This window comes from Frankia sp. AgB32 (genome assembly GCF_023243045.1).
GTDB lineage: Bacteria > Actinomycetota > Actinomycetes > Frankiales > Frankiaceae > Frankia.
The window spans coordinates 1-45,292 of record NZ_JALKFX010000012.1 but is presented as its reverse complement, the minus strand read 5'-3'; the positions used below and the strand labels follow the sequence as shown (position 1 = coordinate 45,292).

The following is a 45,292-nucleotide window of genomic DNA, read 5'->3' as shown; positions in this document are numbered from 1 at the left end:
GCCCCCCCGCCCGGGGGGGCGGGGGGGGGGGGGGGGGGGGGGGGGGCCCCCCCGGCCGGGGGGGGGGGGGGCGAGCAGGTCGTGCGGGCGGGTACCCGCGGGCCCGAGCTGCACCTGACGGTCGAGACCGATCACGGATGGGTCCCGGCCCGCATCGTCGGGGTCGACGGGCCCCGGTGGTTCCTGTGCGCGATCTTCACCGGGCCGGCCGCGGCCGATCCGGCGGCGGCGCCGGCGCTCGAGGAGCTGCTGGCAGCCACCGCCGTCGTCCGCGGCACCGACCCGATGCCCGTGCGCGAACCGATCCCGCTGATCGTCCCGGACCGACCCGGCGAGCCGATCATCGACGTCCCGGCCCAGCGGGCGGCGCCCAGGACAGTCACCGTGCGCGAACCCGACTTCCTCGGCTGACCCGGCCGCGGCGACCCCGCGGCACACCATGATCACTTCGTGGCCCGCCGGACGGGCGGCGCGGCTGCTAGCGTTGCCCGTCGTGCCGAGATCCACGCGCCGCCCCCATCGACCCGGCGCCGCCACCGGGCCGACCCCCACCACGCGGGGCGTCACCGGGGCGGCCCCCGCCCGCACGGCCGCGGCCGAGCGGACCTGCGGGGCCAACGCGAGGCCGGTGTGACCGTCCACTTCATCGGGGCCGGGCCGGGCGCCGCCGATCTGATCACCGTGCGGGGCCGGGACCTGATCGCGGCCAGTCCCGTCTGCCTCTACGCCGGCAGCCTGGTGCCCGCCGAGCTGCTGGCCCACTGCCCGCCGGGCGCCCGCCTCGTCGACACCGCCCGGATGACCCTCGACGCGATCATCGCGGAGCTGTGCGCCGCGGACGCCGCCGGCCACGACGTCGCCCGGCTGCACTCGGGTGATCCGTCCCTGTACAGCGCGCTGGCCGAGCAGACCCGCCGGCTGGACGTGGCCGGGGTGCCCTACGACGTCACCCCGGGGGTGCCGGCGTTCGCCGCCGCGGCCGCCTCGCTGCGCCGGGAGCTGACCGTCCCAGGCGTCACCCAGAGCGTCGTGCTGACCAGGACGTCCGTGGTGTCCAGCCCGATGCCGCCCGGCGAGGACCTGGCGACGCTGGGGGCGTCGCGGGCGACATTGGTGCTGCACCTCGCGGTGCACCGCGTCGAGGAGCTGGTCGACGAGCTGCTGCCCGGCTACGGGCCGGACTGCCCGGCGGCGGTGGTGGCGTGGGCGAGCCGGGACGACGAGGTGATAGTGCGCGGCACCCTCGCCGACATCGCCGGGCGCTCCCGCGCCGCCGGCCTGACCAGGACAGCCGTGATCATCGTCGGCCGGGCGCTGGCCGCGGACGGCTTCGAGGACAGTTACCTGTACTCGAAGAGTCGCTTCGCGCCCGCCGACGGCCGGGACGCGCCGGCCTCGGGCTGGTCCTCCGTCCCGCCACCGGCGACGGACCGGTGACCGTCTCGGCGCCCGACGGGCCGCTCACGACGCGGATCCTGCTTCTCGGTGGCACCGATCAGGCACGGCGGCTCGCGGCCGCGCTGACCGAGGGCGCCGGCCACGAGGTGCTCTACTCGCTGGCCGGGCGGGTGCGGGAGCCGCGGGTGCCGCCGTCGTGCCGGGTGCGCGTCGGCGGGTTCGGCGGGCCGGACGGGCTCGCCGCGCTGCTGCGCGCAGAACGGATCGACACGCTGATCGACGCCACGCACCCGTTCGCGGCCCGGATGAGCGCCTCGGCGGCGACGGCCGCGGCGGCCACCGGCCGGCCGCTGCTGGTCCTGCGCCGGCCCGGCTGGCGGGAACGGCCGGGTGACCGCTGGCTGCGGGTCCCGTCCCTGGCCGCCGCCGTGGACCTGCTCGACCGGTTCGTCCCCGACCGGTCAGTCCCCGACCGGTCGGGCGCCGAGAGCGTGGCGGGCGCCGACGCGCCGCGGGTGTTCCTGACGACCGGCCGCGGTGAGCTGGCGCTGTTCGCGCGGCTGGACCGGCCGTGGTTCCTGATCCGCTGCGTCGAGCCGCCCGACCCGGCGTTGCCGCCGCGCCGGGTCGTCCTGCTCGACCGGGGGCCGTTCGACATCGACGCCGAGCGGGCGTTGCTGCGCCAGCACGCGATCGACGTCGTGGTGACCAAGGACAGCGGCGGGTCGATGACCGCGGCGAAGCTGACCGCCGCGCGGGAGCTGGGGCTGCCCGTCGTCATGGTCGACCGCCCGCCGCTGCCGGCGGGGGTCCACGTCGTCGATTCCGTCGAGGCAGCGCTGCACTGGCTGGCCGACCGCCCGACCGGCCGCGGCCAGCCGCGCCGCGCGCCTACCGCGCCGGGTACTGACGCGGGGTGAAGACCCGGTCGCCGGCGCCGCCGCGGCGCACGACCCGGGTCGCCGAGGAGCCGACGAGCAGCAGACAGCGCATGTCGACCACGGCCGGGTCGAGCTCGCCGAGCGTCGTGACCGTCACCGTCTCGGTCGGGCCGCCGACGTCGCGGCCGATCACCACCGGGGTGCTCGGCGCACGGTGTTCGCCGAGCACCGCCAGCGCGCGGGCGAGCTGCGCGCGCCGGGTCCGCGACGCCGGGTTGTAGATCGCGAGGACGAGGTCGGCGCCCGCGGCGGCGTGCAGCCGCCGCTCGATGACTTCCCACGGTTTGAGCCGGTCGGACAGCGACAGCACGCAGAAGTCGTGGCCCAGCGGCGCGCCGACGCGGCTCGCGACGGCCTGGGCGGCGGTCAGCCCCGGCACGACGCGCACCGCGACCCGCGCGAACCGCTCCTGCGCCGCTGCCTCGACCACGGCGGTCGCCATCGCGAACACCCCCGGGTCGCCGGAGGACACCACCGCCACGACGGCGCCGGCGGCGGCGAGTTCCAGGGCGTGCTCGGCCCGGTCCGCCTCGACGGTGTTCCCCGACGGGTGCCGCCGCTGCCGCGGGTCGACGGGGACGCGGTCCAGGTACGGCCCGTAGCCGATCAGGTCGTCGGCGGCGGCGAGCGCCGCCGCGGCCTGGGGTGTGAGCCAGCCCGCGTCCCCCGGGCCCAGTCCGACGACGACGACCTCGCCGCGGCCGCGCCCCGCCTCCGTCGCCCAGACCGACTCCGTCACCCCGACCGGGGCTGTCTCCTCGGCCGAACCCGCCACGCCGGTCGAAGCCGTCGTCCCGGTCGACGCCGTCTCCTTGCTCGGGGCCAGCGCCTCTGCCCCGGTCCGGCGCGCGTCGGCGGTAGCGCCCGTCAGCACCCAGTCGGCCTGCGCGGCGCGCAGCGGGGCGGGGTCGTCCGGGCCGCGCACCGGGCTCGGCAGCACGGCGAGGGAGAAGTAGGGCACGCTCGCCGGATCCACCTCGGCGAGCGGGGCGATCCGCTGACCGGTGGTGGTCGCGCGTTCGACGTACCAGGCGTCGGCGAGGCGGCCGGCGTCGGCGAACGCGCCGCGCACCCCGGGGAAGGTCCGGCCCATCTTGATCACGACGGCGGTGTCGGTGTCGGCGATCCGCTCGGCGAGGGTCGCCGGCGCCAGGGTGCCCGGCAGCACGGTGAGGACCTCGTTGCCCTCGACCAGCGGCCGGCCCAGCACCGCGCAGCCGGCGGACAGCGACGTCACCCCGGGCACGACCTCGGTCGGGTAGCGGTCGGCGAGGCGGCGGTGCAGGTGGATGAACGAACCGTAGAAGAACGGGTCGCCCTCGCTGAGCACGACGACGTCGCGACCGGCGTCGAGATGGACGGCGAGCCGCTTGGCGCACTGCTCGTAGAACTCGTCAATGGCGCCCCGATAGCCCCCGGGATGGCTGGTCGCCTCGGTGGTGACCGGGTAGACCAGCGCCTCCTCGACCTGGTCGCCGCGCAGGTGGGAGGCAGCGATGGAGCGGGCGATGCTGCGGCCGTGCCGCGCGCTGTGGTAGGCGATCACGTCCGCCGCGCCGATGAGCCGGGCCGCCTTGACCGTGATCAGTTCGGGGTCGCCGGGACCGACGCCGACGCCCCAGAGCCGTCCCACGCTCACTCCTGCTCACTCGCGATCGCGTTGATGGCGGCGACCGCCATCGCGCTGCCGCCGCGCCGGCCGTGCACGACGAGGAACTCCAGGCCCGCCGGATCGTCGGCGAGGGCGCGCTTCGACTCGGCCGCGCCGATGAAACCGACCGGCAGGCCGAGCACCGCGGCCGGACGCCCGGCCCCGTCGGCAACGAGTTCGAGCAGCCGGAACAGGGCGGGGGGCGCGTTGCCGATCGCGACCACCGACCCGGCGAGCCGGTCGGCCCACAGGTCGACGGCAGCGGCGCTGCGGGTGGTGGCCCGCTCGGCGGCGAGTCCCGGCACCCGCGGATCACCGAGCAGGCACAGCACGTCGTTGTCCGCGGGCAGCCGGCGGCGGGTCACCCCGGCGGCGACCATCTGCGCGTCGCACAGCACCGGCGCCCCGGCCAGCAGCGCCGCGCGGGCCGCGGCGACCGCACCCGGGCTGAACGCCAGGTCGTCCACGAGGTCGACCATGCCGCACGAGTGGATCATACGGACGGCGACCCGGGCGACGTCGGCGGGCAGCCCGTCGAGGCGGGCCTCGGCCCGGATCGTCGCGAAGGAACGCCGATAGATCTCCGCGCCGTCCCGGATGTAGTCCCCGCGCGGTGTTCCCGGCATCGCCACCTCCATCAGCCTGCCTCCTGTCCGTCCGCGGCACCGCGGCCGGCGCGGGCGGCCGTCGCCGGGACGGTCCGTGCCGCCGCCACCACGTCGAGCAGCGTCGCCCGGGTACCGCCGGACAGCTCGCCCTGGCGGTGCGCCGCCCAGGTCACGATCGCCGCGGCGGCGCCCGCCGACACGGGCCCGCCGACGCCGGCCCGGCGCACCCGGTAGCCGGCGGATTCCGCGATCACCTCGACGACCGCGCCGGCCGGCTGCCCGCAGCGCCGGGCGCAGCCCGACCAGTGCACCGGCAGCGGCGGCCGGCCGGTAGCGGGCGGACCGCCGGATCCGCGTGGCCGCGCCGCGACCTGGGCCGCGTCGCGGCGCACGTCGGCGAGGGCACTGCCACAGCCGGGACGACCGGCGCAGCTCGTCACCCCGGCCCAGCCGGACTCCGGCTCGACGACGAGCCCGGCGGCACCGAGCCGGTCGGCGGCCCGCCTCATCTCGGCCGCGCCCAGGTCGCGCAGCACGACCGACCGCCACGGTGTCACGACGAGTCGGCCCGCACCGTCGGTCCCGGCGATGCCCGCGAGCAGGTCGAGCTGGTCGTCCCGCAGCCGGCCCAGCGGTACCAGCACCGTGAGAGCCCACCGGCCGTCGCGCTGCGCACACGCCCCCGCCCGGGCGCCCGGCGGTCCGACCGCGGCCAACGCGCCACCGGCCGGGACCGTCGCCGCGCCAGCCGGCCCGCGGTCGGTCGCCGCGCCGGCATCCGCCGCCCAGGTGTCCACCCGTCCGCCCGCTGCCCGGGCGGCCGCCTCCAGCAGCCGGTCCCGACCGGCGGGCAGCTCCCCGATCCGCCAGGCGGCCACGGCGGGTCCGCGCGCCTGGCGGAGTTCCACGAAGGCGCGGGCCGCGGCGAGCAGTGCCGCCACGGCGGCGCCCTCAGGCACCCGCAGCACGCGGGACTCGCCCGCGACGCGCAGCATCACCTGCCCGGCTGGGAGTGCCCGCAGCGCGAGGTCGGCCGGCAGCGTCGCGAGATCGCCGCTGCCGTCGTCGACGGAGAACAGGATCCGGCCGGGCAGCGCGACCAGCGCCGGGTCGGCACAGATACCGCGGTCGAGCGCCGCGACGACCGGCTCGATGTCCCGGCTGCCCTCGACCCGGCCGGACAGCGGCGAGGCGACGATGTTGCGGACCCGCTCGTGGGTGTCGGACGGCAGCAGGCCGACGGCCCGCGCCCGGCCGGCCAGCGTCCCGCCGGCGCCGTCGGACAGGCCGCGCAGCTGCACGTTGCCGCGGGAGGTCAGTTCCAGGTGACCGTCGGCCAGCTCTCGGGCGCAGGCTGCCAGCTCCCGCGCGGCACGGGCCGGCAGCACACCGCCGGGTAGCCGCAGCCGGGCGAGTGCCCCGTCGGCCGCCGGATGCGTCCGCAACACCCCGGGACAGGCGTCACGGGCGCGTTCGCGCGGGCTGGTGGGCACCGGCGGAGCATATGCGTCCCGACTTGTCCGCGCGCCGGTTCCGCCGCGCACCCGGGCACCGCTGTCCGCCGCTCTCCGTGGAGCGACACCCGGTGATCACGAACGGCCGGCTTCGAGGTCCGGCGGCGGGCGGCGGGCGGCCCGCCTCGGCGAACCGGCGCGCGAGCGTGGAACAGGCGCGCTACCGAGACTGCGCGCAGGGCGCCGAGGCCGACGCCATCGAATGTCAGCGCCGACACCGTTCCGCTTCCGGCCAGGCGGTCAGAACCGCCAGCGGGTCGCGCCGCCGGGTTCCACGGTCCGTTGCACGGTCGCCGCCTCGACGCTGATCCGGTAGACGAACCAGGGCGGCGGCCCGGCGGACGGCGCACTGTACTCGGCGGTCAGCGCCTGGCCCGAATCGTCGACCCGGGCAGGCCAGCCCCCGTCCGCCCACAGCGCGGCCATCGCCCGCACCGTCGCCGGATCGGTGACCCGGCTGGCCCGGCCCTCGACGACCAGGTCGAACTCGTCGGTGGCGAGGCTGAGGGCGCAGCGTGAGTCGCGGGCGACGTTGCGGCCCTTGCGGGTCTGCCCGCCGGTCTCGAACCAGAAGCCGCCCTCGGCGTAGAGGGCGCCGATGCCGGTGACGTGCGGACTGCCGTCGGCGTTGATGGTCGTCAGCCAGCAGGTGTGCCGATCGGGGCCGCCGGATCCCGGGGCCTGGGTGAAGCCGGCGGCGAGCCGGGCGCGCACGGCGGCCCAGTCGAGCACCGGCAGGTCGTAGAGATCGGCCAGATTGGTGGCCACGGGCTGTTGTGGGTCCATAGCGACGGGACGGTACCCGCCGCCCCCGACAGTTTCGGCCGCTCTCGGCGCCGCACGGCCGCCGCGTGTCCGGTTCACCGTGCGTGGCGGTGAAACGTGATTTCGCCTGGGAACGCAGCCTCCTGGTTCCCTCTGGTCGGATCCGCGCCCGAAATGTCCACCAGAGCGACCCACACGAGAGCTCTCCCACGCAGGCCGCCACGCTCCGTGGCGGACGCTCACGGGCAGGCAGCCGGCGACCGGTGAACCCCGGCCAGCCGCAGCCCGGCGCCGGCCACGCGGACGTCACAGATCCGCTGGTTCGGGGTTGACGAAGGGGATTCCTTGACAGTCGCGGCCGATTTTCTGCGATGGTGAGGCGGCCACGAACGGCGAGCGGCGAGGAAGTCCGGTGCGAATCCGGCGCGGTCCCGCCACCGTCACCGGGAAGCGGACCCCAGGCACGGCCACTGGCACGGGCGCGGCGCCCAGGCCGGGAAGGCCGGGGCGAGCATGCGTCACCGGCCCCGCCCAGGGCCGTCGGCGCGTACCCGGAAGCCGGGAGACTCGGCTCGCCGTCGACCCAGCCTGGCTGACACGGGGACGAGGATCTCCGGGAGAGGCACCTAGATGACCCCCGCGCGCCCCGATTCGGTTCACGACGCCCTGAACCATCCCGACAGCACCACCCCTCCGCACAGCACGACGACCGGCCCCGACCCGGCCGGCGACGCCGGCGCCCTGGACGCGGCCGAACTCGACGTCACCGTCCTGCTGCTGTCGACCTCGGACACGGACCTGCTGTCCGCGCGGGGCAGCGAGGCCCGCTACCGGCTCGGCAACCCGGCCCGGCTCGACGTCGCCGACCTGCCCGCGCTGACCGACGGTGTCGACGTCGTCGTCGTGCGCATCCTCGGCGGCCGGCGGATGTGGGAGGACGGCCTGGCCGCGCTGCTCGCGGGTCCGCGCCCGGTGGTCGTCCTCGGCGGCGAGCGGGCCCCCGACCCGGAGCTGATGGCGATCTCCACCGTGCCCGCCGGCCTGTGCGCCGAGGCGCACGCCTACCTCGCCGAGGGCGGGCCGCCGAACCTGCGTGAGCTGCACCGTTTCCTCGCCGACACGCTGCTGCTCACCGGCGGCGGTTTCGCCCCGCCGGTGACCACCCCGGGCTGGGGCGTGCTCGACCGCGCCGGCTCGACCACCGCCGACGCCGAGACCAGGACTGACGCCGAGACCACCACCGACGGCGACGCACGTCCGCAGGCCGCTGGCGGGCCGGGCGCGTACCCGGCGGACGGCGTCGCGCCGGTGATCGGCGTGCTGTACTACCGGGCGCACCACGTCGCCGGCAACACGGCGTTCGTCGAGTCGTTGTGCGCCGCCGTCGAGCGCGCTGGCGGGACGGCGCTGCCCGTGTACTGCGCGTCGCTACGCTCCGCCGAGCCGGAGCTGCTCACCACGCTCGGCCGGGTTGACGCCCTGGTCGTCACGGTGCTCGCCGCCGGCGGCAGCCAGCCGGCGAACGCCGGTGCCGGCGGGGACGACGAGGCGTGGGACGTCGGTGCCCTGGCCGCTCTGGACGTCCCGATCCTGCAGGGGCTGTGCCTGACCGGCAGCCGAGCGACATGGGCGGACTCCGACGACGGCCTGTCCCCGCTCGACGCCGCCACCCAGGTGGCGATCCCCGAGTTCGACGGACGCCTGATCACCGTGCCGTTCTCCTTCAAGGAGGTCGACGCCGACGGCCTGACCAGCTACGTCGCCGACCCGGAGCGCGCGGACCGGGTCGCCGGCATCGCGGTGGCGCACGGCCGGCTACGCCACGTCCCGCCGCCGGGGCGCCGGGTGGCGCTGATGCTGTCGGCCTACCCGACGAAGCACTCCCGCATCGGCAACGCCGTCGGCCTCGACACCCCGGCGAGCGCGGTGCGGCTGCTGGGGGAACTGCGCGTCGCCGGGTACGACATCGGCCCGGCCGACGGCCCGGACGCGCTGCCCGGCGTCGCCGCGCAGGACGGCGACGCGCTCATCCACGCGATCATCGCGGCCGGCGGGCAGGACCCGGACTGGCTTACCGCCGAGCAGCTCGCCGGCAACCCGGTGCGGATCTCGGCCGCCGACTACCGCGCCTGGTTCGACACGTTGCCCGCCGACCTGCGCGCACGCGTCGAGCGACACTGGGGTCCCGCGCCCGGCGAGCTCTACGTCGACCACTCCCGCTCCGCCGACGGCGAGATCGTGCTGGCCGCGCTGCGCGCCGGCAACACCGCGCTGCTCGTCCAGCCGCCGCGCGGCTTCGGGGCGAACCCGGTCGCGATCTACCACGACCCGGACCTGCCGCCGAGCCACCACTACCTCGCGGCCTACCGCTGGCTGTCCGCGCCGGCCGCCGCCGGCGGGTTCGGCGCGCATGCCCTGGTCCACCTCGGCAAGCACGGGACGCTGGAGTGGCTGCCCGGCAAGAACGTCGGGATGAGCGCCTCCTGCCCGTCGGACGCGGCACTCGGCAACACCCCGCTGATCTACCCGTTCCTGGTCAACGACCCCGGCGAGGGCACCCAGGCGAAGCGCCGCGCGCACGCCACCCTGATCGACCATCTCGTCCCGCCGATGGCCCGCGCGGAAAGCTACGGCGACCTGGCCCGCCTCGAGCAGCTCCTCGACGAGCACGCGTCGATCGCGGCGATGGACCCGGCGAAGCTGCCCGCGATCCGCGCCCAGATCTGGACGCTGATCCAGGCCGCCCGTCTCGACCACGACCTCGGCCTCGCCGACCGGCCGCACGACGCCGAGTTCGACGACTTCCTGCTGCACGTCGACGGCTGGCTGTGCGAGGTGAAGGACGCGCAGATCCGCGACGGCCTGCACGTGCTCGGCGTCGCGCCGAGCGGCGAGGCCCGCGCCAACCTGGTCCTGGCAATGCTGCGGGCGCGCCAGATGTGGGGCGGTCAGCGCACCCTGCCGGGCCTGCGCGAGGCGTTGGGCCTCGACGAGGACGCCGGCGGCGGCCCGGCGTCACGCGTCGACGTCGACACGGCGGAGCGCACGGCCCTGGCCCTGGTCACCGAGCTGGAGCGGCACGGCTGGGACCCCGAGGCCGTCCCCGCCGCGCTCGACACCGTCCTCGGCACCCCGCCTCCCCCGCCCGCCGAGACCGAGGCCGCCGCCGGCGCCGCCGAGGCCGCCGCCGGCGCGGAGCCCGGCACCGAGCCCGGCGGCGTCCCCGACGACGCCGGGCGGCGGGCGGCGGTCGCCGCGGTGCTGCGTTTCGCCGCGACCGAGATCGTGCCGCGCCTCGCCCGGACCACCGACGAGATCACCCACATCCTGCACGCCCTCGACGGCGGCTACATCCCGGCGGGGCCGAGCGGCTCACCGCTACGCGGCCTGGTCAACGTGCTGCCCACCGGCCGAAACTTCTACTCCGTCGATCCGAAGGCGGTGCCGAGCCGGCTGGCCTGGGAGACCGGGCAGGCGATGGCTGCTTCGCTGCTGGAGCGCTACCGGGCGGACACCGGCGGCTGGCCGGAGTCGGTCGGCCTGTCCGTGTGGGGCACCAGCGCGATGCGCACCTCCGGCGACGACGTGGCCGAGGTGCTCGCCCTGCTCGGCATCCGGCCGCTGTGGGATGACGCGTCGCGGCGGCTGCGCGGCCTGGAACCGATCGACCTGGCCGAGCTCGGCCGGCCCCGCATCGACGTCACGGTGCGGATAAGCGGCTTCTTCCGCGACGCGTTCCCGCACGTGGTGGCCATGCTCGACGACGCCGTGCGGCTGGCCGCCGGCCTCGACGAGCCCGACGAGGACAACCTGGTGCGCGCCCACGCCCGCGCCGACCTCGCCGAGCACGGCGACGAGCGGCGTTCGACGCTGCGCATCTTCGGCTCCCGCCCGGGGTCGTACGGCGCGGGCCTGCTGCCGCTGATCGACAGTCGCAACTGGCGCGACGACGCCGACCTCGCCGAGGTGTACGCCACCTGGGGCGGCTACGCCTACGGCCGCGGCGTCGACGGCGTACCCGCCCGCGGCGACATGGAGGCCGCCTACCGGCGCATCGCCGTCGCCGCGAAGAACATCGACACCCGCGAGCACGACATCGCCGACTCCGACGACTACTTCCAGTACCACGGCGGGATGGTCGCGACGGTGCGGGCGCTGACCGGCCGGGCGCCCGCCGCCTACATCGGCGACAGCACCCGCCCCGAGGCGGTCCGCACCCGCACGCTGTCCGAGGAGACCTCCCGGGTCTTCCGCGCCCGGGTCGTGAACCCCCGGTGGCTCGCGGCGATGCGCCGCCACGGCTACAAGGGCGCGTTCGAGATGGCGGCGACCGTCGACTACCTGTTCGGCTACGACGCGACCGCCGGCGTGGTCGCCGACTGGATGTACGAGCGGCTCGCCGCCGTCTACGCCCTCGACGACGACAGCCAGAAGTTCCTGCTCGCCTCGAACCCGTGGGCCCTGCACGGCATCACCGAACGGCTGCTGGAGGCCGCCGCCCGCGGCCTGTGGGAACACCCCGAACCGGCGACCCTCGACGCCCTCCAGGAGATCTACCTACGCACCGAGGGCGACCTCGAGGACGGCCACGACACCAGCGCGCACCGGCCAGGCTGACGAGGTACGTGGACGCACCAAGGCGATCGCGGCGGCGCCGAAGGCTGGCGCGCGGTCAACCAGCCCCGTCACGGCGCCGGCCAGGTGTCTGCGGCCGAACGGGCCGGCGGGCGGCGCGTTCGGGTGGGGCCCTCAGTCCTCATCTCGGGGGTCACTGGCACCCCCCGTCGAGGGCCCTGCGGCCCGCGGGTGGGAGGCCGAAAGGTCGACGGAGCCAGTACGCGCCCGTGACCTCCGGCACCCGTGGATCCGGCCAGGCCGGACGGGCCTTCAGCCCGGCGCGTCCCGGTGGGGACAACCTGGCCGCATCAGGGAAAATACGGACGGTGCGGACGACACTTCTGCTCGTCGGAGACGATCCCGCGGCGCGCCGTGACCTGGTGCCCGCCCTGCTCGACGAGGGCTACGGCGTCGACCTGGTCCGAACGGCCGACCAGGCCCTCGCCCAGCTCGCCGTGCGCCCGGCGCACCTGGTGCTGGTCTGTGTACCGCTGGCGACCGGCCCGGGTCCCCTCGCGCTGCCCGACGACCTCGCCGGCCTCGACGACCCGGAGTTCGACCGGCTCGACCTGGACGCCCGCCGGCTCGACAGTCTGGTCTTCGGCCCGGACGGCCCGCCGCCGGCCGATCCCCTGGCAGGTGATCTGGGGCCGGACGGCACGGGGCCGAGCGGGCCGGGGCCCGAGGCCGGCCCGGCGATGAGCGGCCTGGAACTCTGCCGCCGGCTGCGCGTCATCGGCGATATCCCGCTCGTCGTGGTCGCCGACCGGGCCGACCCGAGCTGTGTCGTCGCGGCCCTGGAGGCCGGCGCCGACGACTACCTGGCCGCGCCACCCGTCACCGCGGAGGTGCTCGCACGGCTGCGCGCACTGCTGCGGCGGGCCCGTCCGGAGCTGGCGGCGGCGAGTTCGCTGCGCGTCGGTGACCTGCAAATCCGCCCCGCGGAAGGCGTCGTGCGCCGGCGCGGAGAGGACCAGCACCTGACCCGCACGGAGTTCCGGCTGCTGTGCGAGCTGGCCGTGGCCGGCGGGCGGGTGGTCTCCCGGCGCCAGCTGCTCGAACGGGTCTGGGGGTACGACTACTTCGGCGGCGCGCGGATGCTCGACGTCCACGTCCGCCGGCTGCGCCGCAAGGTGGAGGCCGACCCGTCGGCCCCCACCCACATCCTGACCGTCCGCGGCGTCGGTTACCGCGTCTGCCAGCCCAGCACGGATCTGCCTGGCAGGGACCTGTCTGGCATGGACCTGCCTGGCGCCGACCTGGACGGCACGGACCTGCCCGAGGCGGCCGGGCCGGCGCTCGCCGGGTCGGCGGCCGGCTGACCCACCCGCCGGCCGGGGCGACCGGGCCGGCAGGCGGATCTCAGCGGTTCAGCGGGGACATGTCGGCGTACCGGTCGCCCGCGGTCGCGGCGCCGAGTTCGGCGAGGCGCGTCGACTCGCCGGCGGTGAGGGTGATCTCCGCCGCCGCGGCATTGTCCTCGAGGTAGCGGCGGCGTTTCGTGCCGGGGATCGGCACGATGTCCTCGCCCTGGCCGTGCACCCAGGCGAGGGCGAGCTGCGCCGGCGTCACGCCCTTCGCGCCGGCCAGTCCCTCGATCTCGGCGAGGACGGCGAGGTTCGCGTCGAGGTTGTCGCCCTGCAGCCGCGGCTGCTGGTGGCGGAAGTCGCCGGCAACGACATCGGCCTGGGAACGCATGGCGCCGGCGAGGAATCCGCGGCCGAGCGGGCTGTAGGAGACGAACCCGATGCCGAGTTCCCGCAGCGTCGGGAGGATCTCCTGCTCCGGTTCCCGCGACCAGATCGAGTACTCGGTCTGCAGGGCGCTGACCGGCGCGGTGGCGTGGGCCCGGCGGATCGTCGCCGGCCCCGCCTCGGACAGCCCGAGGTAACGCACCTTGCCGGCGGCGACCAGCTCGGGCAGACCCTGGTTGCCCAGTGCGACCATACGCATCGGTTGGTCCTCCCGTGGTCGACGGCGGTGCCTTCACGCTACGACCCGCGACACCCCCGAGGTCGGCCCGGTGGCGGGCTCGTCGAGGGCGACCCGCCCGCACGCCTCGCCCCGTCACGACCTCGGGTGGAACGACGAGGCGATCGTCTTGGCCGCCGCCGCGTCCAGCGGTGGCAGCCGGTCCCGGGCGACGTCCATCACCCGATACGCCAGCAGGCTGACGTACTCGGCGTACGCCGCCGGGTGGCGCATGAGATCCAGGACCGGCATGTCGTCGTAGACGCGGCCGAGATCCATCCGGGCGATGTGCAACTCGGCGGCGGCCGGCGGCACCTCCGTCTCCCGCACGAGCCAGGGGACGGGAATGATGCCGGTCGGCGGTGTTCCGCCGACCGGGGTCGCCCGGCGGATGCGTTCCTGGAAGATGCCGAACTCCCGGCCGCACCAGTCACTGTCGAAATAGTCGTCCGTCCACAGCGCGACCAGTACCGGCGAGGTCCGCACCGCGTCGCGCAACGCGGTCGGCCAGTGCTCGCCGCCACCCATCCGCTCGGCGTCGAGGAATCCCGCCGGTTCGGTCCGTCGGCGGACCTTGCGGTGCAGCTCCGCCTCCAGGTCCCGGTGGAACGTGACCACCCGGTCCCGGTCCCGGCGATGGGCGTGGCTGGTGAAGAAGTAGTAGCTCGCCGCGCCGACCGGTCCGCGCGGGAGCGGCGGCGGGCCGTCCGTACCGGGGATCGGCCGGGTGGCGTACGGGTCGACCGAGACCGAAGCGCGGGCGCCGGGGAGCGCCGCGGACCTGCCCGGCCCGCCGGCGATCTCGGCGACCTGCCGACGGAACACCGCGACCGCCCTGTCCTCCCGGGGGGCCACGAGGTCGAGGCCACGCACCAGGGCGTCCAGCAGCCCCGGGCCCGGCCGCTGGACGGCCGCACTGACCAACGTCGTCAGTCGCACGGCCAGCCATGGCGAGGTCAGCGCGACGGTCTGCCCGCTGAGCCGGCCGACCTCCGCGAACCAGTGGTCGAAGCCATCGACGTCGGCGATGTACTCCACCCGCATCAGCGTCGCGACCAGCCGGTCGACGTCGTTCACGCGGCCGGCGCCACCCGGATCGGCCGCGGCCCCGGGCCCGGGCCCCTCGCCGGCACCAGCCTCCGGCGCCACCTGGCGGATGTCTTCCGTGATTCCGGGGTCACCCGGGGCCGCGCGGGCGGCCGGGACGGGGCCGCGCTCGGCGTCGAACGGCACGGTGGCCGCGCCGGCCGAGCTCGACGCGGCGGCGACCATCGGCGGGTCGATCACCGCCGACGGTCCGGCGGACGTGGGCGGTGTGGCCTGGGTTGGCCGGGCGGCGGGGTCGGCGTCGTCCCCCGCACGCGCCCACCCGTTCGGCCCGACCCCCGGGCCGGGCCGAACGGCGGGCGTGCTGGCGGGTTCCGAAGGTCCCGCGGCTGCCGCGGGGCTGCCCGGCGGGCTCACCGCCAGCTCGAACAGGCGTTGGCAGAGTTCCGGGGTGAGCGTCCGTTCGCGGACGAGGTAGCCGGAGAGCTCGGCCAGCGATCCCGGCCGGTGCCCGAGCAGCTCGCTGAGGCGGGCCGCCGCCGCCGGGTCGACCATCGGCGCGGCGCCCGTCAGGAGCATGACCGATTCCCGCGGGGTGAGCGGGCCGATCGTCATCGTCCGTTCCTGCCAGCTGTCCTCGCTGCGCCCGGTGACGACGAGGCAGTGGGCGGGCGGGTCCGGCAGGTACGGCTCGACCTGCGCCGGGCTCGCGGCCCCGGCGAGGACGATCAACCAGGGCCGGCCTGGCCGCGCCCGCCGGCCCAGCACGGCCACCGCCTGCCGCCCGAGCTCGGCGAACTGCCGGGCGAGGTCGCATCCCGGGCCGGCATCGACCCACCAGGCGACGTCATAACGCAGCTGGTACCGGTGCTGGTAGGCGCTGGCGAGCTCGGTCTCGCCGAGCCCGCTGGCCCCGCCGGCGGGGACGAGTGCCAGCCGGCCGTGCTGGCAGAGCCTGGCCCAGACCTCGGCGAGTTCGTCGTCGCGCCCGGCGAACAGCTCGTTCTCCCGCCGGCCGCGCCAGACCGGCGGGCGCTCGCCGGGCAGCCGGCCCGGCCTGCCGTAGGGCGGTGTCGCGCTCACCCGGGACCGCCCGCGCGCACGGCCGCGAGCAGCGCGTCGATCGCGCTGTCCGCCAGCCGGCTGAGGTCCAGGGCTGGCAGGTCACGCAGCGGTTCGGGCAGCGGTTCGGGATCGATACAGGCCCGCACGACCCGCCGCCGCAGCGGCCCGTCCAGACCCAGCCATTCCCACGCCTCGGTGCCGGACTCACCCGGCTTCTCCGCACGGGGCGCGCGGTAGTGCCTCGACAACAGAACCACGGTGACCTGGGGTTTCCAGGAGGCAGTCCGCTCGACCGCGGCCCGCAGCGGCTCGCCGGCGCTGTGCGCCCAGCGGACCTGCAGTACCTGGTAGGACCGCTGGCGCAGGAGTTGCTCGAGCCAGTCGGCCCACTGCTGGTCCGCGCCGACGTAGCTGACGGCGATCCGCCTCTGCCCCGGGGGACGCCCGCTGGCTGTCGCCGGGCCGGCGCCCGAGGACGCCACCGCCGCCGTTCGGCGCGAGGCGCCGGATCCATGCGAGCCGAACGCCGGACGCATCGCGCCCACCGCGGACTCGGGCAGCGCGTCGAGTTCGATCTGCTGGGCCTCGATGATCCGGGCGGCGAACCTCCGGACCAGGGCGTAGTAGCCACCGGGCCCGCGCGGCGCGTTGCGCATCAACCACAGCAGGCCGTGCTGGCGGTAGCTGTCAGGCAGGCCCGCCTCGGCGAGCAGCGCCCCGGCCGCCGGCGGCAGCGGATCGTGGGTCGAACGCCACAGAACCCGCACGAATCCGTCCTCCAGCCGGGTCGCGCCGGCCTTGCCGAAGTTTTCCACGCGGGCTCCGAACACCGCCCATTCCCGCCCACACCAGGCGTCCTTGAAATACGGATCGGAACACAGCGCCACCATGACCCGGGTTCGGCCGGCCCCGTCCGCCAGAGCGCGCGCGGCCTCACCGCCGGGCGCGGGTCGGGTATCGAGAAGCCCACCGACCGCGGTGCCGGCGAGAAGGCGGAGTTCGTACTCCAGATCCGCGTGAAAGCGCTGTATCCAGCGCCGTTCGTCCTTCGCGGCAGAGGAGACGAAGAAGTAACTCTTCATCACCGGACCTCGATTACCATGCCCTTGACGACTGGGACCTTGATTGCCGGGACGTTGATTGCCGGGACGTTGATTGCCGGGACGTTGATTGCCGGGACGTTGATTGCCGGGACGTTGTCCCTGAGCCCTCCGCCGGCCCGGACGGTACCGTTCAAACGCTATCAGCCAACGCTCGCCATGGCGATGACCGCACAATGATGACGCCACAATGGCGATGACCCCGCCTGGACGATGACCATAGTGCCGACCGTGTTCAGGAACCCGCAACGCGCCGGGTGGGCCGCGAGGCGTATGTCCGAGGTCGGTGGGCCATGGACCGGGTGGGCCATGGACCTGGAAGGCCACGGACCTGGAAGGCCGCCGGGTCAGCCGTCTGCCGGCCGGCGACGACCCGACAGATTCGTCAGGACACCGCCCAGTGCTCTGGTTCGAGCCGCAGCCAGCGGTCGATCTCGGCGCGCCACCAGATCCGGGTGCCGCTCCAGGTCGCGGTGCGGTTCACCACCGCGGCCGGGGTCGGCGCGGCCGGGTCCACCCGCAGCCGGTGATCGACCGCCTGGCGGGTCAGGCCCAGCGCGCGGGCGATGTCGCCGGAGCCGACAAGCAGCGGTAGATGATCCACGTCTGCCGACGTTAGCCAATCTGCCCCTTCCGACGCCTGCGGAGCGGACCTTCTACCCGCCAGAGCGACCGTTGTCGGCATCCTCCGCGGCCATCAGCCACAAGCCGGTGCAGTCACCGGCCGACCCGCTCACAAGCAGTCACGAGAAGTCGCGAGCTGGCCTGGTAACGGGCTGGCGCCGCCGTCCGGTCTCCGCCCTCGATCGGGGGTAGGACGGACACCTCGCCGCCACGGCCCGTTCACCAGGGCCGGGCCACGCGTGCCGGCCGCGGTGCTCCGCGCGCTGGTCACCGCGGCCTACGACACACGGCCGGCGGGCCGCGGCGGCCGGGGCGGTGGCGGACACGCGGGCGGCCGGTCGAGTCTGCCCGATGCGCTCCCCGCCGCTGCCGGCATGTGCTTGGCTGATCACAGATTTTGGGCGACCGGCCGGCCCCCGCGCGGCCGGCGACAGCCTCGCGGCAACGTCACGGAAGCGGAGAACAGTGGGCATTGACCTCGCCAAGGGCGCCAGCGCAGCCCTTGCCGAAAGAACCGACGTCCTGACGCACATCACGGTCGGGTTGGGCTGGGACCCGAATCGTCCAGGAGCGGAGGAGTTCGACCTGGACGCAAGCGCGATCGCGCTGCAGGGCGACGGCCGGGCGCCCGGCCTGAGCTATTTCATCTACTACAACAATCTCAGCAGCCCGCGCGGGGAGATCGTGCATCGCGGGGACAACCTCACCGGCGAGGGCGCGGGTGACGACGAGCAGATCGACGTTCGGCTCGACCTGCTGTCCAGCGCCATCACCCGCATCGTGTTCCCGGTGAGCATTCACAACGCCGACTACCGGCACCAGAGTTTCGGCGACGTGCATGGCGCGTACATCCGCGTGGTCAACGCGGACACCGATGAGGAACTGGTGCGATACGACCTGTCCTCGTCCGCCGCGCGGGACACGTCGATGCTGTTCGGTGAGCTGCTGCGGTCAGCGGACGGCTGGCATTTCCGCGCGGTCGGCGAGGGCGGCGTCGACGGTCTGGCCGAGATCGCGCGCGCCTACGGCCTGGCGGTCTGATCTGGAGCGCCCCCGCCCGCGCGGGCGGGGCGGGCGGCGTCGGCGGGCTCAGCGACGGCCGCGGCGGCCACCGGGCAGCCGCGGCGGCGACTGGCGGGGCACCCCGCCCCCGGTCGGGAACCGGCCGCCGGAGGAGCGGGCGGGCCCGGCCGGCGTGAGCTCCCGGCGCGCGTTGACCAGCCCGCGCACGTACGCCACGGCCGCGATGACGACCATCAGGTCGTCGATCAGCCCGATCGGCCCGAGCGGGACCTCCGGAACGGCGTCCACCGGCGACAGGACGTACACGAGGCTGCCCAGGGTCGCCGCGATGCCGCGCAGCGGCAGCTCGTAGCGCCTGATGACCACCAGCGCGACCACGGTCAGCGCGAGGCCGACGGCGGCGAGCACGCCGAAGGCGACCAACAGCGTGGTTCCGACGTCACCCATCATCTGCTCCGATTTCCCCGTCGTCGTCTGCCGGGACGTCACGTCCGTGACGCCATGATCCTTCGGGCCGCGAGCGGCCCGACCCGTCGCGCTCGGCCCTGTCGTCAGGCATGATCTCCTGCGGCATGCCCGGTGCGGGGTCGTCTCGAACATCGCCCCGCCCGACGGTGGCGGGTCCGGCGCCGGCGCGTGGTGGATGCTCGGTTATGGTGACTGCTCCGGCGACGGCCGGACAGAGCCGCCGCGGCGCCGGTAGGCTTCTCTTCGTGGCCCGCACGGATTGGACGCCATCAGGCGGTCGGCTGATGGCCGTGAGCGACGTCCACGTCGGCTATTCCGAGAACCGGCGGCTCGTCGAGGCGATCGAGCCCACCTCGCCGGACGACTGGCTCATTCTCGCCGGTGACGTGGCCGAGATCGCCGCCGACATCGCGGCGATCTGGCGGCTGTTCACCGAGCGCTACGCCAAGGTCATCTGGGTTCCCGGCAACCACGAGCTGTGGACGGCGAAGCAGGATCCCGTCCGGCTGCGCGGCCGGGAACGCTACCAGTACCTCGTCGAGATCGCCCGCGGTCTCGGGGTGCTCACCCCGGAGGATCCGTATCCGGTGTGGACCGGCGGCGGCGGCCCGGTCACGATCACGCCGCTGTTCGTCCCCTACGACTACACGTTCCGCCCGGTCGGCGCGGCCACCAAGGAGCAGGCGCTCGCGCTGGCCCGCGAGACCGGGGTCGTGTGCACCGACGAGTGGCTGCTGCACCCGGATCCCTACCCCACGATCGACGCCTGGTCGCGGGCGCGCGTCGGGTACACCGCCGAGCGGCTCGCGGCGCTCGACCCGGCCGTGCCCACGGTGCTGGTCAACCACTGGCCGCTGGTGCGCCAGCCCACCGAGGTCCTGCGCTACCCGGAGTTCGCGCTGTGGTGCGGCACCACCGCCACCGCCGACTGGCACCGCCGTTACGGCGCGTCCGCCGTCGTCTACGGACACCTGCACATCCCCCGCACGACCTGGTACGACGACGTCCGCTTCGAGGAGGTCTCGATGGGTTACCCGCGGGAGCGGACGGCGTGGGAGGCCTACGGCCGCCCCTTCGCCGGACCACGCCAGATCCTCCCCTACCCGCCCGACCCGGCGCGGGAGCCGGCCCGGTCCGCGCCGACGCGCGCGGCCGCACCGCTCGACCGGCCCGCACCGCCTGACCGGCCCGCGGCGGCCGCCCGCCCGGCGGCGCGGGGCTGAGGGCGCGGTGCTGGCGAGCCTGTTGCCTGCGGCCGTCGTCGCGGTTGAGGCGTTCGAGGACGATCCCGCCGCGGTCCTTTTCCCCGAGGAGTCCGCCCTGCTCGCGAAGGCGGTCGACAAGCGGCGCCGGGAGTTCACCACGGCCCGGGTGTGCGCGCACCGGGCGCTGCGCACCCTGGGCCTGCCACCGGCGCCGATCCTGCCCGGCCCGCGGGGCGCGCCGAGTTGGCCCGACGGAGTGGTCGGCAGCATCACCCACTGCGCCGGGTACCGGGCCGCGGCCGTGGCCCGCGCGAGCGAGCTGTGCACGATCGGCATCGACGCCGAGCCCAACGAGCCAAACCCGCAGGGCGTCACGCAGGAGATCACCGTGGCGGCCGAGCGGGGCTGGCTCGCCGCCCACCTCGCCGCCAGGCCTGCCGTTCGATGGGACCGCCTGCTGTTCAGCGCCAAGGAATCCGTCTACAAGGCCTGGTTTCCGCTGGCGCAGCGCTGGCTGGGTTTCGAGGACGCCGAGCTCGTCATCGACCTCGGTACGGCACCCACCGGTCCCGCGCCGACTCCCCCCGGCTGGGCCAGCGTCGCACCCGGCTCGGCCCTGCCGGTCAGCCCGATCCCGCCCCGCCCACTGCGGCAGTGCGACTCGTCCGTCACCGGCCCCGGGCTGGCAGCCGGCGCGAGCTGGCCCGCCGCGGGCCAGCCTGCGTCGGCCGGCCCGTCGCTGCCTTCGCCTGGTCTGCCAGCGCCGGCGCCGTTGCGGGCCCGCGGCACCTTCGCCGCCCGGCTGCTGGTGGACGGACCGATACTCGACGGCCGCCGGCTGACCGGTTTCGGCGGCCACTGGCTCGCCGAAGGCGGCCTGCTGGTCACCGCGGTCACGGTCCCCCATCTCGACGGCATGCCGATGCCGTCCCGGCCATGATGCGCCGTCCCGGCCGCCGCCCCCGGCCGGCCGGCCGATTCCGCCCCGCGGGCCGCACCGGCCCCGGTTCCCATCCCGCCGGCCGGCGCCCCCGCACCCGCGGCCGGCAGGGCCGCAAGCCGAGGTAAAGGCCAAAAGCCGGCGGCAGACCGAGCCGGCCAGACCGAGCTCCGCAGGCCGTTTCGGGTAGCACGGTCACCATCCGCAACGGCCGATCCGCCCGTCTCGTCGGATACCTGCGCGGCAGAGGGGCCGCGGTGGTCCTTCTGTACGGCTTCACGTCCGGTTTGTTCACACAGAACGACCATGAAGATCCACAACCGTGAGCATCTGGATCGGGGCCGACCACGCACGGCCATCCCCGCCACCCGGCGGTGGCCCCCGCACCCGCACACGCGTTCGTGGCCAGCGCCCTGCCGCCCGCGCCGGGGACACTCAGGCGGCGGGGGCGAGCACGGCCCAGCCGAACGGCGCCAGCCGGGCAACGGTGTCGCCGCCCCTGGCGCGCACCAGGTCCGCCGCCCCGCCCAGGACGTGCCCGGCGCCCGGGGCCGGGCAGTCGGCCGGCTCGCCGGCCAGGTTGAGCGCGACCAGCAGCCGCTGGCCGTCGGCGCTCGTCTCGTAGGTCAGCTGCCCGCCCGCCAGGTGCAGGACCCGGACCTTGGCGCGGTGCAGCCACGGGTGGCGCCGACGCAGGCCGATGAGCTGCTGGTGCAGCCGGAAGGTCGGCCAGCCCTCGGCGGCGAGACCGTCCTCGCCGGCGGGGAACGCGGGGCGGATCGCGTCGTCGCCGCCGACCCGTTCCTCCTTGACACCGGTGAAGGCCTGCTCGTCGCCGTAGTAGACGCTCGGCGTGCCCCCGACGGTGCACAGCACGACCAGAGCGTGCGGCAGGTGCCGGGGTTCGCGCAGCCGGCTGGCGAGCCTGGTGACGTCGTGGTTCCCGACGAACGTCAGCGGGACGAACGTGTCGAGCAGGTCGTTGTGCCGCCGCAGCGTCCAGTCCAGCTCGAACAGGTTCGTGTCGTTGAGCGCGCTCCAGACGGACTTCCACAGCTCGTACTGGGTGACGGCGGCCAGCCCGGAACGCCGGACGAAATCCGGGTAGTCACCATGGATCACCTCGCCGACCAGGTATGCCTGCGGATGGGCGCGGCGGACCCGGGGCAGCACCCGGGCCCAGAACTCGGCCGGCACCGCGTAGGCGGCGTCGAGACGCCAGCCGTCGGCACCGCGGTCGAGCCAGTGCACCATCACGTCGGTGATGTGGTCGGCGACGGCGGGGTTCGCGTGCGCCAGGGTGACCAGGCCGTCGTGGCCCTCGAAGGTCGCGTAACGTCGGCGGCCGTCGGCGCCGGACCCGCCGGTCGGGACGAACCAGTCCGCGTGTGGCGCCGCCTCGCCCCGGTCGAGCAGCTCGACGAACGCGGGATGGGCCCGGCCGACGTGGTTGAAGACGCCGTCGAGCAGGACCCGCAGGCCACGCGCGTGGCACTGGGCGACGAGGTCGTCGAAGTCGGCGTCGTCCCCGAGGCGGGGGTCGATGCGCAGGTGGTCGAGGGTGTCGTAGCCGTGGGTCGACGACGCGAAGATCGGGCCGAGGGCGAGGCCGTTCGCCCCGAGACGCACGGCGTAGTCGAGCCAGTCGACGAGCTGGCGCAGCCGGTGCGCCGGCCGACGGTCGGCGCCGGTCGTGTCGGCGCCGGTGAAACCGAGCGGGTAGACATGCCACCACACGGCGTGCCGCACCCACGCGGGCTCGCGATCGGCGTTCACGCCGGCCGGCCCGCGCCGCGAACGGTCCCGACGGCGGACACGGCCCCCACAGCGGACACGGCCCCCACAGCGGAGTCGGCCACCACCACCACGGAGGCTGGCCCGACAGCGACGCGCCGGGAGCCGACGGGAGGACGCTCGTCGGGGCCGCTGCCGTCGGGGTGTTCCGCGAGGTGGTCGAGCAGCTCGGCGGCGATGCGCACCAGCGCCACTTCGGCGTCGGTGAGGTCGTCGAGGGCGCGGGTGAGCCAGGCGTCCCGGTGGGCCATGTCCTGATGCAGCGCCTCCCGCCCCGCCTCGGTGATCGCCAGCAGCGCACCGCGGCGGTCACCGTCGCGCGGGCCGCGACTGATCAGGCCGGCGGACCGCAGCTCGGCGAACGTGCGCGACAGTGACTGGGGCTGATGCCGCTCGGCGGCGGCGATCTCGCCCGGCGCGCTCGGCCCGAGCCGGTACAGGTGGCTGAGCACGCTCAGCTTGGTCCCGTTCAGCGCGCCGGCGGGCCGCTGGGCCCGCAACCGGCGCCCCAGGTGTGTCACCGCCCGCCGCACCGCCGCCGCGCTCTGCTCGCGCGGGGACATCTCAGACAGCGGCCACATGGCTAAAACGCTATCACTTACTATTTCCGGCGGGGTGACGCGAACGTCAGCTGGATATCCGCGCCGAACGGGAGCCGAGGTAGTACGTGATGGCGAACATTCTTCCGGCCCGCCAGCGGCTGGAGGCGTGGCCCGCGGTCGCCGGGACGATCGGTGCCGCGCTGGGGACGTTCGCCACGGTGCTGCTGCTGCGCACGGTGGTCGGCGTCGGCTCCGCGGCGGCTGTCCTGGGCGTGGTGCTCGTCCTGACGCTGAGCCGGGTGCGCCGGGGCCGCCCGGTCCGCGCCCGCCACCAGCGGCTGCTGCCGCTGGTGGTGACGCCGCTGATCGCGTTACTGGCAAGCGAGGTGGGCCGGCTGACCGAACGGCACCGCAACGCCGGCGAGGCCCTGTTCGTCCTGGCGATCAGCGGCGCCGTGTGGATCCGCAGGTTCGGGCCGGTCTGGGCCCGGGCGGGCACGCTGGCGACACTGCCGTTCATCGCGCTGATCGTCACGCCGGTCCCGCCGGGCAGCGGGGCGATGTCGCAGCTCGCCCTGGTGGGCGTCGCCTTCGTCGCGGTCGGCTGGGTCACCCTCGCGAGCCAGGTCGAGACCTGGCTGGGCGTCCCGGCGCCGTCCGTCCCGGTCGATCCGGTCGATCACGGTGCCGCTGGCGCGCAGCGCCGCCCGCAGGTGGCGGGGCGGCGCCGGCTGGCCGCGAGCAGCAGGATGGCGGCGCAGCTCGCGGTGGCCCTCGCGGCGGCGTTCGTGCTCGGGCGGCATCTGTTCCCCGCGCACCGAACCTGGCTGGTCCTGACGGCCTATCTGGTGAACAGCGGCAACCGCGGCCGCGCCGACGTGCTCTACCGCAGCGTGCAGCGCTTCGCCGGCGCCGCCGCCGGGACCGCCGCGGCGAGCCTGCTCGCCGGCGTCCTGCCGACGCATGACCGGTGGTCCCTCGTGGCGGTCTTCGGGCTCCTCGCGCTCGGCGTGTGGCTGCGGCCCGTGTCGTACGCGTACTGGGCCGCCTGCATCACCGGGGTGCTCGCGCTGCTGTACGGCTACTACGGGCAGAGCGGCGCCGGGCTGCTGCGGGAACGGCTGGCCGCCGTCGGGCTGGGCGCCGCGCTCGGGCTGGGGGCGGCCTGGTTCGTGCTGCCCGTCCGCACCAGCGGCGTGCTGCGGCGCCGGGTTGCCGACCTGCTCGCCGCGCTCACGGACTACCTGATCGTGATCCAGACCGGTCGACGGCGCGGCGCCGGCGGGCCGACTCCCCCGGCTGGCGCGGGTAGGGCAGGTGGCCCTGCGGGCCGAGCGGGCGCGGGCGGCACGAACGGCGCGGAGGGCGCGGAGGGCGCCGCGGCGCAGCTGCGCAGGGCGCTGGCCGAGGCACACGGGCGGGTCGAGGCCGCCTTCGACCGGCTGGCCGAGATCGCCCCGCCGCTGCGTGCGCAGCGGACGTTGGCCAGGCTGGCGCGGGCCATCCCGCCCGGGCAGCGGGATCGCACCCGGGCCCCGCAGCGGTACGACGTCGTCGAGGCGCTGCTCGCCTGTCGGACGCCGGTGCGGGAACTCACCGGTGAGCTGGCCCGGCGCGGCACGCCGCCGCCCCGCTCGGGACGCCGGGAGATCGCCCGGGTCCGCGACCGGGTGGTGGCGAGCCGGCGCGCCCTCGCCGCCGCCAGCGGGGTCAGGACGCGGCGCTGACCGGCAGATGCACGGAGATCTCGTCGCCGAGCGTGAAGCCGTCGAGCAGGGTGAGGGCGTCGCCGCTCCAGAACCTTCCCGGGTCGTACCAGTTCGGCGCTCGCCCGGCCGGCAGCAGGCCCATCGCCTCGTAGGTGACGGCGACGACCTCGGCGCAGAACGCGGTCTCCAGGGCGGCCGGGGTGGCCGACCGACGCGGGCGGGGGAAGCGGCCCCGCAGCCAGCGGCCCGCGAGCTGCGCGGTCGAGGGAAAGGGCGTGCCGTCGAGCCGGGCGACGGCACGCAGCGCCGCGTCCTCCTGGGCGGTGCCGACCGCCGGGGAGAGCTGACGCAGCCACGCCCGCTGTCCGTAGCGCTGTCCCCAGGTCTCGACGGCCGCCCGCATGTCGTGGAGCTGCACCCCCCGCTGCCGGCCGCCGGACCACACGTCCGGCAGGGCGCGGCCGAGCTCCGCGTGCCACAGCAGCGGCGGGAGGTCGTCGACGACGATCGCCATGCCGACGTGGTTCACCGGGCTGTTCGTCGTCGTCTGGATCATCCGGTCGGCCGCCGTCCGGCCGCGGAACAGCCACAGGTCGCCCGTCCGAACCAGGTCCAGGGCCTCGGTCAGGCCGAGCCGCGAGTCGGACATGGGCCCAGCATGCCGCAGGTCGGACCGGGCCGGGCTGCGCCGTCGTAGCCTGGGGGGGTGAAGCGGGCGCGGTGGGGCAAGCTGCGCGGTGTCGCGGGCCTCGCCGGCGTCGCCGCGACCGGCGTGCTCGTGGCCCGCGACCAGCGCCAGCGCGGCGCCTACTCCCCCGAGGAGGTCCGCGCCCGGCGGCGCGAGCGCCACGCCGCGGCGGCCGAGCTCCCGTCACCGCCGCCGGCCGAAGCGGATCCGGTGACCGCCGGGCCGGGCGCCGGCGGTCGGCTCAGGAGGCTGGTGCGGGCCAGGCGTCGATGACGCCGACGGTCTCGGGAACGGTGTTGAGCGCCCGGTGCAGGCTGCCGAGCCGCTTGTGGTGCTCGTCGAACGGAACGGCGACGGTGTGCACCCCGAAGCGGGCGAGAACCGGTTCGGTCCACGGCGCGCTCGCCGTCGACACCAGGGCGGCCGGCCCGTCGGCGCCCGGGCTCGGCGCCGATCGCGGGTCGGGCAGGAAGAACACCCCGGCGGCGAAGGCGGCCACCATCTCCGGGGCCAGCGGGCACACCGCCAGTTCCACGCTGCGCAGCGCGTCGACGAGGGTCGTCTCCCGCGCGCCGGCGCCCTCACTCTCGACCGCCGCGGGGGCGTGCAGGCGGTCGGCGCCGACCAGGGCGATCCCGGGGCCGAGCCCCAGCCAGTGGTCAAGGTGCGGCTCGCCAGGCCGGCGCAGCTCGTCGCGCACCCGCACGACGTGCGCGAACGCGGCGAGCAGGTAGGGACGCAGCAGTCCCCAGGCCGCCGGGCTGGTGCGCGCCCCTGTCGCGAGCACCGCGACCCCACCGCCGGCGACGAGGTCGCCGCCGGCGAGGTAGAGCGGTTCGGGCACCCGCACCTCGGCCGACCGGCCGCGCAGCCCGCGCAGAATCGCGGCCATCACGATCGTCTCGCGGGCCCGCTCGCGCCGGCGCAGCCGGCCGACAGCGACCGCGCCGCCGAGATCGGCGTAGTGGTCGCGGGGGAACATCAGCCCGGCCAGCGGCCGCAGCGCATAGCTCTCGTCCGGGGCGTCATCGAGGCCGATGACGCCGCCGCCGGCACCGGGTTCGAGCAGCAGCCGCGGCTGGTGCAGCACGACGGGCGCCAGGGCCGGCACCGACCAGTCCCGCAGCGCGTCCCTGGCGGCGAGCAGCCGGGCGTCGTCGTCGGCGCTCACCGCCCGCACGGCGAGTTCGAGCAGCACCTCGCGGGGCAGCGCGGTGAGGATCTCCGACGGCGAGCGCGGGACGGCGCCGAGCTCGGCCAGCGCGGCGCGCACGGCCGCGGACTCCGCGGCGGCCCGCACCGGGTCGTAGGCGGGCCGCCCGGGCTGGAAGACCGAGGTCTCTACCGGCTGAACGATGGTCGGGCTCTGGATCAGGATCGTCGGCCCGCAGGCGCGGGCCGCCTGGCGCTCGCCGTTCACCGGGCACCGCCGCGTCGGCCGGTTCCGGCCGGCCCGCGGACGCCCCGGGTCCGGCGCGGCCCGGCGGGGTCGGCGGCCAGCAGCGGGCCACCGGTCATGCCCGGGAAACCGAGTCCGATTTCCGGGCGTGCGCATTTCATCAGGGCATTATGCCGTTCGGAGCGGTGGACGCGCGGACGCGACCCCTTCTTCCCGCGACATCGACAATCATTCAACTAAATAGCGGGACAGTGCGACACTGAAAACGGGCGAATGTTCCGACGGATGATGATTTCTTGATATGCCGGACGCACCGGTCTCGGCCGACGCGTGGCCGGGCCGGCCCTGACCTGGCGATCAGCGCCGCACCCAGTGCTGGAAGTTCCCGCTGTTGTAGTCCTGGGTGTACAGTCCACCGCTCGCGTCACTGTCGAGGCATTCACCGGTGGCGGCATTGCGAAAGACGTAGCCCTGACTCTCGCTCGTCCTTTTCCAGACCTGCGCGGCGCCGCCGTCGCAGGCGGCCGCGTACACGGTTCCCCGGTATCTGGCACCCGTCGGCGAGGACCCGTTCGCGTGGCTGCCGATACACCGTCCGGTGAGGACGCTGCGGACCCGCACGCCGTCCCCGCTGGCCGAGACGACCCACCGCTGATAGTCACCGTTGTTGCAACCGAGCGTATACATATCGCCGTTGTCGTTGCCGTCGAGGCACAGGCCGGTGGCGACGTCGACCCAGACCTCTCCGCTCGGCGCCGACGTCGCAACGGGCGCGGGGGCCGGCGCGGGGGCGGGCGCGGGCGCCGCCGTCGGCCGCGCCGCGGCCCGGGTGGGCCGGGTCGCCGCCGGGCGGGGCGGCGCGGAACGGGCACCGGCACTCGACGGGGCCGCGCCGACCGCCCCCGGGTCACCCGCGGGCGGGCTGCTCCCGGCGGTCGGCGCCGGCGGCGACGGGGAGGGCGTCGCCGGCGAGGACGCGGACCGCGGCACCCGCGCCACCGGCGGCGGATCGTGCGGCGATCCCGCCTTCCTGGTCGTGGACGCGACCGCCTCGGCAGCTACCGACGGGCCGGAGAAGTGCGACCTGATTCCGGCGGCCGTCACCAGCGCCACCGTCACCGCGACCACCCCGTACACCAGAACGCCGAGCCCGACAATCGACCACCGGGTTCGACTCCCCCACCGACCGAAAGTCGACACCAGCACGCTCCCCTCGTCGACGGCCGGGTTCAACCAGCAGGCAGAGTACCGAGCCGCCGGCCTCAATGCAGGCAAACGGCCGGTGCCGCCCATTGCGGCCGCGGAACATCATGGGTACCGCGCCGCGGACCGGTACCGCACTTTCGGAATCGCAACGGACGGCCATCGCCAATGGCGCGCACCGTTCACCTTTCCGTTGCTTCCAAGCGATGCTCGGCCCCGGATAATGGCCGGCGGTTCGGCCGCGTCCGTCGCGACGGCTACAGGACGAGTTCGCCGACCACCCAGACGGCGGCCATCGCGACCCCGGCGAGCAGTTCCACGAGCACGCCGACACCAAAGGCGACGATCGCCGCCCAGGTCGTGTCCCAGGCGGCCCGCCAGTCACCGAGGCGGACCAGTTCCGCCACGTAGACGCCGACGACCCCGCCGATGAGCAGCCCGACGACGGGAATCACGAAGAACCCGACGATCGCGCAGACCAGCCCGAGGAACAGACTCTGCCACGGCACCCCACGACCGGCGGTGGTGCGCGCGGGCAGCACGTACTTCGTCAGCGCGCCGATCACGAACAGCGCGGTCATCAGCGCCAGGACGATCCAGCGCCCCACCCCGCCGCCGTCCGCGATCACCCACCACAACCCGGCGCCCCAGACGAGAACCAGGCCGGGCAGCACGGGGAGAACGACGCCCACCAGGCCGACGGCCATCACCAGTGCGACGGCGAGAAGCTCCGCGGTACCGATGGTGTGCCCTCCCTTGCAACGCCTTGTCGAGACCGTACCGGTCCGCGGCTCTTTCCGGGTCGGTCTGACAGACGGGCGACCACCCCCGGCCGCCGTGGTCTTCGGCCCGTCACCCGCCCGACACCTGGGTGTCGTTGACGTTGTCGTTGTCGTTGTCGTTGTCGCTCAGGGCGAGGGCGCCAGCGTTCCGCGTGGCCGTGCGCAGCGCCTCCGCGGCGAGCGCGGCCCGCAGGGCGGCCGGGGCGAGCACCTCGACGCCGTCGCCGAGCAGCCGCAACTGGGTCAGGGCCACGTCCGGGCCCTCGGTGGCCACCTCCACCTCCCGCCAGCCCTGCGCGTCCGGCGCTCCGGCGCCTGCGAGCGCGTCCCGGGCCGCGACGGGACCCACGGCGTACCGCAGGGCGCCGAGCGCCGCGGGTGACAGCCACAGCCGGCAGTGCCAGCGCAGCAGCGAACGGGCGAAGTCGTCCCCGGAGGCCCGCCACCAGGTGGCCAGGTCGAAGCCGGCCGGCCGGCCGAAGGTCTCGTCGCGCAGGCCGACCCGCACGATCCGCCCGACCCGGTAGCTGCGGACCCGCCCCCGATGGCGGGCGACGAGATACCAGGTCCCGGCCTTGCAGACCAGCCCGAGCGGGTCGACCCGCCGACTCGACGACCCGCCAGCACCTCTCCCACCGCCGGCATCTCCCCCACCAGCTGCTCCGCCTCCACCGCCGGCACCGCCCCCACCGGGCGGGTCGCGGCGGGCATAGCCGAGGTCGACGCGGCGGGCGGTCCAGACGGCCTGCGCGAGGGCCACCAGATGCGGCACGGGCTCGTCCCGCTGGAACCAGCCGGGGGCGTCGAGCAGGAACCGCTGGTGGACCTCGCCGGCCTGGGCTCGCGGCCGGGGCGGCAGGGCGGCGAGGACCTTCGTGCGCGCCGCCGCCGCGACGCCGGCGAGGCCGAGGCCGCCGAGGACGTCCGGGCCGGCGCCGACGAGCAGCAGGGCCGCGGCCTCCGGCCCGGTCAGCCCGTCGAGGTCGGTACGCCAGCCGTCGAGCAGTCGCACCCCGCCGCCGCGCCCCGGCTCGGTCCACAGCGGCACCCCGGCGTCCTGCAACGCGGCGAGATCCCGGCGCACCGTGCGCACGGACACCTCCAGCTCGGCGGCGAGCCGGGCCGCCGTGGAACGCCGCACGGCCTGCAGATGCAGCAGCAACGCGGTCAGCCGACTCGAACGCACGAGTGGATGCTAGGCGCGAAACGGTGACAGGGGATGTCACCGTTGCTGCGTCACGATGGCGCGATGACGACGTCCTGGCACGATTTCGAGACCGCCCAGCCCGCCTTCGCCGAGACCGTGAGCACCCGGTTCGCGGCCTTCCGCCACCATGTCCTGGCCACGCTGCGCGCCGACGGCGCCCCGCGGACCAGCGGCATCGAGACCAACTTCAAGCTCGGCGAGCTGTGGCTCGGCAGCATGCCCGGCGCCCGCAAGGCCGACGACCTGCGCCGCGATCCCCGGTTCGCACTGTCCGCCAACCCCGGCCCCGGCACGGACATGGGCGGCGGCGACGTCCGGATCGCCGGGTTCGCCCGCTGGATCGACGATCCGGCGACCAAGGCCCGCTTCGCCGACGCCGTCTCCCCACCGGAACCGTTCGACCTGTTCCGCGTGGAGCTGACCGAGGTCGTCCGCACGACCGTCGACGAAGACGCCAAGGAGATCGTCCTGACCAGCTGGCGCCCCGGCCACCCCGCCCTGCGCGTCCAACGCCGCAGCTGACGCTGGACGCGTCGCACGGTCCGTTACATGCGATCCGGTGCAGCGATGCCGAGCAGGTCAAGGCCGTGCGCCAGCGTGTGCGCTGTGAGCTGGCACAGGGCGAGCCGATTGCCGCGCAGCGTCCCGGGAGCGGTCAGCACCGGACAGGCTTCGTAGAAGTCGGTGTATGCCCTGGCCAGGTCGTAGAGGTAGCCGCAGAGGCGGTGCGGCTCAAAGGTGACGCCGACATCGGCGAGGATGTCACCGAACGCGTCGAGCCGAAGGATGAGGGCCCGTTCGGCAGGCTGCAGGGGCAGCGACGGATCGATCACCGCATCGGTCGAGCCGGCCTTGCGCAGGATGGAACGGATCCGGGTGTGTGCGTACTGCAGGTACACCCCGGTGTTCCCGCTGAAGGACACCATGCGTTCGACGTCGAAGGCGTAGTCCTTGGTGCGGGAGGTCGACAGGTCCGCGTACTTGACCGCGCCGATGCCGGCCTGCTCGGCGATCTGGTCAAGCTCGGCCGGGTCGAGGTCGGACACCTTCTCGGAGACGATGCCGCGGGCCCGCTCGATGGCGGTCTCCAGGAGGTGCATCAGCTTCACCGTGTCGCCGGAACGAGTCTTGAAGGGCCGGCCATCGGGGCCGAGCACGGTGCCGTAGGAGACGTGAGCGGCCTCGACGTCATCGGTCAGCCAGCCGGCGCGGCGGGCCGTCTCGAAGACAAGGCGGAAGTGCAGCGCCTGGCGGGCGTCGACCACGTAGAGGAGCCGGTCGGCCTTCAGGTCCCGGATGCGATAGCGAATCGTGGCCAGGTCGGTCGTGTCGTAGCCGTATCCGCCGTCGTTCTTGCGGAGCATCAGCGGCACCGGGTCACCGTCCGGACCCGTCACCTCCGTGGAGAAGACGCACAGCGCGCCGTCGCTTTCCACTGCGATGCCCGACTCCACCAGCTCGGTGACGACGTCCGGCAGCCAGCCGTTGTAGTACGACTCGCCCACGGAGTCCTCCGGCGTGAGCAGCACCCCGAGTCGCCCGTAGATCTCCCGGAACGCGAACTCCGACTCGGCCACGATCTCCCGCCAGCGGGAGACTGTGGCCTCTTCCCCCGACTGCAATTCGACGACCCGGCGCCGGGCCCGATCAGCGAAGGACGCGTCGGAGTCGAAGTCGGCCCGGGCGGCTCGGTAGAGGGTGTCGAGCGCGGAGACGGTGGAAGCACCGTCAGCGAGGTCGCTGCGATGCCAGGAGGCTTCGGGATGTTCGTCCAGATACTGGATCAGCATCCCGAACTGCGTGCCCCAGTCGCCGAGATGGTTCTGCCGGATCACCTCCCCGCCGAGGAAGGTCAGGACTCGGGCCAGACAGTCACCGATGATCGTGGTCCTCAGGTGACCGACGTGCATCTCCTTCGCGATGTTCGGCCCGGAGTAGTCGATGACAGTGCGGCGACCGAGTTCCGAGGCGCTGACGCCGAGCTGCCGGGCTGCCAGGCGGTCGACTACCTGCTGCCAGAGCGGGGCGTCAGCAAGGGTGATGTTGACGAACCCGGGGCCAGAGACGCTGACGTCAGCGACGGACACGGCATCCGCTCGTAGCGCGTCGGCGACCAGCCCCGCCAGGTCGGCTGGCTTGCGGCGGGCTCGCTTGGCGAGTGCCAGCGCCGCGTTGGACTGGAAATCAGCGTGGTCCGAGCGGCGCACAACAGGGTCGGCTCCCGCCAGATCGGGCAGCGCCCGGCCGATCGCCCCGGCTACTGCTGCCTCGATCTTCCTGGTCAACGAGGGCACTTCATTGCTGCTCACGCTCGACTCCTCTTCAGCTGCCTCCAGTGTCCCAGGTTCAGCGAGTGCCTCGGACACCGCTGACTCGTGGATCGCCAGTAGATGCCTGCGCGCGTCGGGTCGGGTCGCCGCACAAGACGATCTTGATCGGCCGAACGCACGACCTCCTCCTCGGCGAGCCGAGCGAGGCCACACCGGAGCACCCCAGGGAGTTCATGACCATGGCGGTAGCCGAGTGTCCCGAGTCGTTGATCCGTGTGCAGTAGGCGGCGAGGGTCTCGAGGATCTCGTCGGCGGTCTTGGTCCAGACGAACGGCTTGGGATCCTTGTTCCACGCGTTGATCCACTTGCGGATGTCGGCTTCGAGTTCGTGGTTGTCCAGGATCAGGTGCAGGTCGTAGCCCTTGGGTACCGAGGCGTCGATCAGCTTCAGGAACCGGAGGAACTCCTGGTGGCGGGCCGCCGGTACGACTGGGGCGATCACCGACCCCGAGGTCGGGTCCAGCGCCGCGAACAGGCTGGTCGTGCCGTTACGGACGTAGTCATGCGTCATCCGCGCCGGCGATGGGCAATCATGGGGAGCCCGTTCCTGGGGCGCAGGGTGACCATCGGAACCGGGGTGACGGGTGCGCTGGTCGCCGGGGTGAACGACCAGTGGCGGGCGATGCTGGCCAGCGCGAGCACGCCTTCGGTGAGGGCGAAGGTGTTGCCGATGCACTGACGGGGGCCGGCGCCGAACGGGAAGTAGGCGAAGCGGTGCCGTGCTCCCGGGCTGGCCGGCGGCGGCGCCCCGGCGGCACCGGCCGTGCGCGGCCTGGTCCAGCGGGTGGGGTCGAGGCGTTCCGGCTGTGGCCACCAGCGCTCGTCGCGGTGCACGACCCACTGGCTCATCACCACCGTGGAACCCGCCGGCAGGCGGTGGCCGGCGACGACGCGGTCCTCGACGAGGTGGCGGGCCATCGCCCAGACCGGTGGGTAGAGGCGCATCGCCTCCATCAGCACGGCGTTGCAGTAGGTCAGCCTCGCCACGTCGTCGACGGTCGCCCGCCGTTCGCCCAGCACCTCGTCGAGCTCGTCGCGCAGGGTGGCCAGCACCTCCGGCTCTCCGCCGAGCAGGTGGAACGTCCAGGCCAGCGCGTTGGCGGTGGTCTCGTGCCCGGCCAGCAGGAGGGTCAGCGCCTCGTCGCGGATCTGGGTGTCACTCATCGGCGCGCCGGTGTCGGCGTCGCGGGCGGCGAGCAGCAGGGACAGCAGGTCGTCGCCGGTGGCGCCGGTGGCGCGGCGGGCGGCGATCATCTCGTGGATCGCGAGATCCATCGCGGCGGTCGCCTCGCGGCGCCGCCGGGAGCCCCCCAGCGGGAGTCGCTCCAGCGTGGTGAACCCGGGCATCGTGGCCCGACGGGCGGCGGGCATGGCCTGGTCGAGGGCGGTGCGGATGATGTCGGCGAACTGGCTGTCGAGGTCCACGCCGAACAGCGTCCGGGTGACGATCGCCAGGGTCATCTCGGTCATCTCGGCGTGCACGTCGAGATGCTGGCCGTCGCGCCAGCCGGCGGCGGTCTCCTCGGCGGTGGCGGCGAAGGTGTCGACGTAGCTGGCGATCCGCTGCTTGTGGAACAGCGGCTGCATCAGCCGGCGCTGGCTACGGTGCACGTCGCCACTGCTGGTCAGCAGCCCCTCGCCGAGTAGCAGGGCGAGCGGCTGCACCACCGTGCGCCGCGCGCCGGGGCCGCGACGCACGGCTCCCTTGGCGTAGGCGCGGTGCCCGCTGACCAGAACGTCGGCGATCGCGTCCAGGTCGGTGAGGAGGTACGCCGACACCGGCCAGCTGGTCAGCCGCGCCACCGGCCCGTGGTCGCGGCCGAGCTCGGTGAGCCGGCCGAGCGGATCGGCCCGCAGCCGCCGGATCGCCTCGACCGGGCCGACGTCCGGACCTGGACCATGGCCGGCCAGCCCGATCGCGGCCGACGCGGCTCCGGCGGGTGCGGACGTGGCGGTCGGGAGCTGGTTGGTTCGGCTCATCGCAGGTTCCTTTCACGCGAGGGAACGGCAACGGCGGGGTCGCCGCGTGAGGACAGGCGGTCCGCCGCGTAGTACCGGTAGGGCGGCGGGGCGGCGGTGAGCAGGTCTCCTGCCGCAGTCCCTTTCCGCCGCAGGCCAAGGACACCAGCCCGCTGTGAGAGCCGGTTCCTCGTCCGATGTGAGAAGCATGCGAGTCCGCCGCGCGCCCCCGGGGTGATGACCGTCACCCAGGCCGGTATGCGGACAGGCGGAAGTTAGCGGAGGCCAAATACCTTGGTGGAGCTGTGAGTGTTTCGCCGCGCAATCCCAAAGTAGCCGTGAGTGTCGTTTTCGTGGCCGCAATGTTCATGTCGATCATGGAAGTCAAGCCCAGCTCACCTACCAAGCATGACCAGGCGTTCCGCGGTGTCGCCTGACCAGCGGACCCTGAGTGGTGGTCAACCCGCGCTGTTCGTCCCCGGCACGACTGCGCCCCCTCTTGGCTGGTCCGGGCCGGGACGCGTAGACGATCTCGAGAGTTGCAACCTGAGGTACTTGGGCACCATGGCTGCATGAGGTAAACGTCATGACCACCGTTGGAGCCCGTCGCCAGGCGCCGCTGAAGGTCGATCCAGCAACGGATGAGTTGATTTCGCAGGCCGCGCACTTCCTCGGCATGCCGAAGAAGGACTTCGTCGCCGAGGCCGTCCGAACCTACCTTGACCACCGCCGCGAGGAGGTCCGGCAAGGCATGGTCGCCTCCATGCAGGTCCTCGACGGCTCCCTGTCCGCGAGCGTGGCCGCGCTCACCGGACTGTCCGCGGAGCGGATCGAGCAGCTCGGTGGCACCGGCGGCTGGGACGCATAGTCCCATGCCGGTTCGTCCCACCCTGCGCTGCCTGCGCGGGGACCTGCACGTCCCCCTCCCGCCCGCCAGCATCTTCCTCGACCAGATCGACCACCCGCTGCTGGCCAAAACCGGCGAGCAGTTCGCCGACCCGGATACCCCGCACGAGCGGATTCCCAGCATTGACGACGTCGTGCTGTTCAAGGTCAAGGCCGGCCGATGGCGCGGCGCGACCTACCTCGACCAGAACGCAACCGAAGCCCGCGACTGGCTCGTCGCCGCCGGCCGCCGCGAGAACGGTTCGGTGACGACTTCCACGCCGCGCTGCACACCCAGTGCCGCGCCGCCCGGCAGCGCTACAACGCCGAGCACGACAAGCCGCTGACCACCGACACCCAAGCCCAGGAGGCGCGACGACCAGGCGCGCAACTCCGCGAGGACACCGTCCGCGATCCGGGAGATCGTCTCCTGCGTTACCGGTGCCCCATAGATCTCCGCGTAATCCGCCGAGACCTCCTCAATCATCCACTCTTTCGCGTACAGCGACAGCACGATCTCGTCCACATCCGACAGACGTCGCTACCGCTTCTTCACGATCTGCGGCTCAAGTGTTCCCATACGATCCCTTGTTCAATGCCCGCGGTCCCGAGTTCGCTCTTGGCTGGGCCGATGGTATATCTGACCCTCGAGTCGTGGAGATGAACGGCCGTGCCAACTTTCCCACGAATGAAGATCTCAGCGCGCTTCAGCGTTCGAAGAGAGATTTGGGGTAACGTTCACCGAGGTCCGGGGCGAGCGCCACGGCGACCGGCTCCTCACTAGGATACTTTCCCGCGAGCCAACGCGTCGCCCCGCTGACCACCGTTCCTGTCGATCCACCAAAAAGAAAACCTCGGTCGGCGAGCCGGTGGATCGTCTGAATGGTGTCTGCTTCCGACACGTGTACGACATCATCGATGATCGACTCGTCAAAGAGCGGCGGTCGTATGCTGGTCCCCAGGCCCGGGATGAGACGGGGGCCGGGCGGGCCGCCGAAGGTGACCGAACCGACCGCGTCGACAGCCACGATGGAGACGGAGCGAGAGTGAAAATATTTGGCACAGCCCATCAGGGTTCCAGTGGAACCCGCGCCAATAAAAAGAACCTCCAACTGGGGAAACCGATGGTCGATCTCCCGGGCGGTTGTCAGGTAATGACCCCTCCAGTTGTCGGAGTTGGTGTACTGGTTGAGCCAGACACAGCGATCGTCCTCGGCACACAGAGCGGCCACATGGTCGATTCTCCTCCCGAGGTAGCCGCCGTGGGCATCCGGAGTAGACACTACTCTGACCTCCGCCCCCAGCGCCTCCATGATCTTTCTTGATGTGGGATTGCAACGAGGATCGGTCACACAGATGAAGCCGTATCCGCGGTCCGCGGCGATGACACTAAGAGCGATTCCCAGGTTCCCCGAGGAAGACTCGACGATGATCGAGTCGGGGGTCAGAATGCCGGATTTTTCGGCGCCTCGCACCATCTCCTTTGCGGCCTTGAGCTTGACGGAACCGGCGAAGTTGAACCCCTCACACTTGAGGTAAAGCGGGCAGCCGAGGACAACCCGGAGATCAACATAAAGATCATCGACATTAAAATCCTGTGGGGAGGTGATGATTGGCACAGCCACTTCCTCATAGTTTGATCGATGCGGGAAGTGCCACTGGCACGGTCGGCGGGGTCAGACCGGCGGGCCACTCCCGGCCCCGCTCACGACCAGCGCCATTCATGCTGACCGAACAGATGTCCGCACTTGACACTGTTGTCTCGACACCAGGTCATGAACTGCTCGATCTGGATTCGCTGATAGGAATCGTCGGTGTAGTGGGTCGCCATGACGTGACCGAGCCAGTCTTCCTCACCCATCGCGTAGACGTAGACTTCGGTCACACCCAGCTCGGTCACGATTCGGGCGGCCTGATCGGCGTTCGAGCCGGAGAGCTTGCGCGAATTACTCATCTTCCTGGTTACGGGACGGGTGAGAAGTGCTTGGTAGAGCCAGGTGAGGGGGGCCCCGTCGCATTCCATGCCGAGGAACGCCAGGTCCGGGGAACCGAGGTGATCACGGATGCGACGGTAGAGCCTCGGTTCGATGCCCGAAGAGTCGGCGCCCACGAAGACAGATCGGCCACCGAGCTCGACGAGGAATGTCGACTTGGCGCGAATGTCGAGATCCGCGTGCTCGCCGAGGAAGGGGGTCGCGGTGACCCGCCCACCCGGGATCCCGACCTCGTCGAAGTCATCGACCTCGATCACCGGGAAACCCAGGTGATCCATGTACAGAGCCAGCGAGGGATCACAGAGACTGCCCCGGGAGGAGCGTGGCACCACGATCGCTTCCACCCTCCCCCGAAGCTGGAGCAGCGTCTCCAGGACGATATGGTCCTGATGGCCATGGGTGATCAGTACCATATCGATGTGGTCCGGCAGGTCAGCATAGGTGAAACGGCCGGTGGAGTTGTAGTCGGCGCTTATAAAGGGGTCGGTGAGTACAGCCACCTCAGGGGTCTGCATCAGCAGACAGGCATGGCCGAAATAGCGGATACGGCCGCCGGAATCAAGATGCCGGTCGGGGCTGAGGGTGTTCCTGTCCGTCAGCAGACCTGCCAGCTGGCCGGCTTCGGCGTCGTTCAGCTCCAATGCCTCCCGCAATGCCGGCTGGGTGATGGGACGCACCCGGGACCTGAACAGCTCCTCGACGCCGCCGTGGCGGAAGGGAAGGTGTAGATCGAGGGCGCCGGGCGACGGCAGGCGTGGCGTGCTCAGGATGAACGGGCGTTCGGTTCCGGACTCCAGCGACAGCTGGATCGACTGCCGGTCCTCCAGATACGCCGCGCTCTTGTAGACGAGCGGTTCGATGAAGCGGATTGACGGCTGATTACCGGTGTCGTAGGCGAGTTCCACAAGCCCGGCCAGTTCGGATGGCAGCTTCTTGTAGAGCGGCGTCAGATCGACACCGTTGGCCTCCCGCCGCACCAGGTCGTCCGCTGCCACGATGGCCTCGGCGAACCGGAGCATATCCACCCGGCCACGTTTGATCGTCGCGAGCAACTCCTTCACTTCACCGACTCGGTCCTCCTCGATGTTGACAAAGTAGCCGCCGCGCATCGCCGGGTTGCCACTGGCCTCGAGGTGTACCTTCGGTGCCTGGAGATACGATTCCAACATCGGCACCTGCAGGAAGGCCAGGTTCATCGAGGCCTGGATGGGCGCGACCGTGTGGGCCCAGGCGTAGAACCGGTCGACGAGCGGCTCGATGATCACATTCGGCCGGAGAAAACGTCCTTCCTCAGCCATGGGGATGCCCTCATCTCAGTCTAGGTCGAACTCCGCGGGGTGGCGCAGCCCGAGTAATTGCGATGCGACTCACTGGTGAAAGTCAGGGCGTCGACCTGACCGGAGATCATGACTTGGCCGTCCACCCGCTCGGCGGTCGACGGCCGCACCGTCGGCGATCCTGTGCACCGATGTTGTTTCACAGCGAGAAGGTGTTGAGATTCGGAGTGATGAGGCGTCCGATCTCACCGAGTGACTCTGGCCGCAGGATGTCCTCGTGGCGACGGTTGAGTCGGTGCTCGATGACCCGTCCGGAGACGAACGGCCGCCAGCGCTCAGCCTTGCCGGCATTAGTTCCGTCACTGTTCGCGACAACTACCACGACATCGCCGTCGAGGACAGCGGGGGTGAAGGTGGAGCGCAGTGCGACGCTGCGTCGGAAGGTGCTGACAATGGCTTCGACGTGTTCGGCCAGCAGTCCGGCGAGCACCCCGCCCTGAGCCCGCAGGACCTCAGCCGCACCGGCGAAGGTCTCCGGCCTGTTGGGCGCGTCAACACCGACGGCATCCAGTATCCCGTGCAGGATCTGATCGTCGGTCGGTTTGAGCGGAGCCTCTCCGTCCTGGGCGGGAAAGGAGTCGAGTATTCCCACCAGTCCGATCCGGTGGCCAAGCTCCTGAAGCCGGGTCGCCACAGCGTGCGCGAGCAGCCCGCCGAACGACCAGCCGAGCAGATGGTAGGGCCCGGATGGGCTGACCGAGATGATTTCGTCCGCGTAGTCGATAGCGATGTCCGCCACACTCGAGGGCTCATGGCCCGATGTGGTGTAGGCCCGGTCCTGCAGCCCGTACAAGGGATGTCCGGACGGCACGTGCCGGACCAGTGACGCATACCGCCAGCTGAGACCCCCGCCAGCCGGAAAGCAGAAGATGGGCGGTCTGCTCCCTCCGGTCCGAAGCGGCAGGATGACATCCAGTCCGTTGCCTTCATCCGGACCGGTCTTTGCTGTCAGAGCGGACGCGAGTCCTGCCACCGTGGGTGTGGTGTACAGCGCCCGAATGCTCAGCTCCACCCCGAGCACGGCCCGGATTCGGCTTGCCAGGCCGGCAGCCAGCAGCGAGTTTCCACCCACGGAGAAGAAGTTGTCGTTGACACCGATCCCCGGGGTTCCGAGGAGCTCCGTGAAGAGCCCGAGGAGGACTTCCTCCTGCGGGCCGCGTGGTGGGCGTGATGTTTCCAGCACGGGGGCGGGGATCGGCAGGGCTGACCGGTCGACCTTCCCGTGCCTCGTCAGGGGCACGGCGTCAAGCAGGACGACCGCGCTCGGCACCAGATGCTCCGGCAGTTCCGCTCGCAGCGCGGATTGAAGGTCCCGCGGGTCGAGCTTCGTTCCGTCCCGGGGCACCGCATAGGCGACCAGGCTTCGGTCGCCGGGGTGATTCTCCCGGACAACGACCACCGCCTGGGCGACCCCCGCATGGCGGGCCAGAGCCCCTTCGGCCTGGGCAGGCTCGACCCGCACGCCCCGGATCTTGACCTGGTCGTCGGTACGGCCGACGAATTCGATACTTCCGTCGTGCCGCCAGCGCGCCAGATCACCGGTGCGGTACATCCGGTTCCCGTACCCGTCGTATGGCGCAGCGACGAACCGCTCGGAGGTCGTCCGGGGGTCTCCGAAATAGCCACGTGCCAAACCGGTCCCCGCAATGAACAGCTCGCCCGCCACGCCGACGGGGACGGGGTGGAGATCGCCGCCAAGCAGGTGCACGGACATCCCCCGCAAGGGCCGTCCGATCGGCACGTTCTCTGTCACCGGAGCATCAACCGGTACGGTGAAGCTCGTGGCGAAGACGGTGGCTTCCGTCGGCCCATACCCGTTCACCAGTCGCACCTGCGGGCACGCTGCCAGGATTCGTCGTACGCCGGCCGCGCTGACCACGTCACCGCCGGTGTAGACCTCGCGTACCCCGGCAAGGCAGCCAGGGTCCTCCTCCGCGAGCAGGCGGAGGAGGCCAGCGGTCAGCCACATCCCCGACACCCGGCCCGTGCGCAGAGTGCGTCCGAGAACAGCGAGATCAAGTGGTTCGGCGGGGCTGACAACCACCCGGCCACCCGACAGCAGGGGCACCCAGATCTCCATCGTCGAGGCGTCCCACGTGTGCGGCGAGTGAAAGAGTGCGCTTAGACGCAATCCGTCATCCTCCCATCCGGGGTCATCCACGAGATCCACGACGTTCCGGTGCGTCACCGCCACCCCTTTGGGGCGGCCGGTCGAGCCCGAGGTGAACATGAGGTAGGCGAGCTGGTCGGGGTGGATGTCTGGCCGGGCCCGGTCCCCGGAGGACGACGGGAGGCCGTCCATCGAGATCAGCTCGACGCCGTCCGTCTCGATCGGGTGCGAGCCGGAGATCAGCACGACCGAGGCCGCAGCGGCCTCGATGACGGACCGGGACCAGGTTGGCGGGTGGCTCGGGTCCAACGGCACGTAGACCCCGCCCACCTTGAGCACAGCGAGGAAGGCGACGAGCACGTCGGCCGACCTCTCCGCCAGCACGGCAACCCGGGTCTGAGCCCCAATCCCCCTGCGGCTCAGTTCCGCCGCCCAGCCGTCCGACCGGACATCGAGCTCCCGGTAGGTCAGGTCACCACTGTCCGCGCTGACCGCGGTCTCGTCCGGATGCGATCGCGCGGCCAGCGCAAACCTCCCGACGATGGTGTCCGGGCGGCTCGGCGCCGGCCCGTGCGCCCACTCCTCCAGCCTGCGGAGCTCCGCATGGTCGAGTATCGAGGTCCGGCCGATGGGTCGATCCGGATCAGAAGCCACGGAGGCGAGAAGTCTCCGCAGACGTTCGGCCAGGACCTCCGCCGCGGTTCTGGAGAACAGGTCGGGCCAGTAGTCCAGCCGGAGCCGAATCCCGCGCTCGCTCGCCGAGACAGCGAGAAGCAACGGGTAGTGCGTGCCATCCTTTCCGTTTGCGCTCGCGATCCGCAAACCCGCGGGCGTGCCGCTGCGTGCGTCCAGTTCCGGGTAGTTCTCGAAGACGACCAGCGTGTCGAACAGGTCGCCGGCACCGACCAGCCGTTGGACAGCGGAGAGTCCAAGATGCTGGTGCGGACCGAGCGCGCTCTGTTCGTCCTGGATACGACCGAAGGCCTTGTTCCAGGACTCGGCGGCATCCAGTCGGACCCGTACCGGCAGCGTGTTGATGAAGAGTCCGATCATTGACTCGATGCCGGGCAGCTCGGGCGGACGCACCGTCACCGTGGTGCCAAAGATCACGTCGTCCCGGTCCAGGAGCTTGCCGAGCAGCACACCCCAGGCCGTTTGGAACACCGTATTGAGCGTGACCCCGGCGGCGGCGGCGCGGCCACGCAGCGCATCGGCGAGCTCGGCGGAGAGTTCGACGCCCAGCTTCTCGGCCATGCTTTCCGCCGTCCGGGTCCCGGAGGCCAGGAAGGTCGGTTGGGCGACTCCGGCGAGCGCCTCGCGCCATGCGGTGCGCGCCGCCTCGACGTCCTGCCTCGACATCCAGAACAGGTAGTCCCGGTACGGTGGTGCCGACGGCAGCGCGGCCCGCCCGCCCTGGTAGAGCGCAAAAAGCTCGCGCAGGAACACAGGCACCGACCAGCCATCCATGAGGATGTGATGGCTGACGATTATCAGCCGGTATTCTTCGTCCCCCACTCTGATCAGCTGGAACCGCAGGAGCTGACCGGCGCCGAGGTCGAATCGGTGAGGAAACCCCTCGGCGAGGATTCGGGCGAGCTCGGCCGCCTCGTCTGGATCGTGTACAGCCGTCTCCTCCCACGCCAGTTCGGCGGATCGTGGGATAATTTGAACAGCTGTCCCATCCGTCAGATGGCCGAAGCGCGCGCTCAGATGAGGATGCCGATCCACCATCGCCTTGGCTGCGGCCTTGAGCCGCGCTGGTTCCAGCGGCCCCTCGACAGCCAGATCGAGACGCATGGTGTAGACATCCGGTCTCCCATCGGCGGAGAGCGCGTGGAAGAGAAGACCCTCCTGTAGCGGACTGAGCGGTAGGAGGTCCGCCAGCCCGCCCGGACTCACTTCCAGGTCGTCGATGTCCGCCTGGCTGGCCGCGACCAGCGTTAGATCAGAAGGAGTCAGCCGAACGCCTCCGACCGATTGGGCTCGGTCCGCCAGCGCGCGCAGGGCAGTGAACCAGGAGTCCACCAGTTCCTGGATCTCGTTGTGAGTGAACAGGGCGCCCGGCCAGGTGCACACAACCTCGAGTGCCGGCCCGCAGGCGCCCTCCCGGATCACAGCATTGATCTCGAGCGCATGTCCGAACGGCATCGCATCGTCGGCCGACCGCAGGTGGACCCGCAGGTCCCCGGCACCGGCCCAGTCGGACGGCAGAGGCTCAGCGGTCCCCCCTACTCGGCCAAGGTAGTTGAAGCAGATCTGTGGAGGCGCATGTCCGGCGAGCGTCTCCGCGGCGTCCGGGTTGAGATACCGCAGGAGCCCGAAGCCGAGCCCGTCTCCAGGAACGCGGCGCAGGTCCTCTTTCACGGCCCGCAGCGCGGCATCGGCGGCGGCACCGCCGGCCAGCGCCTCGTCGAGGTCGATGGGTCCGGGGGTCAGACGCACCGGGTACAGGCTCGTGAACCAGCCGACAGTCCGCGACAGATCGGTAGGTATGCCGATCTCCTCCCGGCCATGGCCCTCCACGTCGAGAAGTACGGAATCGGGGGAGTCGACCTGCCGGGCGCGCCGCCACTGAAGGAGGCCGAGTGTCAGCCCGGTGAGAAGCACGTCGGCGACCCGGGCGTGGAACCTCGCGGGGACGGCCCCGGTGAGCAGGGTGGTGACATCCTCGGGCAGGGCCGCGGAGCAGTGCTCGGCCGTGGCCCAGGTGTCCCTGGACGGGTCGTAGGGCAGGCCACCGAGCGGCACGTCCGAGCCGGACAGGATGGAGGTCCACCGGGGAAGTTCTGCCAGCCGCTCCGGGTTCTGTCCCTCCACGACCAACTGCTGGGCCCACCGGCGGAAGGAGGTCCCGGTGGGTTCGAGCTCGGCGGTCCCCGATTCCCAGGCTGCGATCAGGTCCGGAAGGAGCACCCGCCAGGAGAAAGCGTCTACGGACAGGTGATGGACCATCACCAGGAGGACGCCGGTCCGGGCCGGGCCCGCGTCGAACCAGACGACGCGCAGGACGTCGCCGTTCTCGGGGGCGAGCCCCCGGCGCGCGGCCTCTCCTTCACGGGCGATGATCGCGTCGAGCTCCGGTCCCGTGGCTCTGCCGCGGACGTCGACCCGGACCACCCGCTCGCGGGCCGGGATCTCGCCGCGCGGGAGCACGTTCAGCCCCCAGGGCAGACCGGAGGGCATGGGCACGAGACGCAGCCGAAGCATGTCGTGTCGGTTCAGCAGTGCCTGCACGGCCGCGACCAGGCGATCCTCCCCGAGATCCGGCGGCACTCTGAGCAGCCGTGCCTGGTTGAAGCCGGCGATGGGACCACCGAGCCGGGCCAGCCGCCGGATGATCGGGGTGGGCGGAAGCCCGCCGACGCCGAGGTCCTGCTCCTCCACGGAAGCACCGCTGTCCGGAGCACGCACCGTCGACGCCAGCTCGGCCGGAGTCTGGTGTCGGAAGAGGTCACGCGGGGTGAACATCAGACCCTCGCGGCGGGCCCGGCTGGCCACCTGGATCGCGGTGATGCTGTCGCCACCGAGGGCGAAGAAGTTGTCGTCCGCGCCGACCTGCGCCAGCCGCAGCACCTCGGCGATCACCTGACGAAGCCGCTGTTCGGGCGTGGGCGTGGCGGGGCGGCACCCAACAGGCTCGAACGTATCGATCCGACGGTCCGGGTCCGCCGCCACGTCGGCGAGGAGCCGCAGATAATCAGCCATCATCGCCTCGACGGTCGCCCCGTCGAAAAGATCGAGGGCGTAGGCGGTGGAACCGGTCACGCCGCGCGGAGAGCCGTCGACGTCCCGATGCTCGGCGAGCCGTACGGACAGATCGAACCGGGCCCGGCCCGGCCCCTCGTAGGAGGGCTCGACGTCCCCATCCATGGCGAGGCCAGGCAGGTCCACGAGTTCGCGCTGAGCCAGATTCTGAAATACCAGCATCACCTGGAACAGCGGGTGCCGGGCCAGCGACCGGGCCGGCGCGAGTACCTCGACCAGCCGTTCGAAAGGCATGTCCTGATGGTCGTACGCGGCGAGATCGGCCTCCCGGACCCGCGCCAGCAGTTCACGGAACGTCGGATTCCCCGACACGTCGGTCCGCAGGACCAGCGTGTTCACAAAAAACCCGACCAGATCGTCCAGCACCTCATCGGTACGCCCGGCCACCGGAACACCGATCGGGAGATCCGTCCCCGCCCCCAGCCCCGACAACAGCACACCAAGCACAGCATGGAACACCATGAACAGGCTCGCGTGGGATTCTCGCGCGAGACTCTCCAGCCGGCTGTGCAGCGTGGCATCCAATGCGAATGGGACCAGCCCTCCGGCATGGCTGGATTCGGCGGGCCGGCGTCGGTCGGTTGGGAGGTTCAGCTCCTCGGGCAGACCCGCCAGCGTCTCCCGCCAGAACGCCAGCTGACGGCCACCCAC

At 72.8% G+C, this 45,292-nt stretch carries 34 protein-coding genes, 2 pseudogenes and 1 riboswitch; of the genes and pseudogenes, 13 read left to right on the top strand and 23 right to left on the bottom strand.

Features of this window, described 5'->3' with window-relative positions:
* The 3 genes from MXD60_RS05905 to MXD60_RS05895 all read left to right on the top strand — a co-directional run.
* The coding region (locus tag MXD60_RS05905) for a DUF3710 domain-containing protein (protein ID WP_248817947.1) at positions 1 to 411 on the top strand (411 nt) is incomplete at its 5' end.
* Positions 412 to 630: 219 nt separating this feature from the next.
* Positions 631 to 1,437, top strand: coding sequence for a precorrin-4 C(11)-methyltransferase (gene cobM, locus MXD60_RS05900; protein ID WP_248817946.1), 807 nt, complete (start codon positions 631 to 633; stop codon positions 1,435 to 1,437).
* Positions 1,434 to 2,318, top strand: coding sequence for a cobalt-precorrin-6A reductase (locus tag MXD60_RS05895; protein WP_248817945.1), 885 nt, complete (start codon positions 1,434 to 1,436; stop codon positions 2,316 to 2,318). Before cobM ends, MXD60_RS05895 begins: the two co-directional genes overlap by 4 nt.
* Here MXD60_RS05895 and MXD60_RS29290 read toward each other — a convergent pair.
* The 4 genes from MXD60_RS29290 to MXD60_RS05875 form a co-directional block, all read right to left on the bottom strand.
* On the bottom strand, positions 2,290 to 3,972 hold the full coding sequence (locus MXD60_RS29290; protein ID WP_248817944.1) for a precorrin-2 C(20)-methyltransferase: 1,683 nt from the start codon (positions 3,970 to 3,972) through the stop codon (positions 2,290 to 2,292). The two genes, MXD60_RS05895 and MXD60_RS29290, sit on opposite strands and share 29 nt — an antisense overlap.
* A 2-nt stretch (positions 3,973 to 3,974) precedes the next feature.
* Positions 3,975 to 4,628 carry a precorrin-8X methylmutase gene (locus MXD60_RS05885; protein WP_248817943.1) on the bottom strand — a complete coding sequence of 218 codons (654 nt, stop codon included), beginning with the start codon at positions 4,626 to 4,628 and terminating at the stop codon, positions 3,975 to 3,977.
* On the bottom strand, positions 4,628 to 6,091 hold the full coding sequence (locus MXD60_RS05880) for a ferredoxin-like domain-containing protein (RefSeq protein ID WP_248817942.1): 1,464 nt from the start codon (positions 6,089 to 6,091) through the stop codon (positions 4,628 to 4,630). Before MXD60_RS05880 ends, MXD60_RS05885 begins: the two co-directional genes overlap by 1 nt.
* Positions 6,092 to 6,352: 261 nt before the next feature.
* The gene (locus tag MXD60_RS05875) at positions 6,353 to 6,880 is read right to left on the bottom strand and encodes a pyridoxamine 5'-phosphate oxidase family protein (protein WP_248817941.1); all 528 of its coding nucleotides are present in this window, start codon (positions 6,878 to 6,880) and stop codon (positions 6,353 to 6,355) included.
* 357 nt (positions 6,881 to 7,237) lie between these two features.
* A riboswitch (cobalamin riboswitch) is annotated at positions 7,238 to 7,466 on the top strand.
* A gap of 41 nt (positions 7,467 to 7,507) precedes the next feature.
* On the opposite strand from MXD60_RS05875, the gene cobN reads away from it, so the two are divergent.
* Both cobN and MXD60_RS05865 read left to right on the top strand, forming a co-directional pair.
* The gene (gene cobN / locus MXD60_RS05870) at positions 7,508 to 11,494 is read left to right on the top strand and encodes a cobaltochelatase subunit CobN (RefSeq protein WP_248817940.1); all 3,987 of its coding nucleotides are present in this window, start codon (positions 7,508 to 7,510) and stop codon (positions 11,492 to 11,494) included.
* Positions 11,495 to 11,820: 326 nt separating this feature from the next.
* Entirely contained in the window at positions 11,821 to 12,816 is a 996-nt protein-coding gene (locus MXD60_RS05865; RefSeq protein WP_248817939.1) for a winged helix-turn-helix domain-containing protein, read from the top strand.
* Between the two features lie 40 nt (positions 12,817 to 12,856).
* Here MXD60_RS05865 and MXD60_RS05860 read toward each other — a convergent pair whose 3' ends face one another.
* The 4 genes from MXD60_RS05860 to MXD60_RS05845 form a co-directional block, all read right to left on the bottom strand.
* Entirely contained in the window at positions 12,857 to 13,447 is a 591-nt protein-coding gene (locus MXD60_RS05860) for an aldo/keto reductase (protein ID WP_248817938.1), read from the bottom strand.
* A gap of 114 nt (positions 13,448 to 13,561) precedes the next feature.
* Positions 13,562 to 15,595, bottom strand: coding sequence for a TIR domain-containing protein (locus MXD60_RS05855; protein WP_248817937.1), 2,034 nt, complete (start codon positions 15,593 to 15,595; stop codon positions 13,562 to 13,564).
* Positions 15,592 to 16,659 (bottom strand): toll/interleukin-1 receptor domain-containing protein, encoded by a 1,068-nt coding sequence (locus MXD60_RS05850; RefSeq protein WP_248817936.1) that lies wholly within the window; start codon positions 16,657 to 16,659, stop codon positions 15,592 to 15,594. The genes MXD60_RS05855 and MXD60_RS05850 overlap by 4 nt, the downstream gene beginning before the upstream one ends.
* Before the next feature lie 403 nt (positions 16,660 to 17,062).
* Positions 17,063 to 17,281, bottom strand: coding sequence for a hypothetical protein (locus MXD60_RS05845; RefSeq protein ID WP_248817935.1), 219 nt, complete (start codon positions 17,279 to 17,281; stop codon positions 17,063 to 17,065).
* 485 nt (positions 17,282 to 17,766) lie between these two features.
* On the opposite strand from MXD60_RS05845, the gene MXD60_RS05840 reads away from it, so the two are divergent.
* On the top strand, positions 17,767 to 18,342 hold the full coding sequence (locus tag MXD60_RS05840; protein WP_248817934.1) for a TerD family protein: 576 nt from the start codon (positions 17,767 to 17,769) through the stop codon (positions 18,340 to 18,342).
* A gap of 48 nt (positions 18,343 to 18,390) precedes the next feature.
* Here MXD60_RS05840 and MXD60_RS05835 read toward each other — a convergent pair whose 3' ends face one another.
* Positions 18,391 to 18,813, bottom strand: coding sequence for a YkvA family protein (locus MXD60_RS05835; RefSeq protein WP_248817933.1), 423 nt, complete (start codon positions 18,811 to 18,813; stop codon positions 18,391 to 18,393).
* 263 nt (positions 18,814 to 19,076) lie between these two features.
* Between MXD60_RS05835 and MXD60_RS05830 the strand changes: the two genes are divergently transcribed.
* Together MXD60_RS05830 and MXD60_RS05825 are read left to right on the top strand one after the other, a co-directional pair.
* A complete protein-coding gene (locus MXD60_RS05830; protein WP_248817932.1) occupies positions 19,077 to 20,015 on the top strand; it encodes a metallophosphoesterase family protein in 939 nt (312 codons plus the stop codon).
* A gap of 7 nt (positions 20,016 to 20,022) precedes the next feature.
* A complete protein-coding gene (locus tag MXD60_RS05825) occupies positions 20,023 to 20,937 on the top strand; it encodes a 4'-phosphopantetheinyl transferase family protein (RefSeq protein WP_248817931.1) in 915 nt (304 codons plus the stop codon).
* A gap of 435 nt (positions 20,938 to 21,372) precedes the next feature.
* Here the strand turns inward: MXD60_RS05825 and MXD60_RS05820 are convergent, their stop codons facing one another.
* Together MXD60_RS05820 and MXD60_RS05815 are read right to left on the bottom strand one after the other, a co-directional pair.
* On the bottom strand, positions 21,373 to 22,713 hold the full coding sequence (locus MXD60_RS05820; RefSeq protein ID WP_248817930.1) for an alpha-amylase family glycosyl hydrolase: 1,341 nt from the start codon (positions 22,711 to 22,713) through the stop codon (positions 21,373 to 21,375).
* Positions 22,710 to 23,312 carry a MarR family winged helix-turn-helix transcriptional regulator gene (locus MXD60_RS05815; RefSeq protein ID WP_248817929.1) on the bottom strand — a complete coding sequence of 201 codons (603 nt, stop codon included), beginning with the start codon at positions 23,310 to 23,312 and terminating at the stop codon, positions 22,710 to 22,712. The genes MXD60_RS05820 and MXD60_RS05815 overlap by 4 nt, the downstream gene beginning before the upstream one ends.
* Before the next feature lie 89 nt (positions 23,313 to 23,401).
* Here MXD60_RS05815 and MXD60_RS05810 point away from each other — a divergent pair, with 89 nt between their 5' ends.
* Complete coding sequence (locus MXD60_RS05810; protein ID WP_248817928.1) at positions 23,402 to 25,000, top strand: FUSC family protein; 1,599 nt, start codon at positions 23,402 to 23,404, stop codon at positions 24,998 to 25,000.
* Here MXD60_RS05810 and MXD60_RS05805 read toward each other — a convergent pair.
* Positions 24,984 to 25,631, bottom strand: a complete 648-nt coding sequence (locus tag MXD60_RS05805) for a hypothetical protein (RefSeq protein WP_248817927.1) — start codon at positions 25,629 to 25,631, stop codon at positions 24,984 to 24,986. The two genes, MXD60_RS05810 and MXD60_RS05805, sit on opposite strands and share 17 nt — an antisense overlap.
* Positions 25,632 to 25,688: 57 nt before the next feature.
* On the opposite strand from MXD60_RS05805, the gene MXD60_RS05800 reads away from it, so the two are divergent.
* Positions 25,689 to 25,943 (top strand): hypothetical protein, encoded by a 255-nt coding sequence (locus MXD60_RS05800; RefSeq protein ID WP_248817926.1) that lies wholly within the window; start codon positions 25,689 to 25,691, stop codon positions 25,941 to 25,943.
* Here the strand turns inward: MXD60_RS05800 and MXD60_RS05795 are convergent.
* The 4 genes from MXD60_RS05795 to MXD60_RS05780 form a co-directional block, all read right to left on the bottom strand.
* Positions 25,912 to 27,090: an arginine deiminase family protein gene (locus MXD60_RS05795; protein ID WP_248817925.1), complete on the bottom strand. Its 1,179-nt coding sequence runs from the start codon at positions 27,088 to 27,090 to the stop codon at positions 25,912 to 25,914. The genes MXD60_RS05800 and MXD60_RS05795 overlap by 32 nt on opposite strands.
* 336 nt (positions 27,091 to 27,426) lie before the next feature.
* Positions 27,427 to 28,275 (bottom strand): RICIN domain-containing protein, encoded by an 849-nt coding sequence (locus MXD60_RS05790; protein ID WP_248817924.1) that lies wholly within the window; start codon positions 28,273 to 28,275, stop codon positions 27,427 to 27,429.
* A 254-nt stretch (positions 28,276 to 28,529) separates the two neighbouring features.
* Positions 28,530 to 29,015, bottom strand: coding sequence for a DUF456 domain-containing protein (locus MXD60_RS05785; RefSeq protein ID WP_518467435.1), 486 nt, complete (start codon positions 29,013 to 29,015; stop codon positions 28,530 to 28,532).
* 109 nt (positions 29,016 to 29,124) lie between these two features.
* Positions 29,125 to 30,240, bottom strand: coding sequence for a helix-turn-helix transcriptional regulator (locus MXD60_RS05780; protein ID WP_248817922.1), 1,116 nt, complete (start codon positions 30,238 to 30,240; stop codon positions 29,125 to 29,127).
* A 63-nt stretch (positions 30,241 to 30,303) separates the two neighbouring features.
* On the opposite strand from MXD60_RS05780, the gene MXD60_RS05775 reads away from it, so the two are divergent.
* Positions 30,304 to 30,783, top strand: coding sequence for a pyridoxamine 5'-phosphate oxidase family protein (locus MXD60_RS05775; RefSeq protein ID WP_248817921.1), 480 nt, complete (start codon positions 30,304 to 30,306; stop codon positions 30,781 to 30,783).
* Between the two features lie 23 nt (positions 30,784 to 30,806).
* Here MXD60_RS05775 and argS read toward each other — a convergent pair whose 3' ends face one another.
* The 3 genes and pseudogenes from argS to MXD60_RS05760 all read right to left on the bottom strand — a co-directional run bounded on the left by argS (position 30,807) and on the right by MXD60_RS05760 (position 34,571).
* Entirely contained in the window at positions 30,807 to 32,570 is a 1,764-nt protein-coding gene (argS, locus tag MXD60_RS05770) for an arginine--tRNA ligase (RefSeq protein WP_248817920.1), read from the bottom strand.
* Positions 32,571 to 32,784: 214 nt separating this feature from the next.
* Positions 32,785 to 33,114, bottom strand: a pseudogene (locus tag MXD60_RS05765) (IS630 family transposase); the annotation flags it as partial.
* Positions 33,099 to 34,571, bottom strand: coding sequence for a cytochrome P450 (locus MXD60_RS05760; RefSeq protein ID WP_248817919.1), 1,473 nt, complete (start codon positions 34,569 to 34,571; stop codon positions 33,099 to 33,101). The pseudogene MXD60_RS05765 and the gene MXD60_RS05760, both read right to left, overlap by 16 nt.
* 565 nt (positions 34,572 to 35,136) lie before the next feature.
* Between MXD60_RS05760 and MXD60_RS05755 the strand changes: the two genes are divergently transcribed.
* Positions 35,137 to 35,418 carry a hypothetical protein gene (locus MXD60_RS05755; protein WP_248817918.1) on the top strand — a complete coding sequence of 94 codons (282 nt, stop codon included), beginning with the start codon at positions 35,137 to 35,139 and terminating at the stop codon, positions 35,416 to 35,418.
* A gap of 4 nt (positions 35,419 to 35,422) precedes the next feature.
* On the top strand, positions 35,423 to 35,782 hold the full coding sequence (locus tag MXD60_RS05750; RefSeq protein ID WP_248817917.1) for a hypothetical protein: 360 nt from the start codon (positions 35,423 to 35,425) through the stop codon (positions 35,780 to 35,782).
* Between the two features lie 17 nt (positions 35,783 to 35,799).
* Here the strand turns inward: MXD60_RS05750 and MXD60_RS05745 are convergent.
* The 4 genes and pseudogenes from MXD60_RS05745 to MXD60_RS05730 form a co-directional block, all read right to left on the bottom strand.
* A pseudogene (locus tag MXD60_RS05745) lies at positions 35,800 to 36,024 on the bottom strand (transposase); the annotation flags it as partial.
* A 118-nt stretch (positions 36,025 to 36,142) separates the two neighbouring features.
* Positions 36,143 to 37,054, bottom strand: a complete 912-nt coding sequence (sbnA, locus tag MXD60_RS05740; RefSeq protein WP_248817916.1) for a 2,3-diaminopropionate biosynthesis protein SbnA — start codon at positions 37,052 to 37,054, stop codon at positions 36,143 to 36,145.
* Between the two features lie 86 nt (positions 37,055 to 37,140).
* Positions 37,141 to 38,727: an MBL fold metallo-hydrolase gene (locus tag MXD60_RS05735; protein ID WP_248817915.1), complete on the bottom strand. Its 1,587-nt coding sequence runs from the start codon at positions 38,725 to 38,727 to the stop codon at positions 37,141 to 37,143.
* A 178-nt stretch (positions 38,728 to 38,905) separates the two neighbouring features.
* The gene (locus MXD60_RS05730; protein WP_248817914.1) at positions 38,906 to 45,292 is read right to left on the bottom strand and encodes a non-ribosomal peptide synthetase; all 6,387 of its coding nucleotides are present in this window, start codon (positions 45,290 to 45,292) and stop codon (positions 38,906 to 38,908) included.

Excerpts from the sequence above, each read along its gene's own strand:
- MXD60_RS05760 (WP_248817919.1), bottom strand. The coding sequence starts at position 34,571 with ATGAGCCGAACCAACCAGCTCCCGACCGCCACGTCCGCACCCGCCGGA.
- MXD60_RS05850 (WP_248817936.1), bottom strand. The coding sequence starts at position 16,659 with ATGAAGAGTTACTTCTTCGTCTCCTCTGCCGCGAAGGACGAACGGCGC.
- MXD60_RS05805 (WP_248817927.1), bottom strand. The coding sequence starts at position 25,631 with ATGTCCGACTCGCGGCTCGGCCTGACCGAGGCCCTGGACCTGGTTCGG.
- MXD60_RS05810 (WP_248817928.1), top strand. The coding sequence starts at position 23,402 with ATGGCGAACATTCTTCCGGCCCGCCAGCGGCTGGAGGCGTGGCCCGCG.
- cobN (WP_248817940.1), top strand. The coding sequence starts at position 7,508 with ATGACCCCCGCGCGCCCCGATTCGGTTCACGACGCCCTGAACCATCCC.
- MXD60_RS05885 (WP_248817943.1), bottom strand. The coding sequence starts at position 4,628 with ATGGAGGTGGCGATGCCGGGAACACCGCGCGGGGACTACATCCGGGAC.
- MXD60_RS05775 (WP_248817921.1), top strand. The coding sequence starts at position 30,304 with ATGACGACGTCCTGGCACGATTTCGAGACCGCCCAGCCCGCCTTCGCC.
- MXD60_RS05830 (WP_248817932.1), top strand. The coding sequence starts at position 19,077 with ATGGCCGTGAGCGACGTCCACGTCGGCTATTCCGAGAACCGGCGGCTC.
- MXD60_RS05815 (WP_248817929.1), bottom strand. The coding sequence starts at position 23,312 with ATGTGGCCGCTGTCTGAGATGTCCCCGCGCGAGCAGAGCGCGGCGGCG.
- MXD60_RS05860 (WP_248817938.1), bottom strand. The coding sequence starts at position 13,447 with ATGCGTATGGTCGCACTGGGCAACCAGGGTCTGCCCGAGCTGGTCGCC.
- MXD60_RS05755 (WP_248817918.1), top strand. The coding sequence starts at position 35,137 with ATGACCACCGTTGGAGCCCGTCGCCAGGCGCCGCTGAAGGTCGATCCA.
- MXD60_RS05735 (WP_248817915.1), bottom strand. The coding sequence starts at position 38,727 with ATGGCTGAGGAAGGACGTTTTCTCCGGCCGAATGTGATCATCGAGCCG.
- MXD60_RS05750 (WP_248817917.1), top strand. The coding sequence starts at position 35,423 with ATGCCGGTTCGTCCCACCCTGCGCTGCCTGCGCGGGGACCTGCACGTC.